Raw genomic sequence first — 55,264 nt, 5'->3', positions numbered from 1 at the left:
GCGATTTCCTGCCATCGCGGCCGGATTGCCGCCCCCGCATGGCGCATATTCCCCGGCCGGGCTTGCATTGGGGCGCGAATGCGCCAGATTGACCCAGGCAGGAACAAAGGTGAAACCATGGGCCACAACAACACCAACGCCCCCGTCGCGCGCTTTCCCGAGGTGAGCCGGCCCAAGCTGGAAGGCGGCCGGCGCTTCGTCATGCATTCCGAGTTCCAGCCCGCCGGCGACCAGCCCACCGCCATCGCCGAACTGGCAAAAGGCATCCAGGAGGGCGAGCGCGACCAGGTGCTGCTGGGCGCCACCGGCACCGGCAAGACCTTCACCATGGCCAAGGTGATCGAGGCGACCCAGCGACCCGCCATCATCCTGGCCCCGAACAAGACGCTGGCTGCGCAATTATACGGCGAGTTCAAGGGCTTCTTCCCCGAAAACGCCGTGGAATATTTCGTCAGCTATTACGACTACTACCAGCCCGAAGCCTATGTCCCGCGCAGCGATACCTATATCGAGAAGGAATCGCAGATCAACGAGGCCATCGACCGGATGCGCCATTCGGCCACCCGCGCCCTGCTGGAGCGCGACGACGTCATCATCGTCGCCTCGGTCAGCTGCATCTACGGCATCGGCTCGGTCGAGACCTATTCGGCGATGACCCAGGACATGGTGGTCGGCGAAAGCTACGACCAGCGCGCGTTCCTAGCCGAGCTGGTGGCGCAGCAGTATCGCCGGCTCGACGCTGCCTTCCAGCGCGGCGGCTTCCGGGTGCGCGGCGACGTGATCGAGGTCTGGCCGGCGCACCTGGAAGACCGGGCCTGGCGCTTCGACTTCTTCGGCAACGAGCTTGAATCGATTACCGAATTCGATCCGCTGACCGGCGCCAGGACCGACAGTTTCAAGCAGATCCGCATCTATGCCAACAGCCATTACGTCACCCCTCGCCCGACCTTGCAACAGGCCATCAAAGGGATACGCGCCGAACTTCAGGTGCGGTTGAAGCAATTGACCGATGAGGGCAAGCTGCTGGAGGCGCAGCGGCTTGAGCAACGCACGAACTTCGACCTGGAAATGCTTGAAGCGACTGGTGTTTGCAACGGGATCGAGAACTATTCCCGCTATCTGACCGGCCGCGCGCCGGGCGAGCCGCCGCCGACGCTGTTCGAGTTCATCCCGGATAATGCCATCGTCTTTGCCGACGAATCCCATGTCTCGGTGCCGCAGATCGGCGGCATGTATCGTGGCGACTTCCGGCGCAAGTTCACCCTGGCTGAGCATGGCTTCCGCCTGCCCAGCTGCATGGACAACCGGCCGCTGAAATTCGAGGAATGGGACGCCATGCGCCCGCAATCGGTCTTTGTCAGCGCCACCCCCGCGCAATGGGAACTGGACCAGACCGGCGGCGTCTTTACCGAGCAGGTGATCCGCCCCACCGGCCTGCTGGACCCGCAGGTCGAGATCCGCCCGGTCGAGATGCAGGTGGACGACCTTCTGGACGAGGTGCGCAAGGTCGCGGCGCAGGGCTATCGCACCCTGGTCACGACCCTGACCAAGCGCATGGCCGAGGATCTGACCGAATATCTGCACGAACAGGGCATCCGCGTGCGCTACATGCACAGCGATATCGACACCATCGAGCGCATCGAGATCCTGCGCGACCTGCGGCTGGGGGCCTTTGACGTGCTGGTCGGCATCAACCTCTTGCGCGAGGGGCTGGACATCCCGGAATGCGGGCTGGTGGCGATCCTGGATGCCGACAAGGAGGGCTTCCTGCGCTCGGAAACCTCGCTGATCCAGACCATCGGCCGGGCGGCGCGCAATGCCGACGGCCGGGTCATCATGTATGCCGACCGCATCACCGGCAGCATGGAGCGCGCCATGGCCGAGACCGAGCGCCGGCGCCAGAAGCAGATCGCCTATAACGAGGCACACGGCATCACGCCGCAGACCGTGCGCAAGAATGTCGAGGACGTGCTGGCCGGGCTGTGGCAGGGCGATACCGATCAGGCGCGCATCACGACGCGGATCGAGAAGCCGCTGGTCGGCGCCAATCTGGCGGCGCATCTGGACGCGCTGCGGGCGCAGATGCGCAAGGCGGCCGAGAACCTGGAATTCGAGGAAGCCGCGCGGCTGCGCGACGAGGTCAAGCGGCTGGAGGCGGTGGAACTGGCCGTGGCCGACGACCCGCTGGCCCGGCAATCCGCCATCGAGGAGGCGGCCGAGGCGGCGGTCAAGTCCTCGGGACGCTCGACCGCCGGGCGGGCCGGGCAGCGCGGCGGCAACAAGCGGTCGCGGCGGCGCAGCTGACGCGCGGCAACGGGGCTTGGCAGGGGTGCCCCGCCCCCGGCGTCCGGATCAGCTGCAACTGACCGAAAGCAGCTTGCCCCGGCTGTCCACGATGAAGGTCAGCCGGTCCTGGATCATCTCCATGGTCATCGGCCGGTCTTCGCGGGCAATGCGATACATCTGCCCTTCGGGCACCGAGATGGTGGGCGAGGTCTGGCCGATCAGGTGGCTGTAACGCGCCGCTCCGCAGGGATCGACCGAGACGGTTTCGGGTTCCGGGGGCGGCGGCGCCTCGGGCGTGCAGGCGGCCAGCGCAAGGGGAGTTGCCAGAACGGCAAGGGAAAGCGGGAGTTTCATCTTGACCTCATGAGTCTGGACTTGCTGCCGACCTAACCCCTGGAATGGCGGTTGGTTTCCCCGACCCCGGCGGATCGGCGGATTTCCGCGAATCGCGGTTCAGCGCAGGGTGGCCAGCACCTCCTCGGCCAGGGCATCGACCTCGGCGCGGGCGGTGGCGTGGCGCGCGGTCTCGCCCGCGCCCAGCCCCTGCCCCAACGCCTCGGCATAGGCGACGCGGTTGGCAAGCTGCGCCGCCGCCACCTCGGCCCCCAGCGCGGCGGCGCCCTCGGCCACCTCTCCGGTCAGGCGCGCATGTGAGCGGGTGCGGTTCAGCACGATCAGCGTGTCGCATTTCTCGCGCCGGGCCAGGTCCAGCACGCCCTCGGTCGCCCAGAGGTCGACATGGCTGGTCGCCACCGGGACCAGCACCAGGTCGGCCACCCGCAACGCCGGGCGCAGGTCGCTGTCGATCTTGGGCGGCGTGTCGATGATGACGAAATCGAAGCGTTTCTTCAGCTTGTCGGATTCGTAGCTGGCGCCCCAGGCCGAGGAGGTGGTGAATTCCAGCGCCTCGTCCTCGCCCCGCCGCTCCAGCCGTTCCAGGAACCAGCGCCCCATGCTGCCCTGCGGGTCGGTGTCCAGCAGCGCGACCGAATGGCCGCGCCCGCGCAGGGCCACCGCCAGATTGACCGCGATGGTGGTCTTGCCCGAGCCGCCCTTCTGCTGGGCAATCGTGATGATGCGTCCTGCCATGAGCCCCTCCGTTCCGGCAATCGCTCGCCTGTTTCCTGCCAGACTAGGGGCTAAGCTTGCGCAATGCACGGCTTTTCGCAGCCGCAGCATCGGCTTTCCGCATCAGGTCTTCCAGGTATCGACCACCTCGTACATCACCGGCTCGAAATGGCGGCACATGCCATGGATGGCGCGGTTGCGCTGGCGCATCTCGGGGTGGCGCAGCATGGCCTGGTAGTCGCGCCGGTCGCGCCATTGCGAATAGGTGCAGATCCGGGTCTGGGCATCGTTCAGGTGGATCGCGCCCGAGACATAGCCGGGCTGGTGCCGGATCACCTGGTCATAGGCGTCGTTCAGCGCGTCCAGCACGTCATGCGCGGTGCCGGGCGTCACCTCGAAGGTGCAGATCACGGTCTGGCCGGAGAATTCCTTGTCGATGTGGGTCATGGTGCTTGGCTCCCTGCTTGGCTGGCTCTGGGCCCAGCTTACGGCGAAGCGGGCAAGGTTGCAGCGGTTTTCCGTCCGCGCCATGGTGGCGGCGCGCAATGCGAAAGGACATGAGCATGATTCCGGTCTTCGACGGTCACAACGATTTCTTGCAGCGCATGGTGGCTGCGGGACCGGGCCGCGACCGGCTCTGGCTGGAGGGCGACGGCAGCGGCCATCTGGACCTGCCGCGGATGAAGGCGGGCGGGTTTGCCGGCGGTTTCTTCGCGATCTGGACGCCCTCGCCGCCCGGCCCGGACGATGCGCTGGCGGCGATGCTCAAGAAGAACCCGCCCTTCGCCCTGCCCCTGCCGCCCGAAGTCCTGCCTGCCCAGGCCCTGCCCCATGCGCTGGCCCAGGCCGGGCAGCTGATGGCGATGGAGCGCACCGGCACGCTGGCGATCTGCCGGACCGCGGCCGAGATCCGCGCGGCCATGGCCCGGGGCCGCATCGCCGCCATCCTGCATATCGAGGGTGCCGAGCCGATCCCGGACCTGGATGCGCTGCATGTCTGGCATGCGATGGGGCTGCGCTCGCTGGGGCCGGTCTGGTCGCGGCCGACGCGCTACGGCCATGGCGTGCCCTTCGCCTTTCCCTCATCGCCCGATACCGGGCCGGGGCTGACGGATGCGGGCAAGGATCTGGTGCGCGCATGCAACCGGCTGCGCATCATGCTGGACCTGTCGCATCTGAACGAAAAGGGTTTCGACGACGTGGCGCGGCTCTCGGATGCGCCGCTGGTCGCCAGCCACAGCTGCGCCCATGCCGTCGCGCCCAGTTCGCGCAACCTGACCGACCGGCAATTGCGGGTCATCGCCGAATCGCGGGGCCTCGTCGGGCTGAACTTCGCCGTGGGCTTCCTGCATCCCGAAGGCCGGCGCGACCCGATGCACGGGTTCGAGGTCATGCTGCGCCACCTGGATCACCTGCTTGCGTTCCTGGGCGAGGACGGGGTGGCGCTGGGTTCCGATTTCGACGGCGCCGACATGCCCGAGGATCTGGCCGATGCCGCGGCCCTGCCGAACCTGGTGCAGGCGATGCTGGCGCATGGCTATGGCCGCGACCTGGTCGAGAAGATCGCCTGGCGGAACTGGCTGGACCTGCTGGAGCGGAGCTGGGGCGGCTGAATGCACCCCCGACTGCCGGGGGGCACCGGCGGGGCGCGGGGGCGGCGATCCGCAACCGGACCACTCGGCAAAGACGCACAAGGATCGCCGCCCCCATGCGCGGGGAAATGCCACGGCCGCTTTGCACGGTAAAGTTGTCTATTCAGACAAGATTCCCGCTATGGGAGAATCCCCGCCCCTCAGCCTCCGGTAACGGCCGGCGTGACCTCCAGCGCCTCGGCCAGCGCGCGGAACCGCGCCTCGGCCACCTCGCCCATCAGCGCGCGCCCGGTCCGGGTCAGCTTCAGCTCCAGGAGCTTCTTCTTGCGCTGCAATTTCAGCGTCCCCGCCTCGGCCGGATCCTTGACCGAGAACATGGCGCCGAAGCGCATCGCCTTGCCCAGCACCTCGGCCTCGCGGATCTCCTTGTCCGACAGCAGCGCGAATAGCGGCGCCATGGGCGAATTGGCGCGGCTGTTCTTGTAGCGATGCAGCAGCGACAGGCCCAGGAAGACCCGCTCGGGATGCGACAGCGCCGCCATGTTGGCCCGCGTCACATTGTCGAAACAGGCGTCGGCGCGATAATCGGGATGGGTGCGCCATGTGGTGTCGTGCAGAAGGCAGGCCGCCCGGACCAGCCGGTCGCGCTCGGCCGGCAGGTTGCCGAACAGCGGCTCGAGGAACTGGTAGAGCTTCTTGCCGAAGCCCGGCATCCGCGCCATCTGCCGCTCGGCAAAGCGCGCCGCCTCGATCAGCGGATCGCGCGAGCGCAACCCGGCCGGCATCTGTTCGTAAAGCAGCCCTTCGCGGATGCCGTATGAGGACACGGCCAGCGATTTCGGCTTGAAGCTCTGCACCAGCTGGCGCAGCACCTGGCTGGCCAGCGGCACCAGCTCCATCCGGCTTTGCGAGATGCCGGTCATCGCCCGCATGTCCGCCACGCTCCGGTCGCCGATCCATTTCACCGTGTCGGCGACGGCCTGGGGCGACATGCGATATTCGTGCAGCACGGTCATCGGGTATTTCGCCCGCTCCATGTCCAGCCGCGCGATGGCCCGCCAGGAACCGCCGACCAGGTAGATCTGCTCATGCCCGCGGCCCAGCCGCTCGGCCGCCGTCTCGATGGTCTCGCGGATATGGTCGCGCAGCCCCGAGGCGCCGCCCTTGACCTGTTGCAGCCGGAACGGACCCAGGGGCGTCGAGATGCGGCGGCCGACCTTGCCGTTCTCGACCTCGGCCAGTTCCATCGAGTTGCCGCCGATGTCGCAGACCAGCCCCTTGGCATCCGGCCAGCCCAGCAGAACGCCCTGGGCGGAAAGCCGCGCCTCTTCCTCGCCGTCGATGACCCAGAGCTTCAGCCCGGTCTCCTTCTCGACCGCCTTGTGGAAGGCGGGGCCGTCCTCGGCCTCGCGCACGGCGGCGGTGGCGACGCAGGTCAGCGGCTTGATCCCCATGCTGTCGGCCAGGACCGCAAAGCGGCGCAGGGCTGCCATGCCGCGCCGCACGCCTTCGGGGTTCAGCCGCCCGGTGGTGGCCAGGCCCGAGCCCAGCCCGGCCATGACCTTTTCGTTGTAGAAATAGGCCGGCGAGCGCGCCGCCCCGTCGAAGACCACCATGCGGATCGAGTTCGAGCCGACATCGACCACGCCCACCCGGCTCAGCGCCCGTTCCGAGGCGCGTTCGAACAGCGAGCGTCCGAAGGGTTCGATGGTTTCTCCGCTTGCGGTCAGGATGCCGTTCATCGGGTTCCTCTCGATTCCGTTACCACGCCGGGCGCGCGCCTTGGATGGGGCAATTGGCCCCTTCGCGTCAATCCGTCGAGTGCATCAAAGCCGGAACGTCACGGGCACCCGCACTGCCGCGTCCCGACAATGAAGGGTTTTCCATGAAGAACTTGTGACAGGAAAACAGGTCGTCGCGCCCCGCCGGCAGATAGCGCAGATAGCGCCCGTCGGGCTGCAGAAGCCAGCTTTGCGCCTCGTCGGCCATGTTGGCGGCCATGACCTGGCTGGTGATCTGGGCCTTCACCGTCTCGTTGAAGCATTCCACCAGCGCCTCGACCCGGCGGTTGAGGTTGCGCCCCATCCAGTCGGCCGAGCTGATGAAGACCCGCGCGCGCTTGGACGGCAGGCCGAAGCCGTTGCCGAAGCAGACGATGCGGGAATGTTCCAGGAAGCGGCCGACGATGGATTTCACCCGGATGTTGTCCGAAAGGCCCGCGATGCCGGGACGCAGCCCGCAGATGCCGCGGATCACCAGGTTGATCCGAACCCCGGCCTGGCTTGCGGCGTAAAGCGCCTCGATCACGTCCTTGTCGATCAGGCTGTTCATCTTGGCCCAGATCTCGGCCGGGCGGCCGCGGCGGGCGAAATCGGCCTCGCGCGCGATCAGCTCCAGCAGCCGCTCCTTGAGGTCGATGGGCGAGATGGCGATGTTTTCCAGCCCCTCGGGCTGGACATAGCCGGACAGGAAATTGAACACCTTGGAGGCGTCCCGCCCCAGCGCCGGGTCGCAGGTGAACAGCGACAGGTCGGTATAGATCCGCGCGGTGATCGGGTGATAGTTGCCGGTGCCGAAATGGGTATAGGTCACCAGCTGGTCGCCTTCGCGCCGCACCACGGCGCTGATCTTGGCATGGGTCTTGTATTGCATGAAGCCATAGACCACATGCGCGCCCGAGCGTTCCAGCCGCCGCGACTGGCGGATGTTGGCGGCCTCGTCGAAACGTGCCTTCAGCTCGACCAGCGCCGTCACCGACTTGCCCGATTCGGCCGCCTCGCAGAGCGCGTCGACGATGGGGCTGTCGCGCGAGGTGCGGTAAAGCGTCTGCTTGATCGCCAGCACGTTCGGGTCGCGCGCCGCCTGCGCCAGGAAGCGCACAACCATGTCGAAGGTCTCGTAGGGGTGGTGCAGCAGCATGTCCTTTTGCCGGATCGCCGCGAACATGTCGCCATGGTGGTCCTGCACCCGTTCCGGCACGCGCGGGGTGAAGCTGGGCCATTGCAGGTCGCGGCGGCTGTCCAGAACCAGTTCGCGCAGGTCGGCCATGCCCAGAAGGCCCTCGACCTCAACCACCTCCTCGGGATCGACGTCCAGTTCCTGCATGATGACCCGGCGCAGCCGGTCGGGCGCGCCCGCGGTGATCTTCAGCCGGATGACCGAGCCGCGGCGGCGGCGCTTCAGCGCCGTCTCGAATTCGCGCACCAGGTCCTCGGCCTCCTCCTCGACCTCCAGGTCGCTGTCGCGCAGCACGCGGAAGGCGCAATGGCCGATGTCGCGATAGCCGGGAAACAGGCTGGGCAGATGCATCAGCAGCAGGTCTTCCAGCCGCAGGAAGCGCTTGCCGCCCGGCAGCGGGATGAAGCGGGCGATCTGCTGGGGAATGGGCACCAGCGCCTGCATCTGCCGCCCGTCGCTTTCCCGTGCCAGTTCCAGCGCCAGCGAAAAGCCGGTGTTCGGGATGAAGGGAAAGGGATGCGCCGGGTCGATGGCCAGGGGCGAGACCACCGGAAAGACCTGGTCCATGAAATGCCGGCGCAGGAACTCCTCCTCGGCGCGGGTCACGCGGCCGCGCGACAGGATGGCGATGTCGGCCTGTTCCATCTCGCGGCGCAGACCGTTCCAGACCGCCTGCTGCGCGCCCATCAGCCGGCGCGCATCGGCATTGACCAGGGCCAGCTGCTCGGCCGCGGTCAGCCCGTCGTCGGACAGGGTGGTGTTGCCCTCGCGCACCAACTCGCGCAGCCCGGCCACGCGCACGGTGTAGAACTCGTCGAGATTGGTGGCCGAGATCGACAGGAAGCGCAGCCGTTCGAGCAGCGGCACGCGCGGATTGCGCGCCTCGTCCAGCACGCGCCAGTTGAAGGCGAGCCAGCTGATCTCGCGGTTGAAGAAACGCGCGGGCCCTTCGGGCGGGCCGTCGGGCAGGTCGCGCGGGGCGGGAAAGGGAGATTTCAGGAAATCGGCCTGGGTCATGTCACGGAACTTGGGGAAAACGCGGGGCGATCATGCGTCGGCAGGGGTGAGCTTGTCCAGAAGCTCGGCCGCCAGCCGCCGGGTGATGGCGCGGCGGTCGGCCAGCGATTCGCGGTCGATGGCCGCGACCAGGCGGCGGGCCAGGTCAAGGTCGCGCTCCATGCGCAGCGCCAGCCAGTCCACCACCTCGGGCGCGACCTGGATCTGGCGGTCGGCGAACAGCTTGACCAGCACCGCCGGCAGCAGCGCGTCGTCGGGCGGGCCCAGGATCGCCTGCGCCGCCGTCTCGAGCCGCGAGCGCAGGTCGGGCAGCGCCACGCCCCAGTCGCGCGGCGGTGCCTGCGCGGTGATCAGCAGCAGCGCCTGCCGTGCCCCGGCCAGGTTCCACAGGTGGAACAGGCCCTGCTCGGCCGTGGCATTGCCGCCGATCTCATGCGCGTCCTCGACGACCAGCGCAGCGCCGGGGCGGACCAGTTCGTCCACGCTGTCGGGAGCCAGGGTCCAGCCATGGCTGACATGCGCGCCATGCTCGGCCGCCCAGAAGCCGACCAGATGCGACTTGCCCGATCCCGGCCCGCCGATCAGCAGCAGCCGCCCCTGCGGCCAGCGGCCCGGCGCGTCCAGCATGGCCAGCGCGTCGCGATTGGCCGCGGTGATCAGGAAATCGTCGCGCGACGAGGCCGGCGGCATCGTCAGGTCCAGGGTCAATTGTCTGGCCACCGCTCAGTCGTCCTTGCCGCGCAGGCTGTCGCGCGCCTCGGTCCAAAGCTCGGAGGGCGAAGGCGGGCCCTCGGCATCGGGGATCTCGCCGGCCTGCTGGCGGTGCTGGTGTTTCTCCAGCAGATGCGCCAGGTGCTCCTCGCGATGGATCTGCGCCACCGCCACGTCGCGCGACATCTGCGCCAGTTGGCGCGCCCGCTCGGTCGTGCCGCGCGGCACCAGCTCGACCATGGTCGGCGGCGCCGGTGGCGAGGGCACTTCGCGCCCGGTATAGAGCGCGCTTTCCTTGTAGCGGGCGACGCCGAAGCGGACCAGCACCCCCAGCGCCGCCGCCGCCGGCACCGCGATGAGCAGGCCGACGAAGCCGAACAGCGTGCCGAAGACCGTCAGGGCCAGCATCAACCAGACCGGGTGCAGCCCGACATGGCCGCCGACGATCTTGGGTTGCAGGTAGTTGCCCTCGACGATCTGGCCCAGGACGAAGACCGCGATGACCGCGCCGATCCAGACCGGCTCGCCCCAGAAGGAAAACAGCGCCACGCCGATGGCGGTGGCGCCGCCGACCAGCACGCCGACATAGGGAATGAAGGACAGCGAGGCGGCGATGACCCCGATGGCGATGCCGAAGGGCAGGCCGATCAGGCCCAGGCAGACCGAATAGAAGGTGCCCAGGATCAGGATCACCATGCCCTGCCCGCGCACGAAGCCCGACAGCGCCGCGTCGATCTCGTGTCCCAGGTGGCGGATGGTGCCGGCATGCTGGCGTGGCAGAAGCTCGTCCAGCCGGTCCACCATGTTGTCCCAGTCGAGCAGCAGGTAGAAGGCGACGACCGGCACGATCACGATCAGCATGACCATGCTGACCACGCCCATGACCGAGCCCAGCACGGTGCTGACCAGCTGCCCGCCCCGCTCGCTGATCTGCTGGCCCATGTTGGACAACGCGCTGTTGACCGGGCTGCCCTCGGTGAAGATCTCGGGGAACCGGGTCATCAGGAACAGCTGGAGGCGCTGGAACATCTCGGGCGCGGTCTCGATCAGCGCCGTGGTCTGGCGCACCAGCACCGGCACCAGCAGCAGAAACAGCGCCACCACGAGCAGCAGGCCGCAAAGCGTGAGGATGACGACCGCGGCGGTCCGCGACAGGCCCAGCCGCTCGAGCCGGTCGGCCAGCGGGTCGAAGAGATAGGCCACGGCCGCGCCCATGATGAAAGGCATGACGGCATTGCCCACCCCCCAGAGCGCCAGCAGCAGAACGACCAGCGCGCCGCCCCAATAGAGGATCTGTTTCTGCACCGGCAATTGCATGGGTCTTGTCGCTCCCGTCCCCGCGTTTGCGTTCCTATGTGGACGGTCGCGGCCCGGCTTGCAAGGAAGGGCGTTGCCCCGCTATCCGCGATCCGCTAACCCGTGCCGGCCATCATGAGGATTTCGCCATGCGTCTGTCGCGCTATTTCATGCCCGTCCTGAAGGAAGACCCCAAAGAGGCCCAGATCGTCAGCCACCGGCTGATGCTGCGTGCCGGCATGATCAAGCAGCAGGCGGCCGGCATCTATTCCTGGCTGCCTCTGGGCTTCAAGGTGCTGCGCCGCATCGAGCAGATCGTGCACGAGGAACAGGCCCGCGCCGGCCATGTCGCCATGCTGATGCCGACGCTGCAACCCGCCGACCTGTGGCGCGAGAGCGGCCGCTACGACGATTACGGCGAGGAGATGCTGCGCATCCGCGACCGCCACAAGCGCGACCTGCTTTACGGGCCCACCAACGAGGAGATGATCACCGACATCTTCCGCGGCCACGTGAACAGCTACAAGGATCTGCCGCTGACGCTGTATCACATCCAGTGGAAGTTCCGCGACGAGATCCGCCCCCGCTTCGGCGTCATGCGCGGGCGCGAGTTCCTGATGAAGGACGGCTACAATTTCGACCTGACCAAGGAAGACGCGCTGCATGCCTATAACCGGCACCTGGTCAGCTACCTGCGCACCTATGAGCGCATGGGGCTGCAGGCGATCCCGATGCGCGCCGACGGCGGCCCGATCGGCGGCGACTATACCCATGAATTCCTGGTGCTGGCCGAGACCGGCGAGTCGGAAGTGTTCTACGACAGCCAGATCACCGACCTGAAATTCGGCGACCGCCAGATCGATTACGACGATGTCGCGCAATGCCAGGCCGTGCTGGAGGAGTTCACCAGCCGCTATGCCCGTACCGACGAGACCCATGACGCGACGCTGTTCGAGCAGATCCCCGAGGAGCGCCGCCGCCAGGCGCGCGGCATCGAGGTCGGGCAGATCTTCTATTTCGGCACCAAGTATTCCGAGCCGATGGGCGCCACCGTGGTCGGCCCGGACGGCCAGCGCGTGCCGGTGCACATGGGTTCGCACGGCATCGGCGTCAGCCGCCTGCTGGGCGCGATCATCGAGGCCAGCCATGACGACAAGGGCATCATCTGGCCCGAGGGGGTGACGCCCTTCCATGCCGGGATCGTCAACCTCAAGCAGGGCGACGCCTCGACCGACGGTGCCTGCGAGGCGCTTTATGCCGAGCTCAAGGCGCAGGGTCTGGACCCGCTCTATGACGACCGCGACGAGCGGGCGGGGGCGAAATTCGCCACCATGGACCTGATCGGCCTGCCCTGGCGCATCACCGTCGGCCCGCGCGGGCTGGCGGCGAACAAGGTCGAGCTGACCTCGCGCCGCAGCGGCGAATCGGTCGAGCTGTCGCCGCAGGAGGCGGTGGCGCGGCTGAAGGAAATCTACCAGCCGGTCTTCGACGCCGCGAAATAGGCGCGGCCGCGTCCGGCGGTACGGTTGCCCCGGGTATTTGGGCAATGCAGAAACATGGGGCGGCGCGCAGGCGGCGCCCCCGGCTCGGGCGGTGCGGCCGGGTGGGTATTTGGAGAACGAAGAAGCCGCCTGCCCTTCCGCGCGGCGCCAGGCGGCATGGTTTCACGGTTTCGCGGTTTCGTGGTTCAAGAGTGAGCGGTTCATGGTGAAGAAGGCGCTGATTACCGGGGTGACGGGGCAGGATGGCTCCTACCTGGCCGAGTTCCTGCTGGAAAAGGGCTATGAGGTGCATGGCATCAAGCGCCGGTCCTCTTCCTTCAACACCCAGCGGGTCGATCAAATCTTCCAGGATCCGCATGAGGTCGCGCCGCGCTTCTTGCTGCATTACGGCGACCTGTCCGATGCCTCGAACCTGACCCGGATCATGGCCGAGGTGCGGCCGGACGAGGTCTATAACCTGGGTGCGCAATCCCATGTCGCGGTCAGTTTCGAGGCGCCGGAATATACGGCCGACGTTGACGGGCTGGGGACGCTGCGGCTGCTGGAGGCGATCCGTTTCCTGGGGCTGGAGCGGGTGACGCGGTTCTACCAGGCGTCGAGCTCCGAGCTTTACGGGCTGGTGCGCGAGGTGCCGCAGACCGAGCGCACGCCCTTTCACCCGCGCAGCCCCTATGCCGTGGCCAAGCTCTATGCCTATTGGATCACGGTGAACTATCGCGAGGCCTATGGGATTTTCGCCTGCAACGGCATCCTGTTCAACCACGAGAGCCCGCGCCGCGGCGAGACCTTCGTCACCCGCAAGATCACCCGCGGGCTGGCCAATCTTGCCCAGGGGGCCGGGGGTTGCCTGTACCTGGGCAACCTGGACGCGCTGCGCGACTGGGGCCATGCCCGCGACTATGTGCGCATGCAATGGCTGATGCTGCAATGCGATGCGCCCGACGATTACGTCATCGCCACCGGCGAGCAGCATTCCGTGCGCCAGTTCCTGACCTGGGCCGCCGAGGAGCTGGGCATCGCGCTGGAGTTTCGCGGCACGGGCTTGGATGAGGTCGCCCTGGTCGCCTCGGTCGCGGGCGACCGGGCGCCGGCCCTGCGTCCGGGCGATGTTGTGATGCGGGTCGATCCCAAGTATTTCCGCCCGGCCGAGGTGGCGAGCCTGCGGGGCGATGCCGCCAAGGCGCATCGGCGGCTGGGCTGGCGGCCCCAGACCGGCTTGCGCGAGATGATCGCCGAGATGGTCGCCGCCGACCTGCGGGCGGCACGGCAGAATGCGTTGCTGAAGCGGCATGGGCTGGGTCCGGCCGTCGCGCAGGAGGCGCGATAGATGGCACGGCTGTTCATCACCGGCGGGCATGGCATGGTCGGGCGCAACCTGCGCGCCCATCCCGGCATCGCCGCCTGGCAGGTGCTGGCGCCCGCGCGCACCGAGCTGGACCTGTGCGACGCGGACGCGCTGCGGGACTGGCTGGCGCGGCATCGCCCCGATGCGGTGGTCCATGCCGCGGGCGTGGTCGGGGGCATCCAGGCCAACCTGGCCGAGCCGATGCGGTATCTGATCGAGAACGCCCGCATCGGGCTGAACCTGATCGCCGCCTGCCGCGAGGCGCGTATCCCGGTGCTGATCAACCTGAGTTCGAGCTGCGTCTATCCGCGCGACCTGCATTGCGGCCTGGCCGAGGAGCAGATCCTGACCGGCCCGCTCGAGCCCAGCAACGAGGGCTATGCCCTGGCCAAGATCATGGCGATGCGGCTGGTGGACCATGCCTGCCGCGAGGATCGCGGCCTGCAATGGCGCACGCTGGTACCCTGCAACCTCTACGGCCCCTTCGACAAGTTCGACCCAGGCCAGTCGCACCTGCTGCCGGCGATCATCCACAAGATCCACCGCGCCAGGGTCGAGGGCCATGAGACGGTCGAGATCTGGGGCGACGGCACGGCCCGGCGCGAGTTCATGCATGCGGGCGACCTGGCCGAGGCGATCCTGCGGGCGCTGGCCGGTCCCTCGTCCGTGCCGGCAGTGATGAATATCGGGCCGGGCGTGGATCATGCCATCGACGACTATTACCGCATCGCGGCCGGGGTGATCGGCTGGCAGGGCCGTTTTGTCCACGACCTGGGCAAGCCGGTGGGCATGCGGCGCAAGCTCCTGTCCGTGACGCGGCAGACGGAATGGGGCTGGGCGCCGCAAACCGGCCTGCGCGAGGGCATCGCCGCCACCTATGCCTGGTATCTGGAGCATCAGCCATGAGCGGCTTTCCCCTTGCCACTTCCAGCTGGGACGAGGCGGAACGGGCCGCCTTGCAACGGGTGATCGACTCGGACCGCTTTTCCATGGGCCCCGAGGTGGCGGCCTTCGAGGAAGAATTCGCCTGCTTCACCGGCAGCCGTTACGCGGTGATGGTGAACTCGGGCTCCTCGGCCAATCTCGCCATGGCGGCGGCGCTGCGCCATACGCAGAACCCCGCCTTGCGGCTGATGCTGGGCGACGAGGTGATCGTGCCGGCAGTCTCCTGGTCCACCACCTTCTTTCCGCTGCACCAATACGGGCTGCACCTGAAATTCGTCGACATCGACCGCGAGACGCTGAACTACGACCTTGCCGGGCTGGCCGGGGCGATTGGACCCCGCACCCGCGCGATCATGGCGGTGAACCTGCTGGGCAATCCCAATGATTTCGACGCGATCCGTGCCCTCATCGGCACCCGCAATATCGTGCTGATCGAGGATAATTGCGAATCGATGGGCGCCACCTTCGGCGGCCGGCAATGCGGCACCTTCGGGGTGATGGGGACGTTTTCGACCTTCTTCTCGCATCACATCTCGACCATGGAGGGGGGGCTGGTCGTCACCGATGACGAGGAGCTTTACCACATCCTGCTGGCGCTGCGGGCGCATGGCTGGACGCGCGACCTGCCGAAATTCAACCGCGTGACCGGCGAGAAGAGCGACGATCCCTTCGAGGAAAGCTTTCGCTTCGTCCTGCCCGGCTACAACCTGCGTCCGCTGGAGATGTCGGGCGCCCTGGGCCGGGCGCAGCTGGAAAAGCTGCCGCGGCTGATCGAGGGGCGGCGCGCGAATGGCGCGCTCTGGCAGCAGGCGATGGCAGACCACCCGCTGTTCCGCATCCAGCGCGAAACCGGCGAAAGCAGCTGGTTCGGATTTTCGCTGGTGCTGCGGCCGGAAACGGGCCTGACGCGACGCGGGATTCTGGCCCGGCTCGGCGCCCTCGGGTTCGAGACCCGGCCCATCGTCAGCGGCAATTTCACCCAAAATCCCGTGCTGCGCCTGATGGATCACAGCCTGCATGGGCCGATGAGCCATGCCGAGGAGATCGACCGCAACGGCTTCTTCATCGGCAATCACCCTTATGACATGCACGAGGCGATCGGCATCCTTGCCGAATTTCGCGGCTGACCGGCAGGGTGCTGGACTTGCCGGCCCGGCTTGATCAGGATCGGCGCCAGGGTTTCGGGTGGGCGGTCATGGGTGCAATCTGGACAAGGCGGATCGGCGCGGCGGTCCTGGTCGCCGCCCTGGGCGCGGGGACCGCTTTCCTGGTCTGGCCCGAACCGCCGCGCCCGGCGACGCCGGTGCCGACGCTGAGCCTGGCCGGGGATGCAGGATTCCAGGCGGAACTCGGCCCGCCGCGACCCGGATGGACCGCCCTGCCCGCCCAGGCGACCGGCCGCGCCGCCCCCGGCCCCGCTGGCCAGGGCTATCGCCACGAATGGCCGGGCTTTCACGCCTCGGCCCGGTTTCAGGGCACGGGGATCGTGCTGCGCTTCGACGATGCGGTCAATCGCTGGCGGGTGACGCTGGACGGCAAGGCGGTCGAGGTCTCGCGCCCCGGCCGGCGGGATCTGCATATCCGCGGCCTTGCCCCCGGCCGGCATGAGATCCGCGCCGAAAAGATCAGTGAATCCGCCGGCCCGGCGCTGTTCGGCGGCTTCTTCCTGGACGATTCGGCCCAGGCGCTGCCGCCGCCCGACCCGGCGCCGCGGCTGATCGAGTTCATCGGCGATTCCGATACCGTCAGCTTTGCCAATACCGCCAGCCGCCGCGATTGCGAGGCTGAGGAGATCTATGCCGCGACCGATACCAGCCGCGGCTTCGGCCCGCAGGTCGCGGCGGCGCTGGGCGCGGATTACCGCATCGTCGCCCGCTCGGGCATCGGGCTCTTGCGCAACTACGGCGGCGCCGAGCCCGACCGCACCATGGACCGGCTCTATCCCCTGGCCCTGCCGGGACAGCCGGATGCGGCCCCCCTGCCGGAGCGCAAGGCGGATATGGTGGTCATCGGGCTGGGCTCGAACGTGTTCGGCTCGGAACTCGCCCCCGGCGAACGCTGGAGCGACAAGGGCCAGCTGCGCCACGAGTTCGGCCCGGCGCTGGCCGATTTCGCCGCCGCCCGCGCACAGGAAAACCCCGGCGCGACCCTGGCGTTGCTGGCCTTCGGCGAATACGGGCCCGAACTGGTCGAGGCGCATCGGACCGCCTCGAAACTGCTGGATCGCCGGGGCCTGGCCAACCGCCTGGTCGTGCTGGGCGATCCGCGGCGCAACGCCTGCCTGTGGCACCCCTCGGCCGAGGATCACGCGATGATCGCGCAGGCGCTGGTCGTGGCGCTGAAGGGGCCGGATCCGAACTGAACGGCACATTCTGTCTCTTGCGCCCGCCGGCGCCCGCCCGCAAACTCCACCCGACCCTGCCAGCCGAGCCGCCATGCATTCCCTCAGACCGACCCATAACCGCCTGCGCCGCCTTGCCGGGCTGGGCCCCGCGGATTTCTTTGCCACCGCCGTCGAGCGATGGGAGATCTCTCCGGCCGAGGTGGTCGAGGTCATGCCGGGCATCTGGCTGCCCGACCAGATCGAGCATATCGCGCGCACCGAGTTCGGCGCCCTGCCCGACATCCTGGAACAGATGCAGGGCAACCCGGCCGAGCAGACGCCGCCCACCATGGGCTATCGCTTCCGCGACGTGGATTTCGTCGATGGCGTGCTGCATGCGCGCGGGGCCGAGCGCCACCTGCGCCCGCACAAGCGCGCGCCCTTCAGCTATGCCCGGCCGCGCGAAAGCCTGTCGGGCGCGCTTTACGAAAGCTGGATCGGCAACCGCTGGTTCGGCAACTGGCTCTTGAACGACTGCCTTGCCTATCGCCTGGCCGAGGAGACGGGCGCGCCGGTGACCTCCGCGCCGCTGCGCGGCGGCCATATCGCGCGCTACGAGGAATTGCTGGGCATGGCGCCGCGCCGCATCGGCGACGTGCATTTCGACGAACTGATCCTGTTCGACGACCTGCAAAGCAACAGCCACCGCCGCGCCCGCGCGCAGCGCAACCGCGCCCTGATCCTTCAGGGCCGGGCGCTGGAACCCCTGCCCGGCGTCTTCATCTTCCGCGGCGCCAGCGGCGATGCCCGCATCCTGGAGAACGAGGCCGAGATCGCCGAGCGGTTGGAGGCCGAATACGGTTTCCGCACCCTCTACATTGACCGCCAGGATGCCGACGAACTGGCCGCGGCGGCGGGCGCGGCCCGGATCGTGGCGGGGGTCGAGGGCAGCCAATTGGCCCATGGCGTCATCGCCATGGCGCCGGGCGGCACGGTGCTGACCTTGCAGCCGGCGGACCGGGTGACCACCTCGCTCAAGCTGCTGACGGATTGCTGGCAGCAGCATTACGCGATGGTGGTGGGGTCCGGCACAGCCCGCGGCTACCGGGTGGAATGGGACCAGATCCGGCGCACGCTCGACCTGATCGCGGCGCAAAACCCCTGAAACCCGTCCTAACAGTCAGGTTGAGTTTGCCGCGAGACATCGGAATATGGGGGCGGGCGACCCTTATTTCCCGCCGAAGTGATTAAACAAGTGCATGGTGATGTTCGAAACTCTCCGGGATGACTACAGACGACACGGCCGTTCGCTGACCGAGCCCGCCTTCGTCTCGCTTGCCGTCTATCGCTATGGCCGCTGGGCCATCGGGGTGAAGAACCCGCTGCTGCGCTGGCTGGCCGGCAAGCCCTATGCGCTGATGAAGATCCTGATCCTGAACGTGACCAAGGTCTGGATCCCGCCGCAGGTGCGGCTGGGCAAGGATTTCCACATCATCCATGCCGAGGGCTCGCTGTCGATCCATCCCGAGGTGGTGATCGGCGACCGCTGCGGGGTGATGCACAATGTCACCATCGGCACCAACATGGGCCCCGGCGCGCCGGTGATCGGCGACGACGTGTTCATCGGCGTCAATTCCTGCGTGCTGGGCCCGATCACCATCGGCGACCGGGTGCGGATCGGCGCCAATACCGCGGTGACGACCAATGTGCCGCCGGATTCGGTGGTGATCGGCTCGCCCGCCAAGATCTATCCCAGCCTGCCGATCTTTGCCGCCAGAAAGAAGGCCCCCGCCGATGAGTGACGATTTCGACCGCAGCATGTGGCGCTTTCTGGCCGACAACCTGCCCGCCCGCGCCGACAAGATCGCCGCGGTGGACCAGGGCCGCGCGGTCAGCTACGCCGAACTCGCGGCCGAGGCCGGGCGCGTCGCCGACTGGCTGGTCCGGCGCGGCATCCGGCCCGGAGACCGGGTGATCGTGCATCTGCGCAAGGGCATAGACGAGGTCGCGGCCATGTTCGGCGCCTGGAAGATGGGCGCCGTGGTCATCAACGTGAACATCCGCTGGACGCCCGCGCAGCTGGCCTATGTCGCCCGCGACAGCCGGGCGCGCGCGGCGATCCTGCCCCGCAACGCCCTGGAGGCGCTGGTGGGCGAACATGCCTTGCCCGAGGGCACGGCCTATCTTGTTCAGGGCAAGGCCGAGGGCCTTGTCCAGGGCGCGGACCCCTGGGGGGCGCTTGCCGCCGACCAGGCTTCCGCGCCCGACGAACCCGACCCGCGCGGCTTGGCGATGATCATCTACACCTCGGGCTCGACCGGCGCGCCCAAGGGGGTGATGCTCAGCCATCGCAACATCCGCGTGGGCGCCATCTCGGTCGCGGACTATCTGGGGCTGGACGAAAGCGACCGGCTGCTGTCGGTGCTGCCCTACAGTTTCGACGCCGGGCTGAACCAGCTGACCACCATGCTGCTGACGGGCGGGACGGTGGTGCACCAGCCGCTGACCATGCCGGCCGAGATCATCCGCATGGCCCAGGCCGAATCGGTGACGGGGATCGCCGGCGTGCCGCCCCTGTGGAACCAGATCGTGCGGCTGCTGGTGGACCGCCCGACCGACCTGCCGGCGCTGCGGCGCATCACCAATACCGGCGGCAAGATCCCCCCGAACATCCTGGAGCTGCTGCCGCAGGTATTTCCGGGCGTCGACATCTACCTGATGTATGGGCTGACCGAGGCCTTCCGCTCGACCTATCTGCCGCCCGAGAGATTCGCGGCCAAGATGGGCTCGATCGGCCGGCAGATCCCGAACGCGCAGGTCTTCGCCGTCAAGCATGGCGAGGGCGTGGCCGGTCCCGGCGAGCAGGGCGAGCTGGTCCATGCCGGCCCGCTGGTCAGCATGGGCTATTGGGAAAAGCCCGAGGTGACGGCGCAGAAGATCCGCCCCTGCCCCGAACTGGCGCATCTGCTGGGCGACGAGCCGGTGGTCTGGTCGGGCGATCTGGTGCGCGTCGACGAGGATGGCGACCTGTGGTTCGTCAGCCGCATGGACGAGATGATCAAGACCCTGGGCTTCCGGCTGTCGCCGACCGAGGTCGAGGATGCGATCTCGCAAAGCGGGCTTGTGACCGACGTGGTGGCCTTCGGCGTCGAGGATGCGGACCTGGGCCAGGCGGTTCACGCGGTGGTGACCTATCTGCCGCAGGCCGACGAAACCGCGCTGGCCGCGCATTGCGCCCGCGCCATGCCGCATTACATGCGTCCGCAGCACTACCATCCCTGGCCAGGCGCCATGCCGCGCACCGCCAGCGGCAAGCTGGACCGCCCGGCCATCATTTCCGCCGCCCGTGCGGCATTGCATAACTGACCAGAAAGGCATTGGATCCATGAGCCTGAGCAAGGACGATCTGCTCCGCTATATCCGCAGCGAACTGAACATCGACACGCCGCTCGATGGCGATACCGAGCTTTTCTCGACCGGGATGCTGGATTCGGTGGCGATGGTCGGGCTGATCTCCTTTGTCGAGCAAAAGGCCGAGCTGCGGGTGCAGCCGGGCGACGTGACGCTGGAGAATTTCGACACGGTCGATGCCATCCTGGCCTATGTGCAGACCCTTGACTGACCTCGACCGCCACCTGGCCGAGGCCGCGGCGCGTTTCGGCACGCCCTGCTATGTCTATGCCACCGACCTGGTCGAGGAACGGCTGGCGCATCTGCGCGCGCATCTGGGGCGCTGGTTCGCCGTCAGCTTCGCGGTGAAAAGCAACCCGAACCCGGCCCTGCTGGACTGGATGCGGGGCCGGCTGGACTGCCTTGACATCTCCTCGGGCGGCGAGCTGGCGCTGGCGCAGGAGGCGGGCTGGGATGCGGGGCGGATCAGCTTCACCGGCCCGGCCAAGCGCGATGCCGAGTTGCGCGCCGCCACCCAGGCGGGCCTGGGCGAGCTGGTGCTGGAAAGCCTGCGCGAGGCGCGGCTGGCCGATGCCATCGCCGGCGAACTGGGCCGCGTGCAGCCGGTTCTGGTCCGCCTGGCGCCCGCGCGCGTGCCCAAGGGCTTCGGCGACCAGATGGCCGGCCGGCCCAGCCCCTTCGGCGTCGATGTCGAGGAGGCGGCCGAGATCCTGCCGCAGATCGCCGCCCTGCCGAACCTGAAGATCATCGGGCTGCACATCTATTCCGGCACGCAATGCCTGAAACCCGAGGCGATCTGCGAGAACTGGCGCATCTTCATGCAGGTGTTTGCCGATACCTGCGCGGCTCTGGACCTGCGCCCGGAAAAGCTGATCTTCGGCGCCGGCCTGGGCATTCCCTACCATCCCGGCGACAGCGCGCTGGACCTTGCCGCCATCGCCGCCGAGATCGGCCCCGAACTCGACGCCTTCGCCGCGCGCTTTCCCGCGACCCGGCTGGTGCTGGAGCTTGGCCGCTACCTGGTCGGGCCGGCGGGCTGGTTCGTGACCCGCGTCGTCTCGGTCAAGCAGTCGCGCGGCAGCCGAATCGCCATCTGCGACGGCGGTCTGAACGCCAACCTGGCCGCCTCGGGCAATTTCGGCATGGTGCTGCGGCGCAATTACGTCATGCACCGGGTCGGCGGCGACGAAGACGGCGCCCGGCCCGAGGAAAGGCAGGACATCTCCGGCCCGCTCTGCACCTCGATCGACAAGCTGGGCGGCGGCGTCGCCCTGCCCAGGCTGGAGGAAGGCGACCTGATCGCCATCCATGCCTGCGGCGCCTATGGGCCGACCGCCAGCCCGCTGCATTTCATCAGCCATCCCATGCCGGCTGAGCTGCTGCTGACCGGCGGGCAGATGCGCGACGTGACGCGAATCCGGGGCGGCTGAGGCCCCGGCGCGGCGCCTCGCGCGGCGGTGCGATAAAATATTCCTGATCCTGGATTTTTGCGTCGTTTTTATCGACCGGGTCGGTTGTGTTTTCCGCGCCTGCGCGTCTATTATCTGCGCACAGCCCGAACCGGAAAAGGAACACGATGGTCGAACAGAACCTGTTGCTCTTGCTTGTTCTGACGCCATTCGTGTCGGCCGCCCTGGCGGCCACACTTCCCATCGGGGCGCGCAATGCCGAAGCCTGGCTGGCCGGGCTGACGATGATCGTCGCGCTGGTGATCCTGGGCGTGCTTTACCCCGCCGTGACCGAGGGGCAGCACATCACCGGCACCTTCCACTGGGTCAGCTCCATCGGGCTTGACCTGACCTTCCGCATCGACGGGTTTTCCTGGCTGTTCATGGTGCTGGTGGCGGGAATCGGGTTCCTCGTGATCCTTTACGCGCGCTATTACATGTCGCCCGACGACCCGGTGCCGCGGCTCTATTCCAGCCTGCTGGCCTTTGCCGGTGCCATGTCGGGGCTGCTGCTGTCGGGCAACATCATCATGCTGGTGGTGTTCTGGGAACTGACCAGCATCGTGTCCTTCCTGCTGATCGGCTACTGGTTCCAGCGGCAGGACGCCCGCGACGGGGCGCGGATGTCGCTGATCGTGACCGCCTCGGGCGGGCTGTGCCTGATGGTGGCGATGATCCTGCTGGGCCAGATCGCCGGCAGCTACGACCTCGACGCCGTTCTGGCCGCCGGGCCGCAGATCACCAGCCACCGGCTTTATCCCGTGGTGCTGATCCTGTTCGTGCTGGGCGCCTTCACCAAATCGGCGCAATTCCCGTTCCATTTCTGGCTGCCCAACGCCATGGCGGCGCCGACGCCGGTCTCGGCCTATCTGCATTCGGCGACCATGGTGAAGGCCGGGGTCTTCGTGCTGTTGCGCTTTCACCCGGCGCTGGGGGGCACGGATGCCTGGTTCCAGATCGTCACCGGCATCGGCATGACCACGCTGCTCCTGGGGGCGGTGGTGGCGCTGTTCCGCCATGACCTCAAGGGGCTGCTGGCCTATTCCACCATCAGCCACCTGGGGCTGATCACGGCGCTGGCCGGGATCGGCAGCCCCTTTGCGCTGATCGCCGCGGTGTTCCACATCGTCAACCACGCCGTCTTCAAGGCCTCGCTGTTCATGGCCGCCGGCATTATCGACCACGAAACCGGCACCCGCGACATGCGCCGCCTGTCGGGCCTGGCGCGGGTGATGCCGGTCACGGCGATGCTGGCGATCATCGCCTCGGGCGCCATGGCAGGGGTGCCGCTGCTTAACGGCTTCCTGTCCAAGGAGATGTTCTTCGAGGCGACCTATGTCTGGAACAACGGCGGCTCGCTGGACAGTTTCGCGCCCTATGTCGCGGTGCTGGCCGGGGCGTTCAGCGCCGCCTATTCGCTGCGCTTCATCGTCACGGTGTTCTTCGGCCCGCCCGCCACCGACCTGCCGCAGGAACCGCATGAGCCGCCCCTGCTGATGCGCCTGCCGGTGGCGATCCTGGTGGCGATCTGCCTGGCGGTCGGCATGTTCCCGCAGCAGGTGCTGGGCACCTGGCTGCAGACCGCCAGCATGGCCGTGGTCGGCCCGGAACTGCCGCATTTCAGCCTGAAGATCTGGCACGGCGTCAGCCCGCCGCTGATCATGAGCCTGATCGCCATGTCGCTGGGCGCGCTGATCTACCTGCTGCCGCGCCGGCTGATCGATTCGGGCGAGGACGGCACGCGGGTGATGCGCCGGCTGGACTTTGCCCGCGGCTTCGACTGGCTGCTGCAGGTTTTTACCATCCGGCTGCCGCGCTTTGCGCTGCGGGTACTGTCGGCGAACGGGCTGCAGTCGCAATTGCGTGCCATGGTGCTTTTGTCGCTGGCCGGGGCCTGGTTCGTGCTGCGCCGGCTGGACTGGAACGTGCCCATGCCCGAACTGGGCGCGAGCGAGCTGGTTTTTGCCCTGCTGTGGCTGGTCGGCGGCACCTGCGCCGTCGGCGCCGCCTGGCAGGCCAAGTATCACCGTTTCGCGGCGCTGGTGCTGATGGGCGGCGCGGGCCTGGTCACCTGCGCGACCTTCGTCTGGCTCTCGGCCCCCGACCTGGCCGTGACCCAGCTGCTGGTCGAGATCGCCACCACCGCGCTTTTGCTGCTGGGCCTGCGCTGGCTGCCCAAGCGCGACCAGGAGATCCCCGGCGACAACAACCTCACGGCCCGCTCGCGCCGCGCGCGCGACCTGCTGATCGCGCTGGCCTGCGGCACGGGCATGACGGCGCTGGCGCTGGCGGTGCTGCTGACCCCGCCCGGCACCTCGCTGGGCGACTGGTTCCTGCGCAATGCCTATGTCGAGGGCGGCGGCACCAATGTCGTCAACGTCATCCTGGTGGATTTCCGCGCCTTCGACACCTTCGGCGAGATCACCGTCCTCGCCGTCGTCGGGCTGACCGTCTATGCGCTGCTGCGCCGCTTCCGGCCCGCGCCCGAAAGCGTCGAACGCCCGCGCCCGCAGCTCGATGCCGAGGAACAGGCGCTGGAGGCCTATCTCTTCGTGCCCTCGGTGCTGATGCAATGGATGTTCGCGCCGATCATCGCGCTGTCGGCCTATCTGTTCTTCCGCGGCCACGACCTGCCCGGCGGGGGGTTTGCCGCCGGCGTCACCCTGGCCGTGGGCCTGCTCTTGCAATATGTCGCCGCCAATGTGCGCTGGGTCGAGGCGCGGATCACCGTGCTGCCGATGCGCTGGATGGCGGCGGGGCTGACCATCTCGGCGGCGGTCGGGGCCGGGTCGTGGATCTTCGGCTATCCCTTCCTCAGCGCGCATGCGCAGTATCTCGAGTTCCCGGTCATCGGCAAGGTGCCCTTCTCGACCGCGATGCTGTTCGATTTCGGCGTGTTCTCGACCGTTCTGGGCGCCATCGTGCTGATGCTGATCGCCATTGCCCACCAGTCGCTGCGCGTCGCCCCGCGCGCCCGGCCGCTGGAAACCGCCGAGGAGCCGCGCTGATGGAACTGATCCTTGCCCTTGCCATCGGCATCCTGGTCGGCTCCGGCGTCTGGCTGCTGCTGCGGCCGCGCTCCTACCAGGTCATCATCGGCCTATGCCTGCTGGCCTATGGCATCAACCTGTTCATCTTTGCCATGGGCCGGCTTTACGTCGGCGCCGCGCCGATCATGCCCAAGGGCGGCTTCGTCGATCCGACCGCCTATGCCGACCCGGTGCCGCAGGCGCTGGTGCTGACCGCCATCGTCATCAGCTTCGCCACCACGGCGCTGTTCCTGGTGCTGATGATCGCCTCGCGCGGGGCCACCGGCACCGACCACGTGGACGGCAAGGAGCGTCATCCATGATGAACGATGCGGCCATGCCCGACCACCTGATGATCGCGCCGATCCTGATCCCGCTGGTGGCCGGCGCGCTCATGCTGTTTTACAGCGACCGCAGCCGGCAGACCAAGCTGATCATCGGGCTGGTGGCGGTGGGGCTGACCTTCCTGGCCTCGGTCGAGCTGATGGCCGACGTCAAATCCGCGACCGAGCAGGGCGGCACGGTCGTCGGGCTTTACCGCCTGGGCGACTGGCCGGTGCCCATCGGCATCGTGCTGGTGCTGGACCGGCTTTCGGCGATGATGGTGATGCTGACCGCGCTTCTGGCCGCGCCCTCGCTGGTCTATGCCGCCGCCGGCTGGCACGGCAAGGGCCAGCATTACCACAGCATGTTCCAGTTCCTGCTGGCCGGGGTCAACGGCTCGTTCCTGACCGGCGACCTGTTCAACCTCTTCGTGTTCTTCGAGGTGATGCTCGCGGCCTCATACGGGCTGATGCTGCATGGCTCGGGTCCCGAGCGGATCAAGGCCGGGCTGCATTACCTGGCGGTGAACCTTGCGGCCTCGCTGTTCTTCCTGATCGGCGTTGCGCTGGTCTATGGCACCACCGGCACGCTGAACATGGCCGATATCGCCCGGGCCCTGCACTGGCTCGACGATGCCGAGCGGCTGCTGTTCCATGCCGCGGCGACCTTCCTGGGGCTTGCCTTCCTGATCAAGGCGGCGGCCTGGCCGCTGTGCTTCTGGCTGCCGCCGACCTATGGCGCCGCCTCGCCGCCCGCCGCCGCGATCATGGCGATCATGACCAAGGTCGGCATCTATGTCATCCTGCGGCTGTCGCTGCTGGTGCTGGGGCCGGATGCCGGGCCCTCGGCCGGCTTCGGCGCCTCGGTGCTGATGATCGGCGGCGTTCTGACCATGGCCTTCGGCATGATCGGCATCCTGGGCACGCCGGAACTGGCGCGCAAGGGCGGCTATCTGGCGATCATCTCGTCGGGGACGGTTCTGGCCGCGATCGGCTTTGCCCAGGCGGGGGGCGGCAGCTCGATGCTGGGCGGCGCGCTTTACTACATGGTGGGCTCGACCGCGGCCATCTCGGCCTTCTTCCTGATCGCCGAGCCGGTCAGCCGCAACGACGAGGGCGACGACGACGCCCCGGACGAGGGCGACGGCTTCGACCCGCTTTCGGAACGCTGGACGCCGATGGGGCTGGGCACGGTCGAGGACACCACCGCCCCCGCCAGCCAGCGCACCGTCAGCTGGCTGACCATGGCGATCTGCTTCGGTCTGGTCGCGGCGATGATCGCCGGCCTGCCGCCCATGCCGGGCTTCGTCGGCAAGTTCGCCATCCTGCGCGGCGCGGTGCAGGACAACCTGCCCGCCTCGGGCCATCTGCCGGTGATCCTGTGGGCCTATGCCGCCATGCTGATCCTGTCGGGCCTTGGGGCGCTGATCGCGCTGATGCGCTTCGGCATCCGCCGCTTCTGGGCCGAGGAAGGCCCGACCCCGCGCATCCTGGCGCTGGAGGTGGTGCCGGTGGTCATGCTGCTGGGCATGATCGGCCTGCAGACCGTGCGTTCGGATGCGCTGCTGGGCTATACCAGCGCCACGGCCGACGCGCTGCTCGAGCCCCGCGTCTATCGCAATGCCGTCCTGGCCGAGGCGCAGGACGTGCGCGCCGCGCCGGTGCAAAGCCTTACCCCCGAGCCCGTTGCCGAACCCGAGCCTACGCCCGAGAATGAGCCAGAGGAGGTGGCGCAATGAATCGGCTCGTCCCCCATCCGCTGCTTTCTGCCGTGCTGGTGCTGATGTGGCTGTTCCTGACCGCCTTCACGCCGGGCCACCTGCTGCTCGGCACGCTGATCGCGCTGGGGGCTGGCTGGTCGGTCGAGCACCTGCATCCGCCCAGGCCCGTCTTCCGGCGCTGGCTGGCGATCCCAAGGCTGATGGCGGTGGTGGCGCTGGACATCCTGCGCTCCAATATCGCGGTGGCGCGGGTGCTACTCCTTGGCCCCGACCATCCGAAGTACCATTCGGGCTTCGTCGAATTGACGCTGCGCCTGCGCGATCCCAATGCGCTGGCGGTGCTGGCGATCATCCTGACCGGCACGCCCGGCACCGCCTGGATCGAATTCGACCTGGAGGAGGGCCGGCTGCTGCTGCATGTCCTCGACCTGCGGAGCGACCACGACTGGCAAAGCCTGATCCGCGACCGCTACGAGGCGCTGCTCATGGAGATATTCGAATGACGGCCGAGTTGCTGCGATTTGCCCTGGGCTATGCCCAGATCGCCCTGATCCTGGCCCTGGCGCTGGCCTGCTGGCGCATGCTGCGCGGGCCGCGTGCGCAGGACCGCGTTCTGGCGCTCGACACCATGTATTCCATCGCCATGCTGCTGTTTCTGGTCATCGGCATGGGCAACGGCAATGTCTTCTTCTTCGAGGGCGCGCTGGTCATCGCCGTGCTGGGCTTTGTCACCACGGTCTGCGCCGCCAAGTTCCTGATGCGGGGCGAGGTGATCGAATGATGCATCTGGAGCAATTGCCGCCCTGGGCCGCCGTCATCATCGCGCTGTTCGTGGTCGTCGGCGCCTCGCTGACGCTGCTGGGCGGGGTCGGCCTGGTGCGGCTGAAAAGCTTCTACCAGCGGCTGCACGCGCCGACGCTGGGCTACAGCTATGGCACGCTGCTGATCATCCTGGCCTCGATGCTGATGTTCTCGCTGAGCGAGGGGCGCGTGGTGGTGCATGAGCTGATGATCGGCATCTTCATCATGATCTCGACCCCGATCACGCTGCTGATGCTGGGCCGGGCGGCGCTGCGCCGCGACCGCGACCGCAAGCTGGGCCATGACGAGCCGGTGCCGCCCCGCCGCCGCACCGAGCCGCCGCCCCCCGACATCGAGGCCGATGCGGGGGTTGATGAGGATCCGCGACCCTAGCGCGATTGCGCCAGCACCTGCCGCAGCAAGGCGGGATCGACCGCATCGGTGACGAAGGCCTGGCCGATGCCGCGCGCCAGGACGAAGCGCAGCTTGCCGTCCTGCACTTTCTTGTCCTGGGCCATCAGCCCGATCAGCGCCTCGTCATCGGGCAGCTCGCCCGGAATGTCGGCAATGCGCGAGGGCAGGCCCATGGCGGCGAAATGCGCCGCCACCCGCGACGGCGCCTCCTGGCTGCACAGGCCCATCCGCGCGGACAGCTCGAAGGCCAGGGTGCAGCCGATGGCCACGCCTTCGCCATGCAGCAGCCGGTCGGAATAGCCGGTGGACGATTCCAGCGCATGGCCGAAGGTATGGCCCAGGTTCAGCAGCGCGCGCTCGCCCTGCTCGGTCTCGTCGCGCTGCACGATGCCGGCCTTCATCGCCACCGAATGGCGCACGGCGCGCTGGCGCAGCGCCGGATCGCTTGCCAGCCCCGCGGCATTGGCCTCGAGCCATGCGAAGAAGCCCTCGTCGCCCAAGAGCCCGTATTTCGCCACCTCGCCATAGCCGGCGCGGAAATCGCGCTGGCTCAGCGTGGTCAGCACGTCGATATCGGCCAGCACCAAGGCCGGCTGGTGAAAGGCGCCGATCAGGTTCTTGCCCTGCGGGCTGTTGATGCCGGTCTTGCCGCCTACCGAACTGTCCACCTGCGCCAGAAGCGTCGTCGGGATCTGCACGAAGCGCAGGCCGCGGCGCAGGATCGCGGCGGCGAAACCGGCCAGGTCGCCGATCACCCCGCCACCCAGCGCGATCACCAGATCCTTGCGCTCGATCCGCTGGGCCAGCAGCCATTCCACGGCGCGGCCCAGCTCGGCCCAGCATTTCGTGGCCTCGCCGGCGGGCAGGGCCAGGGCCGGCGCCTCGATCCCCTGCCGGGCCAGCGCCTCGCGCAGCGCCGGCAGGTGCAGCGCCGCCACCGTCTCGTCGGTCAGGATGGCGACGCGGCGGCGCCCGGCCAGCGCGACGATCTCCTCGCCCGCCCGGCCAAGCAGGCCCTGGCCGATGCGCACGTCATAGGAACGCGCGCCCAGGTCAACGTGAACGGTCTCGATGCTCATCTGCCCTCCAGGATCGCCGGATCATGTGCGCGGATCGCGTCCAGCACGCGCTCCGCCGTCTGTTCGATGCTGTCGCCGCGCTGCGCGGGGACGCGGATGTCGGCCAGCGCATAGACCGGGCCGCGCTCGGCCAGCAGCCGCTCCAGCGTGCCGCGCGGGTCGGGGGTCTGCAGCAGCGGCCGCGTCGGGCGGTGCCGGACCCGGTGCCAGAGCGTCTCCAGATCGCAGTCGAGCCAGACCGAGACGCCGTCTTCGCCGATGCGGGCGCGATTCTCGGGGCGCAGCCAGGCGCCGCCGCCGGTCGAAACGATGCCGGGCCCCGAGGCCAGCACCCGGCCCAGCACTTCCGATTCGCGGGCGCGAAAGAATTCCTCGCCGTCGCGGGCAAAGATTTCCGGGATGGTCATGGCCGCCGCGCGCTCGATCTCGGCATCGGTATCCGAGAACGGCCTGCGCAACCGGCGCGCAAGTTCGCCCCCGATCGCGGTCTTGCCCGCCCCCATCATTCCGATCAGCACGATGTTACGCCGCATCAACACCCGGTCCCTGCCTCATTCAACCGGACAGACTGATGGCGTGATCTTTCGGGAAATGCCATATATATTTCACGGGAACCGGCGACAGACCGGCATTGCAAGCATATCGAGGCGGAAGGGGCAATTCATGCGGCTTTTGAAGGTGGTGGTGGTTCTGGTCATCCTGATTCTGGCGGGCCTGGCCGGCTATGCCTATTTCGGCGACATGAGTTCGGACCCGCGCGAGATGCGCATGCCGGTCGAACTGGAGCTGGGCGCGCAGACAGCCGCCCCGGCCGCAGCGCCCGTGCCGGCACCGGCCCCCGCGGCGACCGCGGCCGCCGATGGCGGCGATGCCGCCCAGACCGCTGCAACGGCCGAGGACGCGGGGGCGGGGCAGAATGACCTCGACTGACGGCCTCGGCCTGGCCTGCGCCCTGGTGGCCGGGCTGGCGCTGGCCCTGCCGGCCGGGGCCAAGCCGCCGCTTTCGGCCAGCGACTGGCTGTCGGGCAGCGTGCGCGAGCCCGACAACATCTCGTCCTGGCGACCCGGCGACGCGCGCCCGCCCGAACTGCGGCAGCGCGCCAGGCGCGAGCTTGCCCCCACCGGCGCGGTCGAGCCGGTCGGCGTGACCCGGCTGGGCGAGGGCAATCCCGACGGCAAGGGCACGGTTTCGCCGCGCGCGGCCGGCCTGCCTCCGGATCTCTGGGGCGACAGTGAGGCGGCGGTGCTGGTGCGGCTGATCCGCGCCTCGAACCCGCGCCTGCCGGCGCTGCGGCGGCTGGAGCGGCGGCTGCTGGCCGCGCAGCTGCGCCCGGCCCGGACCGAGGCCGGACAGGAAGGCGCGCTGTTCCTGGCCCGCGTGGACAAGCTTCTGGATATGGGTGCCACTGGCGCCGCCAAGGAATTGCTCAAGGCCGCCGGTCCCGGCGACCCCGAGCGGTTCCGGCGGCTTTTCGACATCGCGCTCCTGTCCGGCGACGAGGCCCAGGCCTGCGAGACCATGGACCGCACCCCCGGCGTCGCGCCCAGCTTTCCGGCGCGCATCTTCTGCCTGGCTTTCGGCGGCGACTGGTCGGCTGCGGCGCTGGTGTTTCACGGCGCGCAGGCCATGGGGCGGATCGACCCGCAGATGGCGGCGCTTCTGGCGCATTACCTGGACGATGGCTATTCCGACAGCGCCGAGGAACTGGTGCCGCCCGCCGTGGTCACGCCGCTGGAGCTGCGCCTGCACGAGGCGATCGGCCAGCCCCTGCCCTCGTCCGGCCTGCCCCTGGCCTTCGCCCTGGCCGACCTGGACCAGAACGAGGGCTGGAAGGCCCGGCTGGACGCGGCCGAGCGGCTGGCGCGGGCCGGGGCGATCCCGGCCTCGCAGCTGCGCATGATCTATCTGGAGCAGAAGCCCGCCGCCTCGGGCGGGGTCTGGGACCGCGCCGGCGCCGTGCAGGCCCTGGCCGATGCGCTGCTGATGCGCGACCTGGCGGGGGTGGGCCATGCCCTGCCGCCTGCCTTCGACGCCATGGTCGCGGCCGGGCTTGGCCCGGCGCTGGCCGATATGGTCGGGGCCGAGGTCGGCGCGCTGGGGCTGGATGGCCGCGCCGGCCGCATCGCGCTGTGGCTGGCGCTGCAAGCCGCGCAGCCGCAGGTGGTGCAGGCCCCGCCCGCCGATGCCGCCGGTTTCGACCTGTGGCTTCTGCGCTTTGCCGAGGGCGAGCCCGAAAGCGCCCCGCCGCCGGGCGAGGGCGAGCCGCGGGCGGCCGCGCTTTTCCCCGCTTTCCTGGGTCCGTCGGAGCGGAGCCTGCCGGAAGGCGCCGCGCAGCTGATCCTGGCCAACCGGCGGGGCGAGGCGCTGCTGGCCGCCATCGCCGATGTCGATGCCGGTCTGGACGGTGACCTGCCGCGCGCGGCGCAGGGCCTGCGCGTCCTGCGCGTGCTGGGCCAGCAGGAAATCGCGCGCCAGGCGGCGGTCGAGCTGATCCTGGCCCCGGTGATGACGCCCCCGCCGGGCTCCGGCCTGCCGTGAGCGGCCGGCTTGACGACCGAGGCCGGATCTCGGCCTTTCTCGACGCGCAGGCGGCCGAGGCGGGGGCGGCGCGCAACACGCTGCTGGCCTATGGCCGCGACCTGCGCGATTTCGTCGACTGGCTGGCGACGCGCGGCGGCACCCTGCTGACCGTCCCGCGCGAGGGGATCGAGGATTACCTGGCTTATTGCGACGCCCAAGGCCTTGCGCGGGCGACGCGGGCGCGGCGGCTGTCGGCGATCCGCCAGATCATGCGTTTCGCGCTGGACGAAGGCTGGCGCGAGGACGATCCCGCCGGCCGCATCAGCGGGCCGGGCCGGGTGCAGCGCCTGCCCAAGGTTCTGGACCGGGCCGAGGTGCAGGCCATGCTGGACGCCCTGCCCCGCATCGGCCGCAACGAGACCGAGCGCGCCCGCAACCTGGCGCTGGTCGAGCTGATCTATGCCACCGGCATGCGGGTGAGCGAACTGGTCTCGCTGCCCGTGGGCGCCTGCCGGGGCGACCCGGCGCTGCTGCTGATCCGCGGCAAGGGCGGCAAGGAGCGCATGGTGCCGCTGAGCGATCCGGCCCGCCGGGCGCTGGCCGCCTGGCTCAGGCGCCGCGACAATGCCCCCGCCGAAAGCCCGCTGGGCCGGCTGGTCGCAGGCAAGGGCGCGCGCTGGCTGTTTCCCGCCGCCTCGCGCGAGGGGCACATGACGCGCCAGGCGATGAACGCCCTGCTGGGCCAGTTGGCGCTGGCGGCGGGCATCGACCCGGCCCGCGTCTCGCCGCATGTGATCCGCCACGCCTTTGCCACGCATCTGCTGGAAGGCGGCGCCGACCTGCGGGCGATCCAGACGCTTCTGGGCCATGCCGACCTGGGCACGACCGAGATCTATACCCATGTCCTTGACACGCGGATGCGCGATCTGGTGCTGAACCATCATCCGCTGGCCCAAGCCCATCGCGACGACAAAGAGCCATGATCCCGCCGGCTGTTCCCGACCCGACCCCCGGCCATGACCCGGCCTTCTGGCTGATCGGCGCGGCGATCCTGCTGCTTCTGGCGCTTTCGGCCCTCTTCGCCGGGGCCGAGACGGCGCTGACCGCGGCAAGCCGCAGCAAGCTGCGCGCCCGCGCCGACAAGGGCGACCGGCGGGCGGCCGAGGCGCTGGCGGCCAAGGAGGACAGCGAAAACCTGAACGGCGCCATCCTTGTCGGCAACACTCTGGTCAAGATCCTGGCCGCCAGCCTTGCCGCGGCGCTTGGCCTGGGCTTGTCGGGCTGGCGCGGGGCGGCGCTGGGGGTGCTGGTCCTGGCGCTGGCAATGCTGGTGCTGGCCGAGGTTCTGCCCCGCAGCCTGGCCCGCCTTGCCCCCGAGGAGACGGCCGGCCGCCTCGCCCGCCCCCTGGCCCTGCTGGCCCGTATCCTTGCGCCGGTGGTCTGGGCGGCGCGGCTGACGGCGCGCGGCCTGCTGGCGCCCTTCGGCATCCGCGCCGGCAGCGCCGGCCCGGTGTTTTCCGTGCAGGACGAGATCGCCGATGCGCTGGCCGTGGCCGAGTCGAGCGGTGCCGTGCAGAAAGAGGAACGCGACCGGCTGCTGGGCGCGCTGGACCTGGGCGAGCGTTCGGTCGAGGAAGTGATGCTGCACCGCTCGGGCATCGCGATGATCGACGCCGGCCAGACTGCCGAAGAGGTGCTGGATCTGGTGCTGAAAAGCCCCCATACCCGCCTGCCCGTCTATCGCGGCGAGCGCGAGAACGTTATCGGCGTCATCCATGCCAAGGATCTCTTGCGCGGCGTGCGCCGGGCGCTTCAGGAAAGCGGCCCCGAGGCGCTGCGCGATTTCGACGTGCTCAGCACCGCCATGCCGCCCTATTTCGTGCCCGAGACCACGCCGCTGGACGAGCAGCTGCGCGAGTTCCTCAGGCGGCGGACGCATTTCGCGCTGGTGGTGGACGAATATGGCAGCCTGCGCGGCCTGATCACGCTCGAGGACATCCTGGAGGAGATCGTCGGCGAGATCACCGACGAACACGACATGGATGCCGTGCAATCGCTGCTGCCCGGCCCGCAGGGCGATTACCTGGTCGACGGCGCGATGACCATCCGCGACCTGAACCGGGCGCTGGACTGGTCCCTGCCCGATGACGAGGCCAACACGGTGGCCGGGCTGGTGATCCACATGGCCCAGTCGATCCCCGCGGCGGGCCAGGTGTTTTCCTTCCACGGCTACCGTTTCGAGGTGCTGGCGCGGCGGGAAAACCGCATCACCCGGCTGCGTATCCGCCCGCTGGGCGTGCCGCCGCCGGACAAGCCCGCCGCCGATCAGTGATCGGCCATGCCGGCGGCGCGCTTGGCCGCCTCGATGCTGCCGCCGGTGCCGTTGAAGAAGGCGTTCAGCGCCACCGCCGCGATGGTGGCCAGCAGGATGCCCGATTCGACCAGCGGGTGGATGGCATGCGGCATCCATTGCTTGAAATCGGGCGCGATCAGCGGGATCATCCCGAAGCCGAGCGCCACCGCCACCACGAACAGGTTGTTGCGGTTGCCGGCGAAATCCACCGTAGACAGGATGCGGATCCCCGTCGCCGCCACCATGCCGAACATGACGAGGCCGGCGCCGCCCAGCACCGGCGTCGGCAGCGATTCCACCGCCGCGCCCATCTTGGGCACCAGCCCGAACAGGATCAGGATCAGCCCTCCGGCGACGCAGATGAAGCGGCTCTTGATCCCGGTGACGCCGACAAGCCCGACGTTCTGGCTGAAGGAGGTATAGGGGAAGGTGTTGAAGATGCCGCCGATCAGCGTGCCCAGCCCATCGGTGCGCAGGCCCGCGGTCAGGCGCTGCGGCGTGACCTCGCGCCCGGTCATCTCTCCCAGCGCCAGGAACATGCCGGTTGATTCGATCATCACCACGATCATCACCAGCACCATGGTCACGATCAGCACCGGGTCAAAGATCGGCATGCCGAAATGGAAGGGCGCGACGATGCCGAACCAATGCGCCTCGGCCACCTTCTCGAAGGTCATCTGGCCCAGCAGGATGGTCAGGCCCGCGCCGATCAGCATGCCCAGAAGCACCGCGATATTGGCGACGAAGCCACGGCCGAAGCGGGCAATCAGCAGGATCGCCACCAGCACCACGCCCGAGATGGCGATATTGATCGGCTGGGCGTAAAGCGGGTTCTGCACGCTGGGCGCGGGGGCAAAGCCCTCGGGCAGCGCCGGCACGGCGCCGGTCCCGGCCAGGTCGCGCAGCTGGTTCAGCCAGCCGACCGCCACCGGGTCCACCACCTTGGGCGCCGTCGGCCCGACCGGGTTGCCGAAGATCCAGTTGATCCCCACCCGCATCAGCGTGACGCCGATCACCAGGATGATGGTGCCGGTGACGAGCGGCGGAAAGAACTTCAGCATCCGCCCGACGAAAGGCGCGATGAGCATGGCCACGATGCCCGCGCCGATGATGGCGCCGAAGATCATCCGCGCCCCCTCGGGCCCCGGATAGGCGTTCGCCATGGCCACCATCGGCCCGACCGAGGCGAAGGTCACGCCCATCATCACCGGCAGCTGGATGCCGAACCAGCGCGTCATGCCCAGCGACTGGATGATGGTGGCGATGCCGCAGCAGAACAGGTCGGCCGAGATCAGGAAGGCCACGTCCTCGGGCGAAAGCCTCAGCGCCCGGCCGACGATCAGCGGCACCGCCACGGCGCCGGCATACATGACCAGGACATGCTGCAGGCCCAGGGTCGCCATCCGCAGCGGCGGCAGGATCTCGTCGACCGGATCGACTGCGGATGTCGCGGTTCTTGCCATGAGGGCCCCCCTGTCTTGCCGATCATGCTTGCGTTTTCGCAAGACTGCGCTGGCGTCCGGGCTTTGGCAAATCCTTTATGACGATAACGTGATCACCCGGCCCGCTCCGCGCAGGCCGCGGCATTCCCGGCCGCGGCCGCCTGTCTCTGCCGGCGCAGGGCGCGGCGCAGGGTCTCGGGCAGGCCCAGTTCCGGCCAGGCCGCCTGGGCGACGCGCAGATGCGCCTCGGCCCGCGCGGCATCCTGCGCCTCGGCGGCGCGCAGGGCGGCCGAAAGATGCAGCAGCGGCTGGTCCGGCGCCAGCGCCAGCGCCGCATCCAGCCAGCGCCAGCCGGCCTTGCGATTGCCGGCGGCGAAACAGGCATCGGCCAGCCGCTTGCGGGTCAGCATCTGTTCCGGCCGCGCCGCATCCAGCCAGTGCAGCAAGGCGAAGGCCCGGTTCAGCCGGCCATGCAGCCGCAGGACCGAGGCGCAGAACCCCAGCCAGGCCGCATCCCCGTCGGCCGGTTCCGGCCGTTCACCCCTGGCCAGCGCCGCCTCGATCGGCGCCAGCGCCTCGGCGCAGGGGCCCAGCTTGCGCCACAGGTCGGGCCAGACCAGCAATTCGCGCTGTGGCCCCGGATCGCGGATGAACTCCGACCAGTCGATCCGCAGCAGCCACAGCGGCAGGATCCGGCCCTTGCCGCGTTCCGGGTCGGGCTGGGCATAGGTCGCCAGCAATTCGGGGGCAAAGCCAAGCGCCCGGCGCGCCGCCCCGCCGTCATGCATCAGCCGATGCGCCACCGCCGGCATGATCGGTCCCTCGGCCGAGCGCCCGGCAAAGATCATGTCCACCAAGGCCGCGTCCGGTCCGGGCCCGGCGCCGTCCGCATTGCCGCCCTGCCCGCCCGTCACCAGCAGCACCTGCCGGCATTGCGGCTTGTCGCGATTGCGCATCAGCGGCGCCTCCAGCCCCTGCCGGGCCAGGCGCCGCGCCTTCTGCCGAAGGCCGGCCGACCAGGCAGCAATCGCAAGCTCGCGGTAGAGAAAGGGAAAACGCTCCAGCAAGGCCCGGTTTCCGGCCAGCGCCTCGACCAGGTCTTCTGCCCGCCCGCAGCGCCTGGCATGACCGGCGGCATAGCTCACGCTTTGCGCCAGATCGCCGGGGGCAAAGAAACTCTCCGGCCGCGACAGCACGCGTTCCAGCAGCGCCGCATGGGCGGCGTTGCCCAGATCCTCGGGCAGCGCCTCCGGCAGGGCCACCACCCGGCATTGCCCCACCATCGCCGCGGCGCGCGAAAAGGCGCTGTAGCTGGGCGCGCCCACCTGTTCGCAGCCGGCCATCAGCAGCAGTTCCAGCAGGTCGCGCTCGGCCGGGGTCAGCGCGCCGGGGTCCAGAAGCTCATGGGCCGGCAGGATGCGGGGATCGCCCTGGCGCAGATGCTCGACCGCCGCGGGCGTGTCGGAAAAGGCGATCACCGGCCCATCCACCGCGGCGACGAAGGCGCGAAAGAACTCGTCGGGCACATATTTCGACGCCCAGGAGGAATAGGACCAGGGATCGCCGTCCAGGATGTCGCCGCGCCGGACATGGATGGCCAGCGGCCGGCCGCCGCCGGCGCGGGCCAGGATGCGTCGCGCCCCTGCCAGCGCCCGCGCCAGCCGCGGTGACAGCACCAGTTCCTCGGCCGCGGCGCGCAGGCCGGCCGCCGCCTCGGCCTCGGATTCGTCCATGAAGCGGATGATCTCGGACATGCTGTCGCATTCATAGCGCCGCCCCTCGGCCAGTGTGCGGGCGAAACCGGCACCGTTCATGCCCGGCGCCGCGGCGGGCAGGTTGCGTAGTTCCGACCGCTCGGGCGCGCGCGCGACGATGTCGATATGCGCAGCGACGAAGGCGGGGTCCAGGAAATCGCGCGGATCGACCAGTTCGGGATAGGGCCCGTCGGGCTGCGACAGCCACAGATAGCGCCCCGCCACGCCGAACTTGCGTGCGATCCGCATCACATTGAGCAGGCAGATCAGCCGCGCGCCGATCCGATCCTGCCGGAAACCGATGATGGCATGGTGCCTTGTCATGCGAAACCGCCCTCCCCCTCCCCTTGCGGCTTGCAACCGCCCGCCCTCCTGCCTATCAGGACGTGCCGCCATACAACAGCACGGAAACCCCGATATGGACATCGCCGCCCGCCGCAAGGCCGATCCCGCTCACTGGCGCCTCGCCACCGCGATCCGCGCCCTTTCCATGGACGCCGTCGAAGCCGCGAACTCGGGCCATCCCGGCATGCCGATGGGCATGGCCGACGTCGCCACGGTCCTGTTCCGCAACCACCTGAAATTCGACGCGGCCGCGCCGAACTGGTTCGACCGCGACCGCTTCGTTCTGTCGGCGGGCCACGGCTCGATGCTGATCTATTCGCTGCTCTACCTGACCGGCTACGAGCAGATGTCGATCGACCAGATCCGCAATTTCCGGCAATGGGGCTCGATCACCGCCGGCCATCCGGAATTCGGCCATGCCGAGGGCGTCGAGACGACGACCGGCCCGCTGGGCCAGGGCATCGCCACCGCCGTCGGCTTCGCCATCGCCGAAGAGGCGATGCGCGCCCAGTTCGGCGAGGCGCTGTGCAGCCACAAGACCTGGGTCATCGCCGGCGACGGCTGCCTGATGGAGGGCATCAGCCAAGAGGCCGTCGGCCTGGCCGGCCACCAGAAGCTGAAGAACCTGATCGTCCTTTGGGACAATAACGACATCACCATCGACGGCCGGGTGTCGCTGTCGGATTCGACGGACCAACTGAAACGCTTCGAAGCCTCGGGCTGGCGCACGCTTTCCTGCGACGGCCACGACCCCGCCGATATCGAGCGCGCGCTGGCCGATGCCGCCAGCGGCAAGGACGACCGCCCGGTGCTGGTCGCCTGCAGGACCATCATCGGCTTCGGCGCGCCCAACAAGCAGGACAGTTCGGGCGTGCATGGCTCGGCGCTCGGCGCGGCCGAGATCGCCGCCGCGCGCGAGGCGCTCGGCTGGGAGGCGCCCGCCTTCACCGTGCCCGAGGACATCCTGGCCGACTGGCGCGCCATCGGCGCCCGCGGCCGGGCCGAGCGCGAGGCCTGGGCCGCCCGCGTCGATGCGGCCGAGAACCGCGACGAATTCGCCCGCCGCATCTCGGGCGGGGTCAGCGAGCGGCTGGCGCCCACCATCGCCGCGCTCAAGCAGCAGGCCCTGGCCAGCAAGCCCAAGGTCGCGACCCGCAAGGCCAGCGAGATGGTGCTGGAGGTGGTGAACCCCGAACTGCCCGAGACGCTGGGCGGCTCGGCCGACCTGACCGGCTCGAACAACACCAAGACCAAGGATCTGGGCGTCTTCACGCCGGAAAACCGCCAGGGCCGTTACATCCACTACGGCATCCGCGAACATGGCATGGCGGCGGCGATGAACGGCATCTGGCTGCATGGCGGCCTGCGCCCCTATGGCGGCACCTTCATGTGCTTCACCGATTACGCGCGCGGCGCCATGCGGCTTTCGGCGCTGATGGGCCTGCCGGTGACCTATGTCATGACCCATGACAGCATCGGCCTGGGCGAGGACGGCCCGACCCACCAGCCGGTCGAGCATCTGGCGATCTGCCGCGCCACGCCCAACACGCTGACCCTGCGCCCCTGCGACCTGATCGAGACCGCCGAGGCGTGGGAAATCGCGCTGTCGAGCGAATCGACGCCGACGGTCATGGCGCTGTCGCGCCAGAACCTACCGCTGCTGCGCGAGGATGCGGGCGCCGAGAACCTCTCGGCCAGGGGCGCCTATGTTCTGCGCGAGGCCTCGGCCGCGCCCAGGGTGATCCTGATGGCCTCGGGCTCCGAGGTCGAGATCGCGGTGACCGCCCGCGAGACGCTCGAGGCCGAAGGCGTGCCGACCCGCGTCGTCTCGGTGCCGTCGATGGAACTCTTCCGCGACCAGGAGGCCGAATACCGCCGGCAGATCCTGCCCGCCGGCACGGTGCGCGTCGCCATCGAGGCCGCCGTGCGCCAGCCCTGGGACTGGCTGCTGCTGGGCGAGCGCGGCCGCGAAGAAGCCTCCGGCTTCATCGGCATGACCGGCTTCGGCGCCTCGGCCCCGGCACCCACGCTTTACAAGGAGTTCGGCATCACCGCCGAGGCGACCGTCGCCGAGGCCCGCCGCCTGCTCGGCTAAGCACTTCCGGGCCGCGCCCGCTCCGGCGCGGCCCCCTCCCATCCCGCCGGCTTCTTCGTTCCCCAAATACCCATGCCCCGGCGCTCCGGGAAAGCCGCCGCGGCTGCCTTTCACCCTTCCCCAAAAACTCATGCGACGGTGCAGGCAGGCACCCGCTTCGCCCCCATGGACCCCGCCGCCGCCCACGGGCATAAGCGGAAACAAGAGGGACATGCCATGACACCGCCCGAACCCAGCCCCGGCGCCCTGCCGCCGATCCTCGCCCCCGCCGGCGATCCGGGCCGCGCCACGCAATTGCACGGCATCCTGCTCTTGCTGCTGGCGATCTTCCTGTTCACGCTGATGGATGCCACCGGCAAGCATCTCTCGACGCTCTACCACCCGGTGCAGGTGGTCTGGGTGCGCTTCGTCACCAACCTGGCCATCGTCGCGGTCATCTTCGCGCCGCGGCTGCGCCATGCCCTCGCCACCCGGCGCCCGGTGGTGCAGTTCTTCCGCGGCGTGACGCAATTCGGCTCGGGCCTGCTGTTCTTCAGCGCGCTGCAATTCATCGGCCTGGCCGAGGCGACCGCGATCATGGACCTCAACCCGGTGCTGATCACGCTGGGCGCGGCCGTCTTTTTGGGCGAATCCATCGGCATCCGCCGCATCCTCGGCATCCTCGCCGCCTTCTGCGGCGCCATGCTCATCATCCGCCCCGGCGCCGGCGTCTTCCATCCCGCCGCTCTGCTGGCGCTCGCCGCGGCCTTTACCTATGCCGCCGGCGCCATCCTGACCCGCGTGGCGAGAAGCGATTCCACCGCGACCTCGATCCTGTGGTCGGCGCTGGTCGGCACGGTCCTCTCCTCGCTTGCCGTGCCCTTCGTCTGGCGGCCGGTCGCGGTCGGCGATCTCTGGGCCTTCCTGCTGCTCGGCGGGCTCGGCACAGCGGCGCAGGCGCTGCTGATCCGTGCCTTCTCGCTGGCCGAGGCGGCGGCCATCGCCCCCTTCGGCTATACCGGGCTGGTCTGGGCCGGGCTCTGGGGTTGGCTCATCTGGGGCACCCTGCCGGACCGCTGGACCCTCATCGGCGCGTTGATCATCGTGGCTGCGGGCCTATATGTCTGGATGCGCGAGGCCCGCGCGATGAACCGGGCCGCCGGAACGGGGCCGCAATGACCGAGACCGACACCGAGACCCAGGAACCCGCCCCGCTGCGCGACCGCATCGCCAATGGCGCCTTCCTGGCTGTCATGGGGCTGGCGCGTATCCTGCCCTATCGGCGGCGGGTGCCGGCGATGGGCTGGTTCTTCGCCCATCTGCTCGGACCCCTGGCCGGCTGGCGCCAGCGCATCCGCACCAATCTGGCCATGGCGCGCCCGGACCTGCCCGCGGCCGAGATCCGCCGCCTGACCCGCGCGGTGCCCGAGAATGCCGGCCGCTCGCTGGCCGAGATCTATTCCGGGGCCGAGTTCACCGACCGCATCCATGCCGCGGACCCGCTGACCGGCCCGGGCCTGCCGGCGCTGGAACAGGCGGCGCAGGCGGGTCGGCCGGTGATCCTGGCCGTGGCGCATTTCGGCAATTACGACGCCATGCGCGCCGCGCTCGCGGGGCGCGGCTGGCCGGTCGGCGCGCTCTACCGGCCGATGAACAACGAGGCGTTCAACCGCCATTACATCCCCGCCATGCGCGCCATCGCCGAACCGATGTTCCCGCGCGGCCGCGCCGGGCTTGCGGCCATGCTGCGCTTTCTCAAGGGCGGCGGCTGGCTGTCCCTGGGCTTCGACCAGTTCGACGACCACGGCGCCGAGCTGCGCTTCTTCGGCCTGCCGACCAGGACGGTGCTGACCCCGGCGGAACTGGCGCTGCGCTATGACGCGCTGATCCTGCCGATCGCCGGGGTGCGCCAGCCCGACGGGCTGAGCTTTCGCGTCGAGGTCGGCGCGCCCATCCCCCACAGCGACGCCCCGACCATGATGCAGGCGCTGAACGACGATCTGGAGCGGCTGGTCCGCGACCATATGGAGCAGTGGTTCTGGGTGCATCGGCGCTGGAAACGCAGGGGCTAGGCGGCGAATCCCTTTCCCTCGGGTTGTCCGACGGTCTATAAGGACGCCCAAATCCGCCGCGCAGTCAGAACGCGGGCCCCGACAACGACATCCAGAGGACGGCATGAGCGACGAATCCAAAAACGCTGGTCAAGACAAGCGCCACCACGAGGGCGATGTCGCCTTCATTCAGGCCCTGGCCGAACTGCTCGATCGCAACGAATTGACCGAACTGACCGTCAAGCGCGAATATGACGAAAACGACCGGCTGACCGTCAGCCTGTCCAAGCACCAGAAACAGGCCGCGCCGCAGGCCGCGCCGGCCGCCTTTGCCGCCCCCGCGGCGATGGCCCCTGCCGCCGCGCCCGCCCCGGCCCCAGCCGCAGCCCCCGCCAGCGAGGATCCGGCCAGCCTGCCCGGCGTCGTGACCTCGCCCATGGTCGGCACCGCCTATCTGGCGCCCGAGCCCGGCGCGACGCCCTTCGTCGCCATCGGCCAGCAGGTCAAGGAAGGCGAGACGCTGATGATCGTCGAGGCGATGAAGACGATGAACCATATCCCCTCGCCCCGCTCGGGCACGGTCAAGCGCATCCTTGTCGACGACGGCAGCCCGGTCGAGTTCGGCGCCCCCCTGATGGTCGTCGAGTGAGGCGCGGATGTTCGACAAGATCCTGATCGCCAACCGCGGCGAGATCGCGCTGCGCGTGATCCGCGCCTGCCGCGAAATGGGCGTCGCCTCGGTCGCCGTGCATTCCACCGCCGATGCCGATGCGATGCATGTGCGCATGGCCGACGAATCCGTCTGCATCGGCCCGCCGCCCTCGACCGACAGCTACCTGTCGCAGCCCGCCATCATCTCGGCCTGCGAGATCACCGGCGCGCAGGCGGTGCATCCCGGCTATGGCTTCCTGTCGGAAAACGCCGCCTTCGTGCAGATGGTCGAGGATCACGGCATCACCTTCATCGGCCCCTCGGCCGAGCATATCCGCATCATGGGCGACAAGATCACCGCCAAGGAGACGGCGAAGTCGCTGGGCATCCCGGTGGTGCCCGGTTCGGACGGCGGCGTGGCGGACGTGGCCGCGGCCAAGCGGGTGGCGGCGCAGATCGGCTATCCGGTCATCATCAAGGCCACCGCCGGCGGCGGCGGGCGCGGCATGAAGGTCGCCCAGGACGAGGCCGCGCTGGAGACCGCCTTCCGCACCGCCCGTGCCGAGGCCAAGGCGGCCTTCGGCAATGACGAGGTCTATATCGAGAAATACCTGCAACGGCCGCGCCATATCGAGGTGCAGGTCTTTGGCGACGGCCGCGGCCGCGCCGTTCACCTGGGCGAGCGCGACTGTTCGCTGCAACGCCGCCACCAGAAGGTGTTCGAGGAAGCGCCCGGCCCGGTCATCACCGCCGAGCAGCGCGCCCGCATCGGCGGCATCTGCGCCAATGCCATGGCCAAGATCGGCTATCGCGGCGCCGGCACCATCGAGTTTCTGTTCGAGGAGGGCGAGTTCTATTTCATCGAGATGAACACCCGCCTGCAGGTCGAGCATCCGGTGACCGAGGCGATCTTCGGCGTCGATCTGGTGCGCCAGCAGATCCTAGTCGCCGCCGGCGAGGAGATGGAGTTCCGCCAGGAAGACCTGCAGATCCGCGGCCATGCCATCGAGGTGCGGATCAATGCCGAAAAGCTGCCGAACTTCACCCCCTCGCCCGGCACCATCTCGCAATATCACGCGCCGGGGGGGCTGGGCGTACGGATGGATTCGGCGATCTATGACGGCTACCGCATCCCGCCCTATTACGACAGCCTGATCGGCAAGCTGATCGTGCATGGCCGCGACCGCCCCGAGGCGCTGGCGCGGCTGAACCGCGCCCTGGGCGAGCTGATCGTGGACGGGATCGACACCACCGTGCCGCTGTTCCGGGCGCTGATCGAAAATCCCGACATCCAGCGCGGCGATTACTCGATCCACTGGCTGGAACGCTGGCTGGCCGAGATGGCCGTCAGCGCCTGAACCATGCGGCAAGCGGCGCGACCGGCGGCCCCTGCATGAGCGGTGGGGGCCTGACAGCCGAACGGATGCTGGCCGCCTATGCCCAGGGGGTGTTTCCGATGGCGCAGTCCGCCTCGGACCCCCAGCTTTACTGGTTCGAGCCGGGGCTGCGCGGCATCCTGCCGGTGGGCGGGGTGCATGTCTCGCGCTCGATGCGGCGCGTGCTGCGCCATTGCGGCTGGCATGCGACCCTGGACCGCGATTTCACCGGCGTGGTCCAGGGCTGCGCCGATCGCGCGGAAACCTGGATCAACGCGCCGCTCATGGCGCTTTACCGCGATCTGTTCCGCATGGGCCACGCGCATTCGCTGGAGGTCCGGGCCGGCAACGAGCTGATCGGCGGCATGTTCGGTCTGACGCTGGGCGGGGCGTTCTTTGCCGAAAGCATGTTCTCGCGCCGCAGCAATGCCTCCAAGGCGGCGCTGATCTGGATGTCATCGCACCTGGCGCGCTGCGGCTTCGTGTTGTGGGACACCCAATATCCGAACCCGCATCTCGCCTCGATGGGCGGCCAGGCCATTCCCCGCGCGGAATACCGCCGCCGGCTTGCCGCCGCGCTCGGGGTTCGCGCCGATTTTGCCGGCTGTGCCCTGCCCGGCGCTCAGGCCCTGTTGCAGGAAATCACCCAGACGTCATAGCGCGGATCGTCCAGCGCCGAAAGCGCCGGGGACGAGGCGATCATCCAGCCCGCAAACAGCCGCGCATTGGCCTGGCTGTCGGTGATCGTCAGCTCGGCATAGGCATCCGAGGTCGGGTCCGCTGCCGGATAGCGGCATTCCGCCAGGCTGAGCTGAAGCCGGCCGAAGGCGACCGACTCGCCCACGGCCAGGGTGAAATCCTGGGTCCGGCCGGTGATCTTGTCGAGCCCGCGCAGCTGCGCGCCGGTGCCGCGCGCCGTCTCGGGGCCGCGCGCGGCTTCGGCGGCGCGCTGGCGCTCGGCCGCCGAGGGCTCGACGGGGACCACCGCATCGGGATCGTCGCTGAAGGCCGGGTCGATCATCAGCTGCTGGTCCTCGGCCGGCTCCTCCTCCTGGGCGAGGACGGGGCTGGCGGCCAGCAGCAGGCACAGGCAGGCGCGGGTCAGAAGGTCGGTCATGGGCTGTCGTCCGTGCTTTGCGCATCCACGAATTTCATCATCAGCGAGATCAGGCTGACCGCGCCCTGCACATCCTCGATCTCGTCGCCGGGTGCCAGGTTGTCGGGCGCGCCGCCCGGCTGCAATTCGATATAGGCGCCGCCCAGCAGCCCGTCCGACTGGATCAGCGCCGCGCTGTCGCTGGGCAGGCGGATGCTGTCGGGCAGGCGCAGACGCGCCTCGGCGAAATAGGTCTGCGGGTTCAGCTGGACCGCCGACACCCGCCCCACCCGGACGCCGGCGACGCGGACATCGGTGCCGACCTCGATGCCGTCGACGTTCGGAAAGGCCGCGCGCAGCTCATAGCCGCCGGCCAGCTGCGCGCCCAGCCTGCCGCCGGCGGTGGACCAGGCCAGGAACCCGGCCGCCACGGCCAGAACCGCCGCACCAACCCAGAGCTCGGCCCGTTCGGCGGCGGTGTTCATGCGCCTACTCGGGCTGCCAGGCGTCGTAGTCGCGCCGCTCGACCGGCTGCGCGCGATAGAGCGAGCCCGCCGGGTGATAGGCGGCAGGCGTGCCGGTCAGGTTTGGCTCATGCGGCTTTTCCCAGGGCTTGTGCGGCAGAGGGGCCGCGGTCGGCGGCTCCTTGTAGGTGTGATGCAGCCAGCCGTGCCATTCGGGCGAGATGCGGCTTGCCTCGGATTCGCCGTTATAGATCACCCAGCGCCGCTTGCCGCCGCCGGACTGGTAATAGACATTGCCCTGATCGTCCTCGCCGACCTTTTCGCCGTAAAGCTTGGTCCAGACCTGGGTGTTCAAGGTCTGGCTGTTCCACCAGGTCAGAAAGCGCAGCAGAAACGACATGGGTGCGAACCTCATCAATCGGGTGTGGTGGAGATATGGCGCAAGTTGCGGCGAAGGTCCAGAGAGGCTTGGTCCCCGACGCCCCCGACAGGGCAAATCGACGCAGCCGGTGGCGCCGTCCGACCGCCCATCGAGGCGCTTGGCATGGGCAGGGACGCGAGCGCCCCGAGCCATCTGCGAAGGATCCGCCCGCCGCTTTCTGCCGGTGCCAAACCGGATGGCCGGTCCGGGCATCCGGTGGAGCGGGTCGAGGATGAATCCGCCCGGCGATGAACTGCAGATCCCGAAGAGATGCATCTGCATGGCGTGTGGCCGTTCCTTGTCTTGAGATGGCAGCCGAGGTTGCGGGCCGCAATGGATCTGCCGCGATGCGTCCGCGGCAGATCGTGAAGGAGGATCGGCGCGGCAGTCGCGGACCGGCGCCGGGCCGGGAGCCCGGTGAAGCCCGAGCCGGGCAAGCCGATCCCAGCACGGCCGGGAACCGCGCGCCGGCAAGCCGGTCGCGGCCCGTTGGCCCGGGACGTGTTCCGCGTGGTTGGACGCGCGCGGATGGAACCGGCGAAAAAGGCGGCACCCAAGGCCCGCCTGTACCATGCCGCGCGCGCCGTCGCGGCGCGGAACCGACCGGCGCCGGTGCGGCCGGCCGAGCCTGCAGGCGATGCGGGCCTAGCCCGCCGTCGCGGTTTCCTTTTTCGAATCGGTGTGGATCAGCAGGGGCTTGGCCGCGGGATTATCCACCGCCTCCTCGTTGACCACCACTTCCTCGACGCTGTTCATGCCGGGCAGGTCGAACATGGTGTCCAGCAGGATGTCCTCCATGATCGAACGCAAGCCGCGCGCGCCGGTCTTGCGCTTGATGGCGCGGCGGGCGATGGCGGTCAGCGCATCCTCGGTGAAGGTCAGCTTCACGCCCTCCAGGTCGAAGAGCCGCTGATACTGCTTGACCAGCGCGTTCTTGGGCTGGGTCAGGATGGTGATCAGCGCCGCCTCGTCCAGGTCGCCCAGTGTGGCGATGACCGGCAGGCGGCCGACGAATTCCGGGATCAGGCCGAATTTCAGCAGATCCTCGGGCTCGAGCTGCTTGAACAGCTCGCCCACGCCCTTGTCGTCGTCTTCCTTGACATTGGCGCCGAAGCCCATCGCCGTGCCCTTGTTGCGCTGCGCGATGATCCGGTCCAGCCCGGCAAAGGCGCCGCCGCAGATGAACAGGATATTGGTCGTGTCCACCTGCAGGAATTCCTGCTGCGGATGCTTGCGCCCGCCCTGCGGCGGCACCGAGGCGACCGTGCCCTCCATGATCTTCAGAAGCGCCTGCTGCACGCCCTCGCCCGAGACGTCGCGGGTGATCGAGGGGTTGTCGGACTTGCGGGTGATCTTGTCGACCTCGTCGATATAGACGATGCCGCGCTGCGCCCGCTCGACATTGTATTCGCTGGCCTGCAGCAGCTTCAGGATGATGTTTTCCACATCCTCGCCGACATAGCCGGCCTCGGTCAGCGTGGTGGCGTCGGCCATGGTGAAGGGCACGTCCAGGATGCGCGCCAGGGTTTGCGCCAGCAGCGTCTTGCCGCAGCCAGTCGGGCCGATCAGCAGGATGTTCGACTTGGCCAGCTCGATATCGGTCTTGGAGCTGTGGTTCAGCCGCTTGTAGTGGTTGTGGACGGCCACCGACAGCACGCGCTTGGCATGTTCCTGGCCGATCACGTAATCGTCCAGCACGTTGCAGATCTCGCGCGGGGTGGGCACGCCGTCGCCGGATTTCAGCGCCGAGGACTTGGTCTCCTCGCGGATGATGTCCATGCAGAGTTCGACGCATTCATCGCAGATGAACACGGTGGGACCGGCAATCAGCTTGCGCACCTCATGCTGGCTCTTGCCGCAGAAGCTGCAATAGAGCGTGTTCTTGCTGTCGCCGCCGGTCGGATTGGCCATCAGTTCATCCTCGTATAACACCGGAAGCCCGGCAAAAGCGCCGGACGACCGCCTGTTTCGGACGTGGCCAGGCCACGCCATGCGTTGCCCATCATGTTACGAGCCCCCCCGGCCCGTCACAATCCCCAAAACGTCCGCCCCGGCCCCAAAACGCCGGCCTCCGGCTGCTTCCCGCAGCCGTGATCACTGGCCCGGCTCGGCCTTGCCGCGCGCCGTCAGGATCTCGTCGATCAGGCCCCATTCCTTCGCTTCCTCGGGCGACATGAAGCGGTCGCGTTCCAGCGCCTCCTCGACCTCCTGCAGGGTGCGGCCGGTATGCTTGACATAGATCTCGTTCAGGCGCCGCTTGAGCTTTTCGGTCTCGCGCGCATGGATCAGGATATCGGTCGCCTGGCCCTGGAAGCCGCCCGAGGGCTGGTGGACCATGATGCGGCTGTTCGGAAGCGAGAAGCGATGCCCCGGCTGGCCGGCGCAGAGCAGCAGCGAGCCCATCGAGGCCGCCTGCCCCACCACCAGCGTCGAGACGCGCGGCTTGATGTATTGCATCGTGTCATAGATCGACAGGCCCGCCGTCACCAGCCCGCCGGGGCTGTTGATATACATGCTGATGTCCTTGGTCGGGTTTTCCGCCTCGAGGAACAAGAGCTGCGCCGAGATCAGCGTCGCCATGCCGTCATGCACCGGGCCGGACAGGAAGATGATCCTTTCCTTCAGCAGGCGCGAGAAGATGTCATAGGCACGTTCGCCCCGGCTGGTCTGTTCGACGACCATGGGGACGAGCGTGTTCATGTAGAATTCTGCCGGATCGTGCATGTCTGTCCTTGCTTTTGTCCCTGCCTGGCCTGCCCGTTTCGCGATTCGTCCTAAGGCTGCGGTCGCGCCGGACCGCTCTTAGACGCGAAAGGTTGACAGAGTCTTAGTAACGCCGGGCCGCGAGGACAAGAGAGCGATAAAATTTGCCCCTGCCCGGCCGGGCCGGTAATCTGGCGCCCGAGCGACGGAGAAACGCATGAAACTGATCGTCGGCCTGGGCAATCCGGGCGCGAAATACGCCGCGAACCGGCACAATGTGGGCTTCATGGCGGTCGATCGCATCGCCGCCGACCACGGCTTCACCCCCTGGCGCGCGCGGTTCCAGGGCGAGATCGCCGAGGGCCGGCTGGGCGAGGAGCGCGTCGCCCTGCTCAAGCCCGCGACCTTCATGAACCTGTCCGGCCAGTCGGTCGGCGAGGCGATGCGCTACCTGAAGCTCGGCCCCGAGGACGTGACCGTGCTGCATGACGAGCTGGACCTGGCGCCGGGCAAGCTGCGGCTGAAGACCGGCGGCGGCCATGCCGGGCATAACGGGCTGCGCTCGCTGCACCAGCATATCGGCGAGGGTTATCGCCGGCTGCGCATCGGCATCGGCCATCCCGGCGACAAGGACCGCGTTGCCGGCTATGTGCTGTCGGATTTCGCCAAGGCCGAGCAGGCCGGGCTGGACGACCTGCTGCGCGGCATCTCGGACGGCGCGGCGGCGCTGGCCGCGGGCGATGATGCGCGTTTCATGAACGCGGTCGCGGCGCGGGTGGCGCCGCCGCGCAACAGCGGCACGCGGCCGGAGCTTCCCGGCAAGGCGTCGCCGGCCAGGCCCGCGGCGAAACCCGCCAACGATCCCGCGGCCGAGCCGCCCAGCCTGTCGGACCGGCTCAGGGCCCTGACCGAGCGGTTCCGGTGACGGCCTGGCGCGACGCCTTCGCGATGCAGGCCAAGGCCTGCCGCGCGCTTGGCTCGCCGCTGACGGCGCGGATCTGCGAACAACTGGCGCCGATCCTTGAGGCCGGGGACGATGCGCTGGCGCGGCGGGTGCGGACATGGCCCGGCGATCCCAGCTACCGCGCCGACTCGGTGCCGTTGCGGCTTTGCGGCGCGCTGCACGCGCTGGTGCTGAACGGGGACGACCCGAAACTGGCGCAGGCCTATGCCGAGGCCAATGACGCAGTGCTCCACCGAAGCATTTCCCAGGCAATTCAGGATAATCAATCCCGCATCCTGGAATGGATCGAGCATGCGCCGCAGACCAACGAGGTCGCCCGCGCTGCGGTGCTGATCGCGGCGCGCCGGTTCCTGGCCGGCTTGCTCGGCCGGTGCCGCCTCGATCTGCTGGAACTGGGCGCAAGTGCTGGACTCAACCTGAACTTTCCGCGCTACAGTCTTGTTGCAAATACGGAACATGATCCGCCCTTTCTGGGAGAGCGCCAACCCGAGGTCTGGTTGAGCCCGGAATGGCGCGGCACGATCCCGGCCCATGCCCTGCTGGCGACCGGCGCGGCGCGGGGGGTGGACCTGAACCCGCTCGATCCGGCGCGGGACGGGCTGCGGCTGCTGTCCTATATCTGGCCGGACCAGCGCGCGCGGCTGGAGCGGATGCAGGCGGCGCTGGCGCTGGCCGAGCGGTATCCGCCGCGGGTGGATCGCGGCGACGCGGCCGACTGGCTGCCGGCCCGGCTGGCCGAATCCTGTCCTCATGGCAGGCTTGTCTATCACACCGTTGCGGCGCAATATTTCCCTGCCGCCACGCGAGGGCGCATCGAGGCCGCGCTGCAGGACGCCGGGGCCAAGGCCAGCCCCGAACGGCCCTTGGCGCATCTGTCGATGGAGGCCGACGGCGGCGAAGGTGCGGCGCTGGCCCTGCGGCTCTGGGCCGGCGGCGGGATGCGGCGATGGAGCCTCGGCCGGGCGGATTTCCATGCCCGCTGGATCGACTGGCAGCCGAAGGAGACCTGACATGGACCCCGCGCTCAACGTGCTTGGCGGCAAGCTGGAAACCTGCTCGACCGCGCCGCTGACCGGCTTCTTCCGCGACGGCTGCTGCAATACCGGCCCCGAGGATCGCGGGCGCCATACCGTCTGCGTCGTGGTGACGGCCGAGTTCCTGGCCTTGTCGAAATACCTGGGCAACGATCTCAGCACGCCGCGGCCCGAGTTCCGCTTTCCGGGGCTGCAGCCGGGGGATCGCTGGTGCCTCTGCGCCGCGCGCTTCCTGCAGGCGGCGCAGGAATTCGCCGCGCCCGAGGTGGTGCTGGAGGCCACCCATGCCCGCACGCTCGAGATCGTGCCGCTGGAACTGCTGCGCGCCCATGCCGTGAAGGGCGAGGATTAGCGCCCCACCTGCGCCAGATAGTGCCGCACGGCATCGACGACATGGCGAAAGCGGTCACCGCCCAGATGCTTGCCGCCATACCAGCGCGTCACGATCACTACATGGTCGGTCAGCCCGGCGCGTTCCAGCATCTGCAGGATGATCTGGCCGGCGCCGCTTTCGCCGTCGTCGTCGCGCATCGCCTCGCCGGACAGCACCGCGGCCCAGCTGTTATGCGTGGCCTTGGCGAAACGCTTGCTGCGCTTCAACTCGGCCAGCAGCGCCTCGGCCTCGGCGCGGGTCCGCGCCGGCCCGCCCGACACCGCATAGCGCGAGCCACGGTCCGAGATGATCTTGTCAAAGACCGTCAGGCTCATCGCCGGCGCCGGACGTAAAGCTCCAGCCGGTGCCGGACGATCTCGTAGCCCATCTCGGCGGCGATCTCGGCCTGCAGGCGCTCGATGCGCTCGTTGACGAACTCCATCACCTCGCCGGTCTCGACATCGATCATGTGGTCGTGGTGGTGGCCGTCGGCCGGCTCGAACCGCGCCGGCTCGCCCTCGAATTCCAGCTTCTGGATCATGCCCTGCGCTTCCAGCGCGGAAAGCGTGCGATAGACCGTCGCCAGCGACACCCCCGCCCCGGCCGCCATGGCACGCTGGTGCAGCTGGGTGGCATCGGGATGGTCCTCGGCCGCTGCAAGCACGCGCAGCAGCGCGGCCCGCTGGCGGGTGATGCGCACGCCGGCACGGCGCAGCGCGGCCTCGAAGGCTTCGGCACGGGTTTCGATCTCCATGCGGTTTTCTGGCCCAGTTGCGAAAAAATTGCAACTGGCTTGACAGTTGAGAATCATTCGCAGATAACGGCGGCAGAAACGAGGCCCGAAGCAGAAGAATCGGATCATGAAGCGCAGAACATTCCTGACCACGGCCCTTGCCGGACTGGCCGCCCCCGCCATCCTTCCCGCCTCGGCGCTGGCGCAGGGCGGCAGGTTCAAGGTGGCGACCACCTTCACCATCATCGCCGACATGGCCCGCAACGTGGCGGGCGACCGGGCCGAAGTGGTCTCGATCACCAAGCCGGGGGCCGAGATCCACAATTACGAACCCACCCCCAGCGACCTGATCGGCGCCCGCGACGCCCGCCTGATCCTGCGCAACGGGCTGAATCTGGAGCTGTGGTTCGAGCAGTTCCTGCGCAACCTGGGCGACCTGCCCTCGGCCACGCTGACCGAGGGGATCGAGCCGATGCCGATCTCGGGCGGGCATTACGACGGCAAGCCCAACCCGCATGCCTGGATGGCGCTGGACACGGCGCTGGTCTATGTCGACAACATCGCCGCCGCGCTGTCCAAGGCCGATCCCGCGGGCACTGGCAGCTATCGCGCCAATGCCGGCCGCTACAAGGGCGAGATCGCGCGGACCATCGGCCCGCTGCGCGACGCCGCCCGCGCCCTGCCCGAGGAACGGCGCTGGCTGGTCACGTCGGAAGGGGCGTTTTCCTATCTGGCGCGGGATTTCGGCCTGCGCGAGCTGTTCCTGTGGCCGATCAACGCCGATGCGCAGGGCACGCCCCAGCAGGTGCGGCGCGTGGTCGATGCGATCAAGCAGCACAATATCCCGGTGGTGTTTTCGGAAAGCACCGTCTCGGACCGGCCGGCCCGGCAGATCGCGGCCGAAACCGGAGCGCGCTATGGCGGCGTGCTTTACGTCGACAGCCTGTCCGAGGCCGGCGGGCCGGTGCCGACCTATCTGGACCTGCTGCGCGTGACCTCGGAAACCATCGTCGAGGCGCTGAGCAATGCATGAGGCCGCCGGCATCGAGGTATCCGGCCTGACGGTGGCCTATCGCAACGGCTTCACCGCCCTGCGGGATGCCAGCTTCACGGTGCCGCAAGCCTCGGTCACGGCGCTGGTGGGGGTGAACGGCTCGGGAAAATCCACGCTGTTCAAGGCGCTGATGGGCTTCGTTCCGGCCGCGGCCGGCAAGGTGCGGGTGCTGGGCCTGACCGTGCCGCAGGCGCTGCGCCAGAACCTGATCGCCTATGTGCCGCAGGCCGAGGAGGTGGATTGGTCCTTTCCGGTGCTGGTCGAGGACGTGGTGATGATGGGCCGCTACGGCCATATGGGCTTTCTGCGCCGCGCCCGGCCCGAGGATCGCCGCGCCGTGGACGAGGCGCTGGCGCGGGTGAACATGCAGGACTTCCGCCACCGCCAGATCGGCGAGCTGTCGGGCGGCCAGAAGAAGCGCGTCTTCCTGGCCCGCGCCCTGGCGCAGGGCGCCTGGGTGATCCTGCTCGACGAGCCCTTTACCGGCGTGGACGTCAAGACCGAATCCGCCATCATCGAGCTGTTGCAGCAGATGCGGGACGAGGGGCGGGTCATGCTGGTCTCGACCCACGACCTGGGCTCGGTGCCGGAATATTGCGACCGGGTGGTGCTGGTGAAGAACACCGTGCTGGCCCATGGCCCGACGGCCGAGGTCTTTACGCCCGACAACCTGCGCCTGGCCTTCGGCGGCGTGCTGCGCCATTTCGTGCTGGGTGCGCGGCACCTGCATGCGGACGACGACCCGCGCGCGCTGACCGTGCTGTCGGACGACGAGCGCCCGCTGGTCTTTTACGACGACAAGCAGCGCAGCGCCCGCGAAGAAGAGGCGGCGCCGAAATGATCCGCACGCTGCTTGTCCCCTTCGAATACGGCTACATGACCGACGCGATCTGGGTCTCGGCGCTGGTCGGCGGGGTCTGCGCCTTCCTGTCGGCCTATCTGATGCTCAAGGGCTGGTCGCTGATCGGCGACGCGCTGTCGCATTCCATCGTGCCGGGCGTTGCCGGGGCCTATATGCTGGGCCTGCCCTTCGCGCTGGGGGCCTTCCTGTCGGGGGGGCTTGCCGCGCTGACCATGCTGTTTCTGAACAAGCGCACGGGCCTGCGCGAGGACGCGATCATCGGGCTGATCTTCACCGGCTTCTTCGGGCTGGGGCTGTTCATGGTCTCGCTCAATCCGATGGCGGTCAGCGTGCAGACCATCACCATGGGCAACATCCTGGCGATCACCCCCGGCGACACGCTGCAGCTGGCGCTGATCGGCGGCATCTCGGCGCTGGTGCTGGCGGCGAAATGGCGCGACCTGATGGTGGTGTTCTTCGACGAAAGCCATGCCCGCACCATCGGGCTGAACCCGCAGGCGCTGAAGGTGCTGTTCTTCGCCCTGCTCTCGGCCTCGACCGTCGCGGCGATGCAGACCGTCGGCGCCTTCCTGGTCGTGGCGCTGGTGGTGACGCCGGGGGCCACCGCCTATCTGCTGACCGACCGCTTTCCGCGGTTGATCCTGATCTCGGTGGCGATTGGCTCGCTCACCTCGGCCATTGGCGCCTATGTCTCGTTCTTCCTCGACGGCGCGACCGGGGGAGTGATCGTCTGCCTGCAGACGCTGATCTTCCTGGCCGCTTTCCTGCTGGCGCCCAAGCACGGCCTGCTTGCCGCCCGCCGCCGCGCCCGCGAGGCGCTGAAGGAGGCCGCGTGATGGACTGGCTGGTGATGCCGCTGAGTTTTCCCTTCATGCGCGATGCGGCGCTGATCGGGCTGATGATCGCGCTGCCGGCGGGGCTTTTGTCCTGCTTTCTGGTGCTCAAGGGCTGGTCGCTGATGGGCGATGCGGTCAGCCATGCCGTGCTGCCCGGAGTGGTGCTGGCCTATGTCGCGGGCCTGCCGCTGATCCTTGGCGCCTTCCTGGCCGGCCTGGGCTGCGCGGCCCTGACCGGCTGGATCCAGGACAACAGCCGCGTCAAGGCCGACACCGTGCTGGGCGTCGTCATGTCGGGCATGTTCGGTCTGGGGGTGGTGCTTTACACCGCGATCCGGACCGACCTGCACCTGGACCATATCCTGTTCGGCAACATGCTGGGCGTCGGTCCCGAGGACCTGCGGCTGGCCGGCGGCATCTCGGCCGTGGTCGGGCTGGTGCTGGTGCTGAAATGGCGCGACTTCGCGCTTCTGGCCTTCGACCCGGTGCAGGCGCGGGTCTCGGGGCTGGCGCTGCATGTGCTGAACTACGGGCTTCTGGCGATGATCTCGGCCACGGTGGTCGCCATGCTCAGCGCGGTCGGCATCATCCTGGCGGTGGCGCTGCTGATCGCGCCGGGGGCCGTGGCCTTCCTGATGACGCGGCGGCTGCCCGCCATGCTGGCCACCTCGGTCGGGGTCGCGGCCTTCGGGGCGGTCAGCGGGGTCTGGGCCAGCTTCTGGCTGAACAGCGCCCCGGCACCGACCATCGTGCTGGTGCTGACGGCGCTGTTCACGCTGGCCTTCCTGTGGCGCAGCATTGCCACGCGGCGGGCGCAGGGCGCGGACCGGTCAGGGGCGCCCTAGGTCACATACCCATAGACGGGATTCCGGAGACGGGATTCCGGTG

Annotated in this window: 53 protein-coding genes; 35 read left to right on the top strand and 18 right to left on the bottom strand. The window is 68.7% G+C overall.

What is annotated here, in order from left to right; translation table 11 throughout:
• Window positions 1-117: 117 nt before the first annotated feature.
• Window positions 118-2,304 carry an excinuclease ABC subunit UvrB gene (gene uvrB, locus ACDP63_RS07375; RefSeq protein ID WP_024844694.1) on the top strand — a complete coding sequence of 729 codons (2,187 nt, stop codon included), beginning with the start codon at window positions 118-120 and terminating at the stop codon, window positions 2,302-2,304.
• A gap of 48 nt (window positions 2,305-2,352) precedes the next feature.
• Here uvrB and ACDP63_RS07370 read toward each other — a convergent pair whose 3' ends face one another.
• From ACDP63_RS07370 to ACDP63_RS07360, 3 genes are all read right to left on the bottom strand, one after another.
• Entirely contained in the window at window positions 2,353-2,640 is a 288-nt protein-coding gene (locus tag ACDP63_RS07370) for a hypothetical protein (protein WP_024844695.1), read from the bottom strand.
• Window positions 2,641-2,739: 99 nt separating this feature from the next.
• Window positions 2,740-3,375, bottom strand: a complete 636-nt coding sequence (gene parA / locus ACDP63_RS07365; RefSeq protein ID WP_024844696.1) for a ParA family partition ATPase — start codon at window positions 3,373-3,375, stop codon at window positions 2,740-2,742.
• A gap of 102 nt (window positions 3,376-3,477) precedes the next feature.
• A complete protein-coding gene (locus tag ACDP63_RS07360) occupies window positions 3,478-3,801 on the bottom strand; it encodes an antibiotic biosynthesis monooxygenase family protein (protein WP_024844697.1) in 324 nt (107 codons plus the stop codon).
• Between the two features lie 116 nt (window positions 3,802-3,917).
• Here ACDP63_RS07360 and ACDP63_RS07355 point away from each other — a divergent pair, with 116 nt between their 5' ends.
• Entirely contained in the window at window positions 3,918-4,967 is a 1,050-nt protein-coding gene (locus ACDP63_RS07355) for a dipeptidase (RefSeq protein ID WP_028709943.1), read from the top strand.
• 179 nt (window positions 4,968-5,146) lie between these two features.
• Here the strand turns inward: ACDP63_RS07355 and ppx are convergent, their stop codons facing one another.
• From ppx to ACDP63_RS07335, 4 genes are all read right to left on the bottom strand, one after another.
• Window positions 5,147-6,688, bottom strand: a complete 1,542-nt coding sequence (gene ppx, locus ACDP63_RS07350; protein ID WP_024844699.1) for an exopolyphosphatase — start codon at window positions 6,686-6,688, stop codon at window positions 5,147-5,149.
• A gap of 67 nt (window positions 6,689-6,755) precedes the next feature.
• Window positions 6,756-8,921, bottom strand: coding sequence for an RNA degradosome polyphosphate kinase (locus ACDP63_RS07345; RefSeq protein ID WP_024844700.1), 2,166 nt, complete (start codon window positions 8,919-8,921; stop codon window positions 6,756-6,758).
• Window positions 8,922-8,951: 30 nt separating this feature from the next.
• Complete coding sequence (locus tag ACDP63_RS07340) at window positions 8,952-9,641, bottom strand: DnaA ATPase domain-containing protein (protein ID WP_024844701.1); 690 nt, start codon at window positions 9,639-9,641, stop codon at window positions 8,952-8,954.
• 3 nt (window positions 9,642-9,644) lie between these two features.
• Window positions 9,645-10,937, bottom strand: coding sequence for an AI-2E family transporter (locus tag ACDP63_RS07335; RefSeq protein WP_231486786.1), 1,293 nt, complete (start codon window positions 10,935-10,937; stop codon window positions 9,645-9,647).
• A gap of 140 nt (window positions 10,938-11,077) precedes the next feature.
• On the opposite strand from ACDP63_RS07335, the gene proS reads away from it, so the two are divergent.
• From proS to mnhG, 16 genes are all read left to right on the top strand, one after another.
• Window positions 11,078-12,430, top strand: coding sequence for a proline--tRNA ligase (gene proS / locus ACDP63_RS07330; protein WP_024844703.1), 1,353 nt, complete (start codon window positions 11,078-11,080; stop codon window positions 12,428-12,430).
• A gap of 202 nt (window positions 12,431-12,632) precedes the next feature.
• Entirely contained in the window at window positions 12,633-13,757 is a 1,125-nt protein-coding gene (gene gmd / locus ACDP63_RS07325) for a GDP-mannose 4,6-dehydratase (RefSeq protein ID WP_177209319.1), read from the top strand.
• On the top strand, window positions 13,758-14,681 hold the full coding sequence (locus tag ACDP63_RS07320) for a GDP-L-fucose synthase family protein (RefSeq protein ID WP_024844705.1): 924 nt from the start codon (window positions 13,758-13,760) through the stop codon (window positions 14,679-14,681).
• Window positions 14,678-15,847: a DegT/DnrJ/EryC1/StrS family aminotransferase gene (locus tag ACDP63_RS07315; protein WP_114669012.1), complete on the top strand. Its 1,170-nt coding sequence runs from the start codon at window positions 14,678-14,680 to the stop codon at window positions 15,845-15,847. The genes ACDP63_RS07320 and ACDP63_RS07315 overlap by 4 nt, the downstream gene beginning before the upstream one ends.
• 68 nt (window positions 15,848-15,915) lie before the next feature.
• Window positions 15,916-17,082 (top strand): lipase, encoded by a 1,167-nt coding sequence (locus tag ACDP63_RS07310; RefSeq protein WP_024844707.1) that lies wholly within the window; start codon window positions 15,916-15,918, stop codon window positions 17,080-17,082.
• A gap of 73 nt (window positions 17,083-17,155) precedes the next feature.
• Window positions 17,156-18,208 (top strand): glycosyltransferase 61 family protein, encoded by a 1,053-nt coding sequence (locus ACDP63_RS07305; protein WP_028709941.1) that lies wholly within the window; start codon window positions 17,156-17,158, stop codon window positions 18,206-18,208.
• A 100-nt stretch (window positions 18,209-18,308) separates the two neighbouring features.
• On the top strand, window positions 18,309-18,845 hold the full coding sequence (locus ACDP63_RS07300; RefSeq protein ID WP_231486788.1) for a serine O-acetyltransferase: 537 nt from the start codon (window positions 18,309-18,311) through the stop codon (window positions 18,843-18,845).
• Window positions 18,838-20,409, top strand: coding sequence for an AMP-binding protein (locus ACDP63_RS07295; protein WP_024844709.1), 1,572 nt, complete (start codon window positions 18,838-18,840; stop codon window positions 20,407-20,409). The genes ACDP63_RS07300 and ACDP63_RS07295 overlap by 8 nt, the downstream gene beginning before the upstream one ends.
• Before the next feature lie 19 nt (window positions 20,410-20,428).
• A complete protein-coding gene (locus tag ACDP63_RS07290) occupies window positions 20,429-20,665 on the top strand; it encodes an acyl carrier protein (RefSeq protein WP_024844710.1) in 237 nt (78 codons plus the stop codon).
• The gene (locus tag ACDP63_RS07285; protein ID WP_231486790.1) at window positions 20,658-21,884 is read left to right on the top strand and encodes a type III PLP-dependent enzyme; all 1,227 of its coding nucleotides are present in this window, start codon (window positions 20,658-20,660) and stop codon (window positions 21,882-21,884) included. The genes ACDP63_RS07290 and ACDP63_RS07285 overlap by 8 nt, the downstream gene beginning before the upstream one ends.
• Before the next feature lie 146 nt (window positions 21,885-22,030).
• A complete protein-coding gene (locus ACDP63_RS07280) occupies window positions 22,031-24,910 on the top strand; it encodes a monovalent cation/H+ antiporter subunit A (RefSeq protein ID WP_024844712.1) in 2,880 nt (959 codons plus the stop codon).
• Complete coding sequence (locus ACDP63_RS07275; RefSeq protein WP_024844713.1) at window positions 24,910-25,254, top strand: Na+/H+ antiporter subunit C; 345 nt, start codon at window positions 24,910-24,912, stop codon at window positions 25,252-25,254. The genes ACDP63_RS07280 and ACDP63_RS07275 overlap by 1 nt, the downstream gene beginning before the upstream one ends.
• Window positions 25,254-26,993: a monovalent cation/H+ antiporter subunit D gene (locus tag ACDP63_RS07270; protein WP_024844714.1), complete on the top strand. Its 1,740-nt coding sequence runs from the start codon at window positions 25,254-25,256 to the stop codon at window positions 26,991-26,993. Before ACDP63_RS07275 ends, ACDP63_RS07270 begins: the two co-directional genes overlap by 1 nt.
• Window positions 26,990-27,478 (top strand): Na+/H+ antiporter subunit E, encoded by a 489-nt coding sequence (locus ACDP63_RS07265; RefSeq protein WP_024844715.1) that lies wholly within the window; start codon window positions 26,990-26,992, stop codon window positions 27,476-27,478. Before ACDP63_RS07270 ends, ACDP63_RS07265 begins: the two co-directional genes overlap by 4 nt.
• Window positions 27,475-27,756, top strand: a complete 282-nt coding sequence (locus ACDP63_RS07260; RefSeq protein WP_024844716.1) for a K+/H+ antiporter subunit F — start codon at window positions 27,475-27,477, stop codon at window positions 27,754-27,756. Before ACDP63_RS07265 ends, ACDP63_RS07260 begins: the two co-directional genes overlap by 4 nt.
• Window positions 27,753-28,169, top strand: a complete 417-nt coding sequence (mnhG, locus tag ACDP63_RS07255) for a monovalent cation/H(+) antiporter subunit G (protein WP_024844717.1) — start codon at window positions 27,753-27,755, stop codon at window positions 28,167-28,169. Before ACDP63_RS07260 ends, mnhG begins: the two co-directional genes overlap by 4 nt.
• Here mnhG and aroB read toward each other — a convergent pair.
• On the bottom strand, window positions 28,166-29,269 hold the full coding sequence (aroB, locus tag ACDP63_RS07250; RefSeq protein ID WP_024844718.1) for a 3-dehydroquinate synthase: 1,104 nt from the start codon (window positions 29,267-29,269) through the stop codon (window positions 28,166-28,168). The genes mnhG and aroB overlap by 4 nt on opposite strands.
• Window positions 29,266-29,802, bottom strand: coding sequence for a shikimate kinase (locus ACDP63_RS07245; protein ID WP_024844719.1), 537 nt, complete (start codon window positions 29,800-29,802; stop codon window positions 29,266-29,268). The genes aroB and ACDP63_RS07245 overlap by 4 nt, the downstream gene beginning before the upstream one ends.
• Before the next feature lie 130 nt (window positions 29,803-29,932).
• Between ACDP63_RS07245 and ACDP63_RS07240 the strand changes: the two genes are divergently transcribed.
• The 4 genes from ACDP63_RS07240 to ACDP63_RS07225 are packed head-to-tail and all read left to right on the top strand — an operon-like array spanning window position 29,933 to window position 34,122.
• Complete coding sequence (locus ACDP63_RS07240) at window positions 29,933-30,199, top strand: hypothetical protein (protein WP_024844720.1); 267 nt, start codon at window positions 29,933-29,935, stop codon at window positions 30,197-30,199.
• Window positions 30,186-31,808, top strand: a complete 1,623-nt coding sequence (locus ACDP63_RS07235; protein WP_024844721.1) for a hypothetical protein — start codon at window positions 30,186-30,188, stop codon at window positions 31,806-31,808. The genes ACDP63_RS07240 and ACDP63_RS07235 overlap by 14 nt, the downstream gene beginning before the upstream one ends.
• A complete protein-coding gene (locus tag ACDP63_RS07230; protein WP_024844722.1) occupies window positions 31,805-32,773 on the top strand; it encodes a tyrosine recombinase in 969 nt (322 codons plus the stop codon). Before ACDP63_RS07235 ends, ACDP63_RS07230 begins: the two co-directional genes overlap by 4 nt.
• Complete coding sequence (locus ACDP63_RS07225) at window positions 32,770-34,122, top strand: HlyC/CorC family transporter (protein WP_024844723.1); 1,353 nt, start codon at window positions 32,770-32,772, stop codon at window positions 34,120-34,122. The genes ACDP63_RS07230 and ACDP63_RS07225 overlap by 4 nt, the downstream gene beginning before the upstream one ends.
• Here ACDP63_RS07225 and ACDP63_RS07220 read toward each other — a convergent pair.
• Together ACDP63_RS07220 and ACDP63_RS07215 are read right to left on the bottom strand one after the other, a co-directional pair.
• Window positions 34,116-35,606, bottom strand: coding sequence for a nucleobase:cation symporter-2 family protein (locus ACDP63_RS07220; RefSeq protein ID WP_024844724.1), 1,491 nt, complete (start codon window positions 35,604-35,606; stop codon window positions 34,116-34,118). The genes ACDP63_RS07225 and ACDP63_RS07220 overlap by 7 nt on opposite strands.
• A 92-nt stretch (window positions 35,607-35,698) precedes the next feature.
• On the bottom strand, window positions 35,699-37,663 hold the full coding sequence (locus tag ACDP63_RS07215) for a hypothetical protein (RefSeq protein WP_074990518.1): 1,965 nt from the start codon (window positions 37,661-37,663) through the stop codon (window positions 35,699-35,701).
• 94 nt (window positions 37,664-37,757) lie between these two features.
• Here ACDP63_RS07215 and tkt point away from each other — a divergent pair, with 94 nt between their 5' ends.
• The 6 genes from tkt (at window position 37,758) to aat (ending at window position 44,495) form a co-directional block, all read left to right on the top strand.
• Complete coding sequence (tkt, locus tag ACDP63_RS07210) at window positions 37,758-39,779, top strand: transketolase (RefSeq protein ID WP_024844726.1); 2,022 nt, start codon at window positions 37,758-37,760, stop codon at window positions 39,777-39,779.
• A 216-nt stretch (window positions 39,780-39,995) separates the two neighbouring features.
• Window positions 39,996-40,937 carry a DMT family transporter gene (locus ACDP63_RS07205; protein ID WP_024844727.1) on the top strand — a complete coding sequence of 314 codons (942 nt, stop codon included), beginning with the start codon at window positions 39,996-39,998 and terminating at the stop codon, window positions 40,935-40,937.
• The gene (locus ACDP63_RS07200; RefSeq protein WP_024844728.1) at window positions 40,934-41,830 is read left to right on the top strand and encodes a lysophospholipid acyltransferase family protein; all 897 of its coding nucleotides are present in this window, start codon (window positions 40,934-40,936) and stop codon (window positions 41,828-41,830) included. Before ACDP63_RS07205 ends, ACDP63_RS07200 begins: the two co-directional genes overlap by 4 nt.
• A 103-nt stretch (window positions 41,831-41,933) precedes the next feature.
• Entirely contained in the window at window positions 41,934-42,458 is a 525-nt protein-coding gene (gene accB, locus ACDP63_RS07195; RefSeq protein WP_024844729.1) for an acetyl-CoA carboxylase biotin carboxyl carrier protein, read from the top strand.
• A 7-nt stretch (window positions 42,459-42,465) separates the two neighbouring features.
• Window positions 42,466-43,818: an acetyl-CoA carboxylase biotin carboxylase subunit gene (accC, locus tag ACDP63_RS07190; protein ID WP_028709938.1), complete on the top strand. Its 1,353-nt coding sequence runs from the start codon at window positions 42,466-42,468 to the stop codon at window positions 43,816-43,818.
• Between the two features lie 35 nt (window positions 43,819-43,853).
• Window positions 43,854-44,495 (top strand): leucyl/phenylalanyl-tRNA--protein transferase, encoded by a 642-nt coding sequence (gene aat, locus ACDP63_RS07185; RefSeq protein ID WP_024844731.1) that lies wholly within the window; start codon window positions 43,854-43,856, stop codon window positions 44,493-44,495.
• Here the strand turns inward: aat and ACDP63_RS07180 are convergent.
• The 5 genes from ACDP63_RS07180 to ACDP63_RS07160 form a co-directional block, all read right to left on the bottom strand.
• Entirely contained in the window at window positions 44,459-44,953 is a 495-nt protein-coding gene (locus ACDP63_RS07180; RefSeq protein WP_024844732.1) for a DUF2155 domain-containing protein, read from the bottom strand. The genes aat and ACDP63_RS07180 overlap by 37 nt on opposite strands.
• Window positions 44,950-45,417 carry an outer membrane lipid asymmetry maintenance protein MlaD gene (gene mlaD / locus ACDP63_RS07175; protein ID WP_024844733.1) on the bottom strand — a complete coding sequence of 156 codons (468 nt, stop codon included), beginning with the start codon at window positions 45,415-45,417 and terminating at the stop codon, window positions 44,950-44,952. Before mlaD ends, ACDP63_RS07180 begins: the two co-directional genes overlap by 4 nt.
• 4 nt (window positions 45,418-45,421) lie before the next feature.
• Window positions 45,422-45,796, bottom strand: coding sequence for an NADH:ubiquinone oxidoreductase subunit NDUFA12 (locus ACDP63_RS07170; RefSeq protein ID WP_024844734.1), 375 nt, complete (start codon window positions 45,794-45,796; stop codon window positions 45,422-45,424).
• Between the two features lie 666 nt (window positions 45,797-46,462).
• Window positions 46,463-47,728, bottom strand: coding sequence for an ATP-dependent Clp protease ATP-binding subunit ClpX (gene clpX / locus ACDP63_RS07165; protein ID WP_024844735.1), 1,266 nt, complete (start codon window positions 47,726-47,728; stop codon window positions 46,463-46,465).
• 183 nt (window positions 47,729-47,911) lie between these two features.
• Window positions 47,912-48,541: an ATP-dependent Clp protease proteolytic subunit gene (locus tag ACDP63_RS07160; RefSeq protein WP_024844736.1), complete on the bottom strand. Its 630-nt coding sequence runs from the start codon at window positions 48,539-48,541 to the stop codon at window positions 47,912-47,914.
• 196 nt (window positions 48,542-48,737) lie between these two features.
• Between ACDP63_RS07160 and pth the strand changes: the two genes are divergently transcribed.
• From pth to ACDP63_RS07145, 3 genes are read left to right on the top strand one after another with little or no spacing between them, the layout of a single operon-like run.
• Window positions 48,738-49,445 carry an aminoacyl-tRNA hydrolase gene (gene pth / locus ACDP63_RS07155; protein ID WP_024844737.1) on the top strand — a complete coding sequence of 236 codons (708 nt, stop codon included), beginning with the start codon at window positions 48,738-48,740 and terminating at the stop codon, window positions 49,443-49,445.
• Window positions 49,442-50,494, top strand: a complete 1,053-nt coding sequence (locus tag ACDP63_RS07150; RefSeq protein WP_409927879.1) for a DUF2332 domain-containing protein — start codon at window positions 49,442-49,444, stop codon at window positions 50,492-50,494. The genes pth and ACDP63_RS07150 overlap by 4 nt, the downstream gene beginning before the upstream one ends.
• A gap of 1 nt (window position 50,495) precedes the next feature.
• The gene (locus ACDP63_RS07145) at window positions 50,496-50,870 is read left to right on the top strand and encodes a DUF2237 family protein (RefSeq protein ID WP_024844739.1); all 375 of its coding nucleotides are present in this window, start codon (window positions 50,496-50,498) and stop codon (window positions 50,868-50,870) included.
• Here the strand turns inward: ACDP63_RS07145 and ACDP63_RS07140 are convergent.
• Together ACDP63_RS07140 and ACDP63_RS07135 are read right to left on the bottom strand one after the other, a co-directional pair.
• Window positions 50,867-51,226, bottom strand: a complete 360-nt coding sequence (locus ACDP63_RS07140; protein WP_177209318.1) for a YigZ family protein — start codon at window positions 51,224-51,226, stop codon at window positions 50,867-50,869. The genes ACDP63_RS07145 and ACDP63_RS07140 overlap by 4 nt on opposite strands.
• Window positions 51,223-51,645: a Fur family transcriptional regulator gene (locus tag ACDP63_RS07135; protein WP_024844741.1), complete on the bottom strand. Its 423-nt coding sequence runs from the start codon at window positions 51,643-51,645 to the stop codon at window positions 51,223-51,225. Before ACDP63_RS07135 ends, ACDP63_RS07140 begins: the two co-directional genes overlap by 4 nt.
• Before the next feature lie 106 nt (window positions 51,646-51,751).
• On the opposite strand from ACDP63_RS07135, the gene ACDP63_RS07130 reads away from it, so the two are divergent.
• From ACDP63_RS07130 to ACDP63_RS07115, 4 genes are read left to right on the top strand one after another with little or no spacing between them, the layout of a single operon-like run.
• A complete protein-coding gene (locus ACDP63_RS07130; protein WP_024844742.1) occupies window positions 51,752-52,657 on the top strand; it encodes a metal ABC transporter substrate-binding protein in 906 nt (301 codons plus the stop codon).
• Window positions 52,650-53,519: a manganese/iron ABC transporter ATP-binding protein gene (locus ACDP63_RS07125; RefSeq protein WP_024844743.1), complete on the top strand. Its 870-nt coding sequence runs from the start codon at window positions 52,650-52,652 to the stop codon at window positions 53,517-53,519. Before ACDP63_RS07130 ends, ACDP63_RS07125 begins: the two co-directional genes overlap by 8 nt.
• A complete protein-coding gene (locus ACDP63_RS07120) occupies window positions 53,516-54,376 on the top strand; it encodes a metal ABC transporter permease (protein WP_409927878.1) in 861 nt (286 codons plus the stop codon). Before ACDP63_RS07125 ends, ACDP63_RS07120 begins: the two co-directional genes overlap by 4 nt.
• Window positions 54,376-55,221 carry a metal ABC transporter permease gene (locus tag ACDP63_RS07115; RefSeq protein ID WP_036747659.1) on the top strand — a complete coding sequence of 282 codons (846 nt, stop codon included), beginning with the start codon at window positions 54,376-54,378 and terminating at the stop codon, window positions 55,219-55,221. Before ACDP63_RS07120 ends, ACDP63_RS07115 begins: the two co-directional genes overlap by 1 nt.
• Window positions 55,222-55,264: the final 43 nt, after the last annotated feature.

Origin of the sequence: Paracoccus sp. P2, assembly GCF_046335115.1 — a bacterium.
Taxonomy (GTDB): Bacteria; Pseudomonadota; Alphaproteobacteria; order Rhodobacterales; family Rhodobacteraceae; genus Paracoccus; species Paracoccus pantotrophus.
This window is presented reverse-complemented; position numbering and strand designations above follow the sequence as displayed.

Bases quoted from the DNA above. Each gene is read 5' to 3' on its own strand.
- ACDP63_RS07180 (WP_024844732.1), bottom strand. From the start codon at position 44,953: ATGACCGACCTTCTGACCCGCGCCTGCCTGTGCCTGCTGCTGGCCGCC.
- parA (WP_024844696.1), bottom strand. From the start codon at position 3,375: ATGGCAGGACGCATCATCACGATTGCCCAGCAGAAGGGCGGCTCGGGC.
- mlaD (WP_024844733.1), bottom strand. From the start codon at position 45,417: ATGAACACCGCCGCCGAACGGGCCGAGCTCTGGGTTGGTGCGGCGGTT.
- ACDP63_RS07260 (WP_024844716.1), top strand. From the start codon at position 27,475: ATGACGGCCGAGTTGCTGCGATTTGCCCTGGGCTATGCCCAGATCGCC.
- accB (WP_024844729.1), top strand. From the start codon at position 41,934: ATGAGCGACGAATCCAAAAACGCTGGTCAAGACAAGCGCCACCACGAG.
- tkt (WP_024844726.1), top strand. From the start codon at position 37,758: ATGGACATCGCCGCCCGCCGCAAGGCCGATCCCGCTCACTGGCGCCTC.
- ACDP63_RS07135 (WP_024844741.1), bottom strand. From the start codon at position 51,645: ATGGAGATCGAAACCCGTGCCGAAGCCTTCGAGGCCGCGCTGCGCCGT.
- ACDP63_RS07355 (WP_028709943.1), top strand. From the start codon at position 3,918: ATGATTCCGGTCTTCGACGGTCACAACGATTTCTTGCAGCGCATGGTG.
- clpX (WP_024844735.1), bottom strand. From the start codon at position 47,728: ATGGCCAATCCGACCGGCGGCGACAGCAAGAACACGCTCTATTGCAGC.
- proS (WP_024844703.1), top strand. From the start codon at position 11,078: ATGCGTCTGTCGCGCTATTTCATGCCCGTCCTGAAGGAAGACCCCAAA.
- ACDP63_RS07145 (WP_024844739.1), top strand. From the start codon at position 50,496: ATGGACCCCGCGCTCAACGTGCTTGGCGGCAAGCTGGAAACCTGCTCG.
- ACDP63_RS07305 (WP_028709941.1), top strand. From the start codon at position 17,156: ATGCATTCCCTCAGACCGACCCATAACCGCCTGCGCCGCCTTGCCGGG.
- ACDP63_RS07215 (WP_074990518.1), bottom strand. From the start codon at position 37,663: ATGACAAGGCACCATGCCATCATCGGTTTCCGGCAGGATCGGATCGGC.
- ACDP63_RS07310 (WP_024844707.1), top strand. From the start codon at position 15,916: ATGGGTGCAATCTGGACAAGGCGGATCGGCGCGGCGGTCCTGGTCGCC.
- ACDP63_RS07220 (WP_024844724.1), bottom strand. From the start codon at position 35,606: ATGGCAAGAACCGCGACATCCGCAGTCGATCCGGTCGACGAGATCCTG.
- ACDP63_RS07360 (WP_024844697.1), bottom strand. From the start codon at position 3,801: ATGACCCACATCGACAAGGAATTCTCCGGCCAGACCGTGATCTGCACC.
- ACDP63_RS07275 (WP_024844713.1), top strand. From the start codon at position 24,910: ATGGAACTGATCCTTGCCCTTGCCATCGGCATCCTGGTCGGCTCCGGC.
- ACDP63_RS07240 (WP_024844720.1), top strand. From the start codon at position 29,933: ATGCGGCTTTTGAAGGTGGTGGTGGTTCTGGTCATCCTGATTCTGGCG.
- ACDP63_RS07115 (WP_036747659.1), top strand. From the start codon at position 54,376: ATGGACTGGCTGGTGATGCCGCTGAGTTTTCCCTTCATGCGCGATGCG.
- accC (WP_028709938.1), top strand. From the start codon at position 42,466: ATGTTCGACAAGATCCTGATCGCCAACCGCGGCGAGATCGCGCTGCGC.
- pth (WP_024844737.1), top strand. From the start codon at position 48,738: ATGAAACTGATCGTCGGCCTGGGCAATCCGGGCGCGAAATACGCCGCG.
- ACDP63_RS07300 (WP_231486788.1), top strand. From the start codon at position 18,309: ATGTTCGAAACTCTCCGGGATGACTACAGACGACACGGCCGTTCGCTG.
- ACDP63_RS07225 (WP_024844723.1), top strand. From the start codon at position 32,770: ATGATCCCGCCGGCTGTTCCCGACCCGACCCCCGGCCATGACCCGGCC.
- gmd (WP_177209319.1), top strand. From the start codon at position 12,633: ATGGTGAAGAAGGCGCTGATTACCGGGGTGACGGGGCAGGATGGCTCC.
- ACDP63_RS07125 (WP_024844743.1), top strand. From the start codon at position 52,650: ATGCATGAGGCCGCCGGCATCGAGGTATCCGGCCTGACGGTGGCCTAT.
- ACDP63_RS07130 (WP_024844742.1), top strand. From the start codon at position 51,752: ATGAAGCGCAGAACATTCCTGACCACGGCCCTTGCCGGACTGGCCGCC.
- ACDP63_RS07200 (WP_024844728.1), top strand. From the start codon at position 40,934: ATGACCGAGACCGACACCGAGACCCAGGAACCCGCCCCGCTGCGCGAC.
- ACDP63_RS07170 (WP_024844734.1), bottom strand. From the start codon at position 45,796: ATGTCGTTTCTGCTGCGCTTTCTGACCTGGTGGAACAGCCAGACCTTG.
- mnhG (WP_024844717.1), top strand. From the start codon at position 27,753: ATGATGCATCTGGAGCAATTGCCGCCCTGGGCCGCCGTCATCATCGCG.
- ACDP63_RS07245 (WP_024844719.1), bottom strand. From the start codon at position 29,802: ATGCGGCGTAACATCGTGCTGATCGGAATGATGGGGGCGGGCAAGACC.
- ACDP63_RS07320 (WP_024844705.1), top strand. From the start codon at position 13,758: ATGGCACGGCTGTTCATCACCGGCGGGCATGGCATGGTCGGGCGCAAC.
- ACDP63_RS07235 (WP_024844721.1), top strand. From the start codon at position 30,186: ATGACCTCGACTGACGGCCTCGGCCTGGCCTGCGCCCTGGTGGCCGGG.
- ACDP63_RS07270 (WP_024844714.1), top strand. From the start codon at position 25,254: ATGAACGATGCGGCCATGCCCGACCACCTGATGATCGCGCCGATCCTG.
- ACDP63_RS07140 (WP_177209318.1), bottom strand. From the start codon at position 51,226: ATGAGCCTGACGGTCTTTGACAAGATCATCTCGGACCGTGGCTCGCGC.
- ACDP63_RS07120 (WP_409927878.1), top strand. From the start codon at position 53,516: ATGATCCGCACGCTGCTTGTCCCCTTCGAATACGGCTACATGACCGAC.
- ppx (WP_024844699.1), bottom strand. From the start codon at position 6,688: ATGAACGGCATCCTGACCGCAAGCGGAGAAACCATCGAACCCTTCGGA.
- ACDP63_RS07345 (WP_024844700.1), bottom strand. From the start codon at position 8,921: ATGACCCAGGCCGATTTCCTGAAATCTCCCTTTCCCGCCCCGCGCGAC.
- aroB (WP_024844718.1), bottom strand. From the start codon at position 29,269: ATGAGCATCGAGACCGTTCACGTTGACCTGGGCGCGCGTTCCTATGAC.
- ACDP63_RS07265 (WP_024844715.1), top strand. From the start codon at position 26,990: ATGAATCGGCTCGTCCCCCATCCGCTGCTTTCTGCCGTGCTGGTGCTG.
- ACDP63_RS07205 (WP_024844727.1), top strand. From the start codon at position 39,996: ATGACACCGCCCGAACCCAGCCCCGGCGCCCTGCCGCCGATCCTCGCC.
- aat (WP_024844731.1), top strand. From the start codon at position 43,854: ATGAGCGGTGGGGGCCTGACAGCCGAACGGATGCTGGCCGCCTATGCC.
- uvrB (WP_024844694.1), top strand. From the start codon at position 118: ATGGGCCACAACAACACCAACGCCCCCGTCGCGCGCTTTCCCGAGGTG.
- ACDP63_RS07295 (WP_024844709.1), top strand. From the start codon at position 18,838: ATGAGTGACGATTTCGACCGCAGCATGTGGCGCTTTCTGGCCGACAAC.
- ACDP63_RS07280 (WP_024844712.1), top strand. From the start codon at position 22,031: ATGGTCGAACAGAACCTGTTGCTCTTGCTTGTTCTGACGCCATTCGTG.
- ACDP63_RS07315 (WP_114669012.1), top strand. From the start codon at position 14,678: ATGAGCGGCTTTCCCCTTGCCACTTCCAGCTGGGACGAGGCGGAACGG.
- ACDP63_RS07370 (WP_024844695.1), bottom strand. From the start codon at position 2,640: ATGAAACTCCCGCTTTCCCTTGCCGTTCTGGCAACTCCCCTTGCGCTG.
- ACDP63_RS07290 (WP_024844710.1), top strand. From the start codon at position 20,429: ATGAGCCTGAGCAAGGACGATCTGCTCCGCTATATCCGCAGCGAACTG.
- ACDP63_RS07160 (WP_024844736.1), bottom strand. From the start codon at position 48,541: ATGCACGATCCGGCAGAATTCTACATGAACACGCTCGTCCCCATGGTC.